The organism is Variovorax stachyos, from assembly GCF_051400855.1.
GTDB lineage: Bacteria > Pseudomonadota > Gammaproteobacteria > Burkholderiales > Burkholderiaceae_C > Variovorax.
This window is the reverse complement of the sequence record NZ_JBLFFN010000013.1, coordinates 1-57,671: the sequence shown is the minus strand read 5'-3', so window position 1 is coordinate 57,671 and position 57,671 is coordinate 1. Positions and strand designations below refer to the sequence as shown.

Annotated in this window: 40 protein-coding genes and 2 pseudogenes (1 of these 42 running past the window's edge); 29 read left to right on the top strand and 13 right to left on the bottom strand. The window is 66.9% G+C overall.

The window, feature by feature from the left end:
• The 11 genes from ACMGEZ_RS21370 to ACMGEZ_RS21320 all read left to right on the top strand — a co-directional run.
• A protein-coding gene (locus ACMGEZ_RS21370; RefSeq protein WP_436824285.1) for a VirB4 family type IV secretion/conjugal transfer ATPase crosses the window boundary here: on the top strand, positions 1-950 show its end. Its footprint begins 1,558 nt before the window's first position; the window shows 950 of its 2,508 coding nt (coding positions 1,559-2,508); its start codon lies beyond the left edge, outside the window; the stop codon is at positions 948-950.
• Positions 943-1,677 carry a TrbJ/VirB5 family protein gene (locus ACMGEZ_RS21365; RefSeq protein WP_436824284.1) on the top strand — a complete coding sequence of 245 codons (735 nt, stop codon included), beginning with the start codon at positions 943-945 and terminating at the stop codon, positions 1,675-1,677. The genes ACMGEZ_RS21370 and ACMGEZ_RS21365 overlap by 8 nt, the downstream gene beginning before the upstream one ends.
• Before the next feature lie 250 nt (positions 1,678-1,927).
• Complete coding sequence (locus tag ACMGEZ_RS21360; RefSeq protein ID WP_436824283.1) at positions 1,928-2,977, top strand: TrbL/VirB6 family protein; 1,050 nt, start codon at positions 1,928-1,930, stop codon at positions 2,975-2,977.
• A gap of 153 nt (positions 2,978-3,130) precedes the next feature.
• Positions 3,131-3,853 (top strand): VirB8 family type IV secretion system protein, encoded by a 723-nt coding sequence (locus ACMGEZ_RS21355; protein ID WP_436824282.1) that lies wholly within the window; start codon positions 3,131-3,133, stop codon positions 3,851-3,853.
• Positions 3,850-4,692 carry a P-type conjugative transfer protein VirB9 gene (gene virB9 / locus ACMGEZ_RS21350; protein ID WP_436824281.1) on the top strand — a complete coding sequence of 281 codons (843 nt, stop codon included), beginning with the start codon at positions 3,850-3,852 and terminating at the stop codon, positions 4,690-4,692. Before ACMGEZ_RS21355 ends, virB9 begins: the two co-directional genes overlap by 4 nt.
• Positions 4,693-4,874: 182 nt before the next feature.
• Positions 4,875-6,038, top strand: coding sequence for a type IV secretion system protein VirB10 (virB10, locus tag ACMGEZ_RS21345; protein ID WP_436824280.1), 1,164 nt, complete (start codon positions 4,875-4,877; stop codon positions 6,036-6,038).
• Positions 6,010-7,155 (top strand): P-type DNA transfer ATPase VirB11, encoded by a 1,146-nt coding sequence (virB11, locus tag ACMGEZ_RS21340; protein ID WP_436824279.1) that lies wholly within the window; start codon positions 6,010-6,012, stop codon positions 7,153-7,155. Before virB10 ends, virB11 begins: the two co-directional genes overlap by 29 nt.
• Positions 7,121-9,073: a type IV secretory system conjugative DNA transfer family protein gene (locus ACMGEZ_RS21335; RefSeq protein WP_436824278.1), complete on the top strand. Its 1,953-nt coding sequence runs from the start codon at positions 7,121-7,123 to the stop codon at positions 9,071-9,073. The genes virB11 and ACMGEZ_RS21335 overlap by 35 nt, the downstream gene beginning before the upstream one ends.
• A 67-nt stretch (positions 9,074-9,140) precedes the next feature.
• Positions 9,141-10,346, top strand: a complete 1,206-nt coding sequence (locus tag ACMGEZ_RS21330) for an LPD7 domain-containing protein (protein ID WP_436824277.1) — start codon at positions 9,141-9,143, stop codon at positions 10,344-10,346.
• A 385-nt stretch (positions 10,347-10,731) separates the two neighbouring features.
• A complete protein-coding gene (locus ACMGEZ_RS21325) occupies positions 10,732-11,439 on the top strand; it encodes a TraX family protein (protein ID WP_436824276.1) in 708 nt (235 codons plus the stop codon).
• A gap of 683 nt (positions 11,440-12,122) precedes the next feature.
• The gene (locus tag ACMGEZ_RS21320) at positions 12,123-12,929 is read left to right on the top strand and encodes a class I SAM-dependent methyltransferase (RefSeq protein WP_436824275.1); all 807 of its coding nucleotides are present in this window, start codon (positions 12,123-12,125) and stop codon (positions 12,927-12,929) included.
• Between the two features lie 794 nt (positions 12,930-13,723).
• Here ACMGEZ_RS21320 and ACMGEZ_RS21315 read toward each other — a convergent pair.
• The 4 genes from ACMGEZ_RS21315 to ACMGEZ_RS21300 form a co-directional block, all read right to left on the bottom strand.
• The gene (locus ACMGEZ_RS21315; RefSeq protein WP_436824274.1) at positions 13,724-14,830 is read right to left on the bottom strand and encodes a relaxase/mobilization nuclease domain-containing protein; all 1,107 of its coding nucleotides are present in this window, start codon (positions 14,828-14,830) and stop codon (positions 13,724-13,726) included.
• Positions 14,823-15,401 (bottom strand): hypothetical protein, encoded by a 579-nt coding sequence (locus ACMGEZ_RS21310; protein ID WP_436824273.1) that lies wholly within the window; start codon positions 15,399-15,401, stop codon positions 14,823-14,825. Before ACMGEZ_RS21310 ends, ACMGEZ_RS21315 begins: the two co-directional genes overlap by 8 nt.
• 266 nt (positions 15,402-15,667) lie before the next feature.
• On the bottom strand, positions 15,668-16,585 hold the full coding sequence (locus ACMGEZ_RS21305; protein WP_436824272.1) for an ATP-binding protein: 918 nt from the start codon (positions 16,583-16,585) through the stop codon (positions 15,668-15,670).
• A 791-nt stretch (positions 16,586-17,376) separates the two neighbouring features.
• Positions 17,377-18,318, bottom strand: a complete 942-nt coding sequence (locus ACMGEZ_RS21300) for an ArdC family protein (RefSeq protein WP_436824271.1) — start codon at positions 18,316-18,318, stop codon at positions 17,377-17,379.
• A 983-nt stretch (positions 18,319-19,301) separates the two neighbouring features.
• Here ACMGEZ_RS21300 and ACMGEZ_RS21295 point away from each other — a divergent pair.
• Together ACMGEZ_RS21295 and ACMGEZ_RS21290 are read left to right on the top strand one after the other, a co-directional pair.
• Positions 19,302-19,733, top strand: coding sequence for an acyl-CoA synthetase family protein (locus tag ACMGEZ_RS21295; protein ID WP_436824270.1), 432 nt, complete (start codon positions 19,302-19,304; stop codon positions 19,731-19,733).
• 273 nt (positions 19,734-20,006) lie between these two features.
• Positions 20,007-20,154, top strand: a pseudogene (locus ACMGEZ_RS21290) (CoA transferase); the annotation flags it as partial.
• Positions 20,155-20,293: 139 nt separating this feature from the next.
• Here the strand turns inward: ACMGEZ_RS21290 and ACMGEZ_RS21285 are convergent.
• Complete coding sequence (locus tag ACMGEZ_RS21285) at positions 20,294-21,172, bottom strand: aldo/keto reductase family oxidoreductase (protein ID WP_436824269.1); 879 nt, start codon at positions 21,170-21,172, stop codon at positions 20,294-20,296.
• Positions 21,173-21,286: 114 nt separating this feature from the next.
• Here ACMGEZ_RS21285 and ACMGEZ_RS21280 point away from each other — a divergent pair, with 114 nt between their 5' ends.
• The gene (locus tag ACMGEZ_RS21280; RefSeq protein ID WP_436824268.1) at positions 21,287-22,186 is read left to right on the top strand and encodes a LysR family transcriptional regulator; all 900 of its coding nucleotides are present in this window, start codon (positions 21,287-21,289) and stop codon (positions 22,184-22,186) included.
• Here the strand turns inward: ACMGEZ_RS21280 and ACMGEZ_RS21275 are convergent, their stop codons facing one another.
• From ACMGEZ_RS21275 to acnA, 3 genes are read right to left on the bottom strand one after another with little or no spacing between them, the layout of a single operon-like run.
• Positions 22,187-22,939, bottom strand: coding sequence for an ABC transporter substrate-binding protein (locus ACMGEZ_RS21275; protein WP_436824267.1), 753 nt, complete (start codon positions 22,937-22,939; stop codon positions 22,187-22,189). It lies immediately after the preceding gene.
• 5 nt (positions 22,940-22,944) lie between these two features.
• Positions 22,945-23,841 carry a GntR family transcriptional regulator gene (locus tag ACMGEZ_RS21270; protein ID WP_436824266.1) on the bottom strand — a complete coding sequence of 299 codons (897 nt, stop codon included), beginning with the start codon at positions 23,839-23,841 and terminating at the stop codon, positions 22,945-22,947.
• A 31-nt stretch (positions 23,842-23,872) separates the two neighbouring features.
• Entirely contained in the window at positions 23,873-26,512 is a 2,640-nt protein-coding gene (gene acnA, locus ACMGEZ_RS21265; protein ID WP_436824265.1) for an aconitate hydratase AcnA, read from the bottom strand.
• Between the two features lie 81 nt (positions 26,513-26,593).
• On the opposite strand from acnA, the gene ACMGEZ_RS21260 reads away from it, so the two are divergent.
• From ACMGEZ_RS21260 to ACMGEZ_RS21240, 5 genes are read left to right on the top strand one after another with little or no spacing between them, the layout of a single operon-like run.
• Entirely contained in the window at positions 26,594-27,646 is a 1,053-nt protein-coding gene (locus ACMGEZ_RS21260; protein ID WP_436824264.1) for a lactonase family protein, read from the top strand.
• A gap of 43 nt (positions 27,647-27,689) precedes the next feature.
• Positions 27,690-28,673 carry a Bug family tripartite tricarboxylate transporter substrate binding protein gene (locus ACMGEZ_RS21255; RefSeq protein ID WP_436824263.1) on the top strand — a complete coding sequence of 328 codons (984 nt, stop codon included), beginning with the start codon at positions 27,690-27,692 and terminating at the stop codon, positions 28,671-28,673.
• 30 nt (positions 28,674-28,703) lie between these two features.
• Positions 28,704-29,693 (top strand): Bug family tripartite tricarboxylate transporter substrate binding protein, encoded by a 990-nt coding sequence (locus ACMGEZ_RS21250; RefSeq protein WP_436824262.1) that lies wholly within the window; start codon positions 28,704-28,706, stop codon positions 29,691-29,693.
• Positions 29,690-30,202 (top strand): tripartite tricarboxylate transporter TctB family protein, encoded by a 513-nt coding sequence (locus ACMGEZ_RS21245; RefSeq protein ID WP_436824261.1) that lies wholly within the window; start codon positions 29,690-29,692, stop codon positions 30,200-30,202. Before ACMGEZ_RS21250 ends, ACMGEZ_RS21245 begins: the two co-directional genes overlap by 4 nt.
• A gap of 9 nt (positions 30,203-30,211) precedes the next feature.
• Positions 30,212-31,711: a tripartite tricarboxylate transporter permease gene (locus ACMGEZ_RS21240; protein ID WP_436824260.1), complete on the top strand. Its 1,500-nt coding sequence runs from the start codon at positions 30,212-30,214 to the stop codon at positions 31,709-31,711.
• Positions 31,712-31,826: 115 nt separating this feature from the next.
• Here ACMGEZ_RS21240 and ACMGEZ_RS21235 read toward each other — a convergent pair.
• Positions 31,827-32,278 (bottom strand): annotated as a pseudogene (locus ACMGEZ_RS21235) (IS30 family transposase); the annotation flags it as partial.
• Between the two features lie 1,257 nt (positions 32,279-33,535).
• On the opposite strand from ACMGEZ_RS21235, the gene ACMGEZ_RS21230 reads away from it, so the two are divergent.
• From ACMGEZ_RS21230 to ACMGEZ_RS21200, 7 genes are all read left to right on the top strand, one after another.
• Positions 33,536-34,111 (top strand): type IV toxin-antitoxin system AbiEi family antitoxin domain-containing protein, encoded by a 576-nt coding sequence (locus ACMGEZ_RS21230; protein WP_436824259.1) that lies wholly within the window; start codon positions 33,536-33,538, stop codon positions 34,109-34,111.
• Complete coding sequence (locus ACMGEZ_RS21225) at positions 34,108-34,536, top strand: nucleotidyl transferase AbiEii/AbiGii toxin family protein (RefSeq protein WP_436824258.1); 429 nt, start codon at positions 34,108-34,110, stop codon at positions 34,534-34,536. The genes ACMGEZ_RS21230 and ACMGEZ_RS21225 overlap by 4 nt, the downstream gene beginning before the upstream one ends.
• 767 nt (positions 34,537-35,303) lie before the next feature.
• On the top strand, positions 35,304-37,349 hold the full coding sequence (locus ACMGEZ_RS21220; RefSeq protein ID WP_436824257.1) for a S41 family peptidase: 2,046 nt from the start codon (positions 35,304-35,306) through the stop codon (positions 37,347-37,349).
• Between the two features lie 64 nt (positions 37,350-37,413).
• Positions 37,414-38,655 carry a hypothetical protein gene (locus ACMGEZ_RS21215; RefSeq protein WP_436824256.1) on the top strand — a complete coding sequence of 414 codons (1,242 nt, stop codon included), beginning with the start codon at positions 37,414-37,416 and terminating at the stop codon, positions 38,653-38,655.
• A gap of 3 nt (positions 38,656-38,658) precedes the next feature.
• Positions 38,659-40,314, top strand: coding sequence for an amidohydrolase family protein (locus ACMGEZ_RS21210; RefSeq protein WP_436824255.1), 1,656 nt, complete (start codon positions 38,659-38,661; stop codon positions 40,312-40,314).
• Between the two features lie 13 nt (positions 40,315-40,327).
• The gene (locus ACMGEZ_RS21205; RefSeq protein WP_436824254.1) at positions 40,328-41,191 is read left to right on the top strand and encodes a uracil-DNA glycosylase family protein; all 864 of its coding nucleotides are present in this window, start codon (positions 40,328-40,330) and stop codon (positions 41,189-41,191) included.
• Positions 41,192-41,478: 287 nt separating this feature from the next.
• Positions 41,479-41,859: a type 2 periplasmic-binding domain-containing protein gene (locus ACMGEZ_RS21200; RefSeq protein ID WP_436824253.1), complete on the top strand. Its 381-nt coding sequence runs from the start codon at positions 41,479-41,481 to the stop codon at positions 41,857-41,859.
• Here ACMGEZ_RS21200 and ACMGEZ_RS21195 read toward each other — a convergent pair.
• Positions 41,795-43,411, bottom strand: coding sequence for an N-acyl-D-amino-acid deacylase family protein (locus tag ACMGEZ_RS21195; protein WP_436824252.1), 1,617 nt, complete (start codon positions 43,409-43,411; stop codon positions 41,795-41,797). The genes ACMGEZ_RS21200 and ACMGEZ_RS21195 overlap by 65 nt on opposite strands.
• 211 nt (positions 43,412-43,622) lie before the next feature.
• Between ACMGEZ_RS21195 and ACMGEZ_RS21190 the strand changes: the two genes are divergently transcribed.
• The 3 genes from ACMGEZ_RS21190 to ACMGEZ_RS21180 all read left to right on the top strand — a co-directional run bounded on the left by ACMGEZ_RS21190 (position 43,623) and on the right by ACMGEZ_RS21180 (position 45,061).
• Positions 43,623-43,850: a hypothetical protein gene (locus ACMGEZ_RS21190; RefSeq protein WP_436824251.1), complete on the top strand. Its 228-nt coding sequence runs from the start codon at positions 43,623-43,625 to the stop codon at positions 43,848-43,850.
• Between the two features lie 219 nt (positions 43,851-44,069).
• Positions 44,070-44,306 (top strand): hypothetical protein, encoded by a 237-nt coding sequence (locus tag ACMGEZ_RS21185; RefSeq protein ID WP_436824250.1) that lies wholly within the window; start codon positions 44,070-44,072, stop codon positions 44,304-44,306.
• A 407-nt stretch (positions 44,307-44,713) separates the two neighbouring features.
• Complete coding sequence (locus tag ACMGEZ_RS21180; protein WP_436824249.1) at positions 44,714-45,061, top strand: hypothetical protein; 348 nt, start codon at positions 44,714-44,716, stop codon at positions 45,059-45,061.
• On the opposite strand, the gene ACMGEZ_RS21175 is transcribed toward ACMGEZ_RS21180, so the two are convergent.
• From ACMGEZ_RS21175 to ACMGEZ_RS21165, 3 genes are all read right to left on the bottom strand, one after another.
• On the bottom strand, positions 45,058-45,492 hold the full coding sequence (locus tag ACMGEZ_RS21175) for a hypothetical protein (protein WP_436824248.1): 435 nt from the start codon (positions 45,490-45,492) through the stop codon (positions 45,058-45,060). The genes ACMGEZ_RS21180 and ACMGEZ_RS21175 overlap by 4 nt on opposite strands.
• The gene (locus ACMGEZ_RS21170) at positions 45,492-56,693 is read right to left on the bottom strand and encodes an autotransporter-associated beta strand repeat-containing protein (protein ID WP_436824247.1); all 11,202 of its coding nucleotides are present in this window, start codon (positions 56,691-56,693) and stop codon (positions 45,492-45,494) included. The genes ACMGEZ_RS21175 and ACMGEZ_RS21170 overlap by 1 nt, the downstream gene beginning before the upstream one ends.
• Before the next feature lie 483 nt (positions 56,694-57,176).
• Positions 57,177-57,671, bottom strand: a 495-nt coding sequence (locus tag ACMGEZ_RS21165; RefSeq protein ID WP_436824246.1) for an autotransporter outer membrane beta-barrel domain-containing protein, incomplete at its 5' end; no start/stop codon positions are given.

Genomic DNA, 57,671 nt, shown 5'->3' with positions numbered 1-57,671 from the left:
CCAGCTGCAACCCCCTGCAGCTCGACGACTCGATTTCCGACAACGTCGAGTTCATGCGGCACTGGCTCAGGCGCCTGGTGATGCGCACGCCGAGCGACATCCTGAGCGTCCGGCAGGAAGACGACCTCGACCAGGCACTGCGCGGCACCCTGAAGCTCGATCCGGCCTTCAGGCGCTTGTCGCGGCTGGCCGCTTTCCTGGACATCACGGACCCGGAGGGAATGTACGCGCGCCTTCGCAAATGGTGCGCGTCTGAGCGCGGCGACTACGCCTGGGTCTTCGACAACGACCATGACGAGGTGGCACCACTGCTTGCCCACCATTCACTGGTCGGCTTCGACGTCACGGACTTCCTGGACAACGAGGTCGTGCGCACGCCCCTGACCATGTACCTCTTCCACCTGGTCAACAGGATGGTGGATGGCCGGCCCCTGGTGTGCTGGATGGACGAGTTCGCCAAGCTCTTGAGTGACTCCGCCTTCGCGAAGTTCGCCAGGAACGGACTGGAGACCTGGCGCAAGAAGAACGCCAACATCGCCACCTTCACCCAGAGCACCAGCCACGTGCTCGATTCCAGCATCGCGCGGGCGATCGTCGAGCAGACGCCTACGAAGATCCTGTTTCCCAATCCCGAGGCGGCCTACGACGAGTACACCCAGGGCTTCAACCTCACGGAGCGCGAGTTCGCGCTCATCAAGCAGGAACTCGAGCCCGGCTCGCGTCAGTTCCTGATCAAGCAGAACCATGTGAGCGTGGTTGCGCAGCTCGATCTCAGTGGCTTCGATGACGCCCTGCACGTCATCTCGGGGCGCACCGGCAACGTCCGCCTCATGCGCGAGCTCATCGAAACGCATGGGCCGCATCCCGACCAATGGCTGAGCCCTTTCCGAGCGGCCCTGGACGGTCGCTCGTCACGTTCAACTCCGACCCGGGAGGTCTCCGATGCGTAGGCACCTTCTCGCCCTGTTGCTCGCCGCGGCAAGCTGCCTTGCGCCTCTGCACGCAAAGGCCGGCATTCCGGTGATCGATGTCACGGCCGTCGCGAACTTGATGCAGCAGGTCATGTACTGGCAACAGCAGATCTCCGCGATGCAGCAGCAGTACGAGCAGCTCAGGCAGTCGAAGGACCAGCTGGCGCTGACATACGGCGCCATGACGGGCACCCGCGGCATGGAGCAGCTGCTCCCGACCTCGGACCTGGCGCGCAACTACCTGCCACCGAGCTACGGCGAACTGATGAACACGATCAATGGCTCATCGGCAAGCTATGCCGGACTGGCCAACCACGTGCAGTCGATCATGAGGGCCAACAGCGTCCTCTCAGGCGGCCAGTTGGAGGCCCTGAGCCCGGAGATGCGCCAGATCGTCGAGCAAGGCCGGCAGTCCTCGGCCGTGCTGAACGGATTGACCCAAAGTGCGTACCAGAACACCAGCCAGCGCTTCTCGGCGCTGCAACAGCTGATCAACCGCATCGCCACGGCCCAGGACCCCAAGGCCATCCAGGATCTGCAGGCAAGAATCCAGGCCGAGCAGAACATGCTCACCAATGAGCAGACCAAGCTGCAGAGTCTTTATCTGATGGCACAAGCCGAGGAAGGTGCCCAGCAGCAGCGCACTCGAGAGCAGGTCATCTCCGGCCATGGCGGGTTCAGCACCAGATTCCTTCCCAGCCCCTGAACCGCCATGTCCAAGTCAACCATCATTATGGTCGTCGCGGCGATTGCTGTAGTTGCTGCGGGTGGCGCGTACCGTTTCCTGAGACAGGATCCAGTTCCGGCTGCTTCTCCCGCTGTCGAGCGCGCCGAAGCGCCGGCACCAGCGCCGGCGACGCTAAGGCCAGATCACGGGACCTTCCAGAAGCGCTTTCAGCCCACCATGCCACCTGCTGGTGGCTCTGGAAAATGAAAGATTCAAAACGAGGTAGGCAATGTTCTTTCAGCAATTCTGGACATGGCTGACTTCTCAACTGACCGACTACGTGGCGGTAAAGACGGCAGCTGTGGCCGGCGCCATTGAACCCGCCGTGGTAACGCTCGCGACGATCTACGTAATGGTGTGGGGATTTTTCAGCCTCACAGGGAGAATTCAGGAGCCAATCTGGGAAGGCGTTAAGCGCATCTTCTTCATCGCGATCATCCTGGGCGTGGGGCTGAGGCTGTGGCTTTTCAACGGAGTCATCGTTGATACCTTCTTCAATGCTCCGAGCCAGCTTGCAGCCACGATCACAAGTTCCGCTAGCCCGGTATCGACTATTGACACCATCTGGGACCAAGGCGGGGCCGTTGCGTCGAACCTTTGGAACAAGGGCGGCGTGCTGAACGGCGACTTTGGCTTCTACCTAGCCGGTGCCGTCGTCTACTTCATCATGGGCGGCGTAGCCGTCTACGCGCTCTTCTTGCTTGTGCTATCCAAACTCGCACTGGCGCTAATCCTCGCAATGGGGCCGGTTTTCATCTGTCTGCTCTTCTTCGAGGCCACCCGCAGATTCTTCGAGGCGTGGACTGCCCAGTTGACCAACTATGCCTTGGTCGCAGTCCTGAGCACGTTAGTTGCGAGCCTCATGCTCCAGGTAGTTTCTTCCTATGCCACTCAGACGGCTGCCCGCGGCGCAGCCATCGTGACAGTAGACGCATTGAATATGGTTCTCTGTGCGTCGCTGGTGCTTCTGATCATGCGCCAAGTCATGCCTATTGCTGCCGGTCTGGCGAGCGGGATCGCACTCAGCTCGTTCGGCTTCGTCAGCGGGTTGGCGCGGTGGGCGATGGGTGGTGCCAGGCGCACCAGCTACGAATTCGGCCGGGGTGTGCTCGATGGGTTGCGGCGAGAGCCCGGCGGTCGCTGGGATTCCTTCCGCCGCCTGGCAGGCAATCGCATCGGCGCAGGGGTGGTCTCCATTGGCCAGGTCGGCACAAAACGCCGTGGCGGCACCGTGCTTCCCAGAGAGCAGGTCATGCCGAGCACCTCGCGCAATCGCTAGCAGTGGAGCGCGCAATGAAGCCAATGGCCACGCTCTCCCTGCTTGCCTTGCTCCTAGCTGCCTGCGGCACCCGCCCGCCCAAGCCGCCGGAGTGCGAAGGGCCACTCACACCGATCAACGTCTCGGCCGGTGCTTTCAGCTCAGGAGCGGTCCATGCGCCGGGACGCCGCTCTTAAGAACTACCTGCTCGAGGCCCAGAGCTGGGAACTTGATCGCGCGCGTCGAGCAGAGCGATCGGCCAAGATCGCGTGGATCGTTGCCGCAGTGGCAGCTGCGATCGCAGTGCTCGCAGTCGCCGCAGTCAGTGGCCTCACGCCGCTGAAGCAGCCCGTTCCGGTTCTCATCCGCGTCGACAGCAGCAGCGGGATCGTGGACATCGTGCCCACCTATGAGGGCACCACCGACATCGAGCAGGTGGTGACGCGCAACCTGCTGCAGAACTACGTGATCGCGCGCGAACGCTATTTCTACGGCACTGCCGAAGCCGACTACGAGCTGGTCGCTTCCCAGAACTCACCGCGCCTCAACCAGGAGTGGGCAGCCCTGTGGGCCACCAACAATCCTGCTTCACCCCTGAACGTCTACAAGGACGGCACTTCCATCCGGACTCAGGTGCGCTCGGTCACCTTCCTCAAGCTGGAAAGCGGCAAGGACAAGCTGGCCCAGGTGCGCTTCACCCGCTCGACGCGCGCCGGCGGCACGGGCGAGGAGCAGGCGAGCCACTGGGTCTCCACGATCGAGTTCGCCTATGTGCAGCCATCGAAGGATGACAAGACGCGCTCTCTCAATCCGCTGGGCTTTCGCGTTGTCGAGTACCGCCGCGAGCCTGAGGTCGCCCCCGCTGGCCTTGCGCCAAGCAGGCAGGATGCGCGATGAAGGCCAAAGCTGCACCCGGCACGTTTCCGTTCGCCATCGGATTGGCCGCGGGTCTGGCCCTTACCGCCCCGTTCGTCGCCGCTGCGACCGTGCCGCCGCCCGGCAAGGTCGACGCGCGCGTGCGCGTGGTCGCCTACGACCCGGACGACGTCATCACGTTGCACGGCTACGTGGGTTATCAGATCCATCTGCAGTTCGCCGAAGGCGAGGAGTTCGTCAACCTGGGTTCGGGCGACAACGGCGCTTTCGATGTCGGGGCCGAGCGCAACCACTTCTTCATCAAGCCCAAGGAGGTGCGCGCCTCCACCAACCTCACCGTCCTTACCAATCGACGGGCCTACCACTTCGACTATGTTGTCTCTTCAAATCCCCCAGCCGGGGCTGCAGCCAGGCGCATGGTCTACTCGGTGCGCTTCAGCTACCCGGAGGACGAGGCCAGAGCCGAAGCAGCAGACCGCGAGCGCCGACAAGCCGATGCGCGCATCAGCCGGGCGGCCGCCGACCGGCCACGCAACACCGAGTACTGGTTCTGCGGCAGCGAGTCGCTCAAGCCCGTGAGCGCGTACGACGACGGGGTGCAGACCCGGCTGCGTTTCAAGGCGCGCTCCGAGTTCCCCGCCCTGTTTGTGCAGAACGATGACGGGTCCGAATCACTGCTGAACTTCAACGTCGACGACGACGAGGTTGTCATCCACCGCGTGGCGCGCCGCCTCGTGCTGCGCCGAGGCAAGTTGGTCGGCTGCGTCGTCAACCAGTCCTTCGCCGGCGGCGGCGCACGCACCCCGGCCTACACCAACGCGCCAGGCGTGCAGCGCATCATCACGAGAGACGAGCCGTGACCTGGCAGGATCGAGGCCGCCGCCACATCCAGGCGAATCGGCCAGCGGATGACGATATACCAGATATCGACCCGGACACCGGAGAGGTACTGTCTGGGCAAGGCGCCGCAAACGCGGGAAATGAGGCGTCGCGAACGGCCGTAGAGAGCACGGCGATCCAGGGCGAGCGCGCCATCCCATCAGTGAATCGCGAGCGCTCGATCCAGTCACGCATCAGCGGCGGCCTGGCACTGGCCACGATCATCCTATTGGGCGCCGGCTTCTTGTTCTGGTACTACAACACGCAGTACGCCAAGACCCGCCAGGCCGAGGAAGCCGCAAGGAAGGCCGCCGCGGCACGCGCCGGTGGCGAGATGAAAGTGCCGCCGCTCGGCCGCATCGAGCCGCCGAGGACGCCGATGGACCCGCAGCCGGTCTCCAACAACCCCGCGCCACCCCCACCTCCGCCCCCAACTCCAGGCCCAGTGAACACTGCGAATGGCGGCCCGCCGCAGAAGACGCCCGGGCAGATCGCGCTGGAGCGCCAGCTCGGCGTTCCCGTGCTTCGCCGAGCGCAGACGGCCCAGTCGTCAGGCGCCACAACACCGCACGCGTTCCCGGAGTCGCCCATGTTGTCCACGGGCGCTCAGGGCATGGCGCAACTGATGGGCGCGCTGCAAGCACCGGCGACCAGCCCAGGAGCCGCGGCTGGCGGCAATCTCGCCGCCAGTCTCCGCCCCACCCCCACCCCGGCAGTCGCGGCCCAGACCCTGCCCACGCGGCGCATGCTGTTGCCCAAGGGGGCCTTCATCGACTGCACTTTGGAAACCGCCATCGATTCCACCTACGAGGGCATGACCACCTGCATCGGCGCGAGCGACGTCTATGGCGCCGACGGCAAAGTGGTGTTGCTGGAGCGCGGCACCAAGTACGTCGGCGAGCAGCGCGGGACGCCCCGCCAGGGGCAAGGTCGAGTCTTCGTCGTGTGGAACGAGGCCCGCACGCCCGCGGGCGTTGTGGTTCAGCTGGCGTCTCCCGGCACGGACGAACTGGGGCGCAATGGCCTGTCAGGCTACGTCGACACCCACTTCTGGGATCGCTTCGGTGCCGCGATCCTGATCTCGGTGATCGACGGCACGATGCAGGCCATCGCCGCCCACCAGCAAAGCGGCACCAATGTCGGCAGCGGCGGAGGCGTGGTGATCGGCCCGCAGGGCAGCCGCGAGGTGATCACGGAGGTGCTGCGCAGCACCGTCTCGATCCCACCCACCGTCATCAAGTACCAGGGCGAGCGCATCCAGATCCTGGTGGCGCGCGACGTGGATTTCCGGGGCGTCTATGCGCTTCGAACCGACACCACCCCTTGACCGCGAGCGCGGCACCGCCACAGGCGGCGGGCTACAGGCGAATCGGCCCGCGCCTGAGGCTGCGTCGGCGCTACCGCCCTCGTCGCTCGCCCTCTTTCTGGGTCCGCTCAGCAGGCTGCTGGACGATCCCGAGGTCACCGAGATCTGCATCAACGAGCCCGGCGCGGCCTTCGTGGAGCGGCAGTCCGGTTGGGTGCGCGAGGAACTGCCCTTCGCCACCTTCGACTGGTGCATGTCCCTCGCCAAGCTGGTCGCGAACTTCACGCGCCAGCGCATCTCGGCGAACGAGCCCCTCCTGTCCGCCACCCTGCCTGGCGGTGAACGGATCCAGGTCGTGCTGCCGCCTGCCACCCTGGAGCGGACGGTCTCGATCACGATCCGGCGTCCGTCCAGCGCCCTGTGGACCCTCGAGGATCTGGAGAGCCTGCGCATCTTCGAGGCCACCCGAAGCGTTCCATCGAACCGCGTGCGGCAAAGCGATATGGAACACCTGTCGCAGCAAGACCGGGAGCTCACAGGTCTTCTTGCGCGCAGACAGTTCGTCTCCTTCCTGCGCCGCGCGGTCCAGCTGCGCAAGAACATCCTGCTCTCGGGCGCAACGGGCTCGGGCAAGACCACCGTCAGCAAGGCGCTGATCCTCGAGGTTCCTAGCGAGGACCGTCTCATCACCATCGAGGACGTGAAGGAGCTGTCGCTGCGCAACCAGCCCAACCACGTCCGACTCTTCTACTCTCAGGGCGCCCAGGGACAGGCCGAGGTCACGCCCGGCCAGCTGCTGGCCAGCGCCAAGCGGCAGCGCCCGGACCGGGTGTTCGTGTCCGAGCTGCGCACGGGTGAAGAGGTCTACGACTACCTGGTGTCCGTGAACACCGGCCATCCGGGCTCCATCACCAGCGTCCACGCGGACAGCGCTGAGATGGCCTTTGTGGCGCTGGCCCAGCTGATGAAGCGCAGTCCGGCCGGCCAGGGGATGAGCACGCGCGAAGGCGTGGAACTGGCCCAGCTGAGCGTGGATATCGTCGTGCAGTGCGCGAGGGATCGGCAGGATGACCGGCAGCGGCGCATCGTGCGGGAGATCTGGTATGACCCGGGCACCAAGCTCCGAGGGCTGGCCTAGCCTGTTCAGGATCGCGGTCGCGCTGCTGGCGGCGGCGGTGGTCGGCCTGTACGTGGCCGGCTACGCCTTCCTCGTGGCCATGAAGCTGCCGCCGCAGGATGCAACGCTGCTGACCATCCATCAGTACTGGAAGGCCTACGGCGAGTTGCCCGACGTACGCCGCACCCTCATCGCGACGATGGTCGGCTCCCAAGGGATGATGGTGGGGCTGGTGGGCTTCGCGATGTTGCCCCGTCGCCGACCGCTGCATGGCAATGCCCGCCTCGCAACCCGGCGCGAGATCGAGCAAGCGGGCCTGCTCGATGAGAACGGCATCATCCTCGGCCGTCTGGGCAGCCGCTACCTGGTCCTGCCCGGCCAGCAGGGCGTCGAGCTCGAGGCCCCGCCGCGCAGCGGCAAGGGCGTCGGCGTCGTCATCCCGAACCTGCTGAGCTGGTCCGGCTCCGCGATCGTCAGCGACATCAAGGGCGAGAACTTCATGCGCACGGCGGGGTTCCGCCAAGCCCACGGGCAGGAAGTACATCTGTTCGATCCCCTGTCCGAGCACGAGCGGTCGGCCCGCTGGAATCCTCTCGGGTACGTGTCCGAGCTGCCCTACCGCTGCATCGACGACCTGCAGCGCATCGGCACGATGCTCTTCCCCGACCCGCTGGCCGGCGACCCCTTCTGGACCTCGTCGGCGCGCTCGCTTTTCCTGGGCATCGCGCTCTATCTCTTCGAGACAGAGGGCGCGACGCGCACCCTGGGCGAGGTGCTGCGCCAAGGCATGGCGAGCGACGCCGAAGGCTTCCAGAAGCACTGGAAGCGCGTGATCGACGCCTGCGAGCGGGCCGGCTATCCGCTGTCGCAGGAGGCGGTGCAGAGCCTCTACGACGTGATCGACCTGGCGCCCACGACGGCCTCGAGCATCCGCAAGACTTTCACCAGCCGCCTGGACCTCTGGCTCAACCCCATGATCGATGCCGCGACCTCGGCCAACGACTTCGACCTGCGCGAGCTGCGCAAGCGTCCGATCTCCATCTACGTCCAGATCAACCCGGACAACATCGCCCGGCTGCAGCCTTTGCTGAATCTGTTCTTCCAGCAGGCGATCGGCCTGCAGACGCGCGAGCTCCCGGAGAACAACCCGTTGCTTCGCCACCAGGTGCTCCTGATGCTCGACGAGTTCCCGGCGCTGGGGCGCATTCCGGTGATCGCCGAATCCACGGCCTTCCTGCCCGGCTACAACGTGCGCACCGTCGTCATCGTCCAGTCCCACTCGCAGCTCGTCGAGAAGTACGGCGTCGAGGGCGCCAAGTCGATCCGCAAGATGCTGGCCGCGCGCATCGTCTTTCCGCCCAAGGAGTACGACGATGCGGAAGCCATTTCCCGCGAGCTGGGCACCTATACCGTGCAACAGAAGAGCGTGAGTCGTCCGATGTGGGGCGGCGCCGGCAAGGGGCCGACGGTGAGCATCAGCGAGCAGCCGCGCCGCCTCCTGCTGCCGCAGGAAGTGAAGGAGCTCGGCCCGGATCGCATGCTCCTGTTCTACGAAGGCCTGCGCCCCGTGCTGGCGCACCGCATCTGCTACTTCCGCGACCGGTTCTTCGCCAAACGCGAACTGCCCCCGCCACCGGTGCCGAAGCTGGAGGTGGACAGGTCCAGTCGTGCCATACCGCCCGCCCGCGCGGTGACGTCCGAGGGCCACGAAGACACCAAGGGCACGAATTCCGGATCCATCACCGAGGCCACGCCCAAAGGCGGCGGCTGCGCGCTGAGGAAGGAGGGCAGCACCTTGACCAGCGATGTTCTGAACGAAGACCTGAAGCTGGACGATTTCTCGTTCGACTTCGACGACGTGGAGATTCCCACCGAGAAGCTCAGCGAGGAGGACGTGAAGCGCCGCGCCGACGAGTTCATGGCGCGACTCCTGGACTGAAGCCGCATCGAGTCGCTCGGACAACACGAATCGCCAAAGCTCACGAACGCAGCCCAAAGAACCCGCCATGTCCACAGACCAGCATCCCGAAGGCGCTGACAGCGCATTTGCAAGCGCCGCCGGCGTGGCCTTCGCCGGTTCCGTACAAGGCGCCGCTGCGACCGCGGCCCACAGCCGTCTCAAAGTGCCGGATGCCATCGAACGCCGCTACCTGCACGTGGATGACAGATTCTTTTTCCCGGACCGGACTCTCGCGTTCATTGACGAAGGCGACCGCATCCGCGTTCGGACAGAGAACCGCGAGGTTCTGCACAGCGTCGTGGCGATCTCGGAAGCGCGCGGCTGGCGGGTGATCGAGCTCAAGGGCACCGCGTCCTTTCGCCAGGGCATCTGGCGCGAAGCTTCGTTGCGCGGCATCGAGGCCCGGGGCTACGAGCCGACCGAGGCTGAGATCCTCCAGGTGCAACGCGCGCTGAAGAAGTGGCACCCATCGCACGAGTTCGGACAGGGTTCGGGTCCGCAATCGGCATCGGCGCACCGCGAGGCAAAGACCCAACCCGGCGAAGCCACACCCGCCGAGCCCGGCAGCAACGCCGGTGGGCATCCCCCGGATGGAGCGCCAAACGGTCGATCGCTGCGCGAGGGTCCAAGACCGCCCGTCAGAGGCATGCTCGTGGCGGCGGCCGCGGCGCCGTACCGGTTTGATCCGGCGCAACGCATGTCCTTCTACGTGACGGTTCGCACGGAAGTCGGCGAGCGCAGCATCTGGGGTGCGGACCTCGAGCGTGCGCTCGCCGAGTCGGTCTCGCGGCCGGGCATCGGCGACCAGGTGGTGCTCACGCAGCACGGCAGCCATTCCGTTCGTCTGCGCGTGACCGCCCGCAATTCGGAGGGCGAACTGGTCGGCGAGAAGAAGATCGTTGCGCAACGCGCCCGATGGAGCATCGAGACCCCGGACCACCTCCGCGCACGGGGACGCCGAGCCGAGCTCGTGCGCACCGGTGAGCTCCTGTCCGATGCGGCCCTTGCCCGGCAGCCGGAATTGGTTACGGCGGCGGCGTGCCTCCAGCTCGCCGAGCAGTACGCCCGGCGAGTAACCACAGACGAGTCCTCCCAGCAGCGCCTGGTGCAGCTGATTCGCGAGCGCATGGCCGATGCGCTTGCGCAAGGGCACTCGATCCACCTCCCGGATCGCCGCATGCACCCCACGCCCATGCAGGTGCGCCAGCGATCCGGTCGAGCCCGCGAGGAGTCGAGCCATGAGCGCTTCTAGCCACCGTTGGAGACCAGGGCTCCGCTCTACAGCCCTGGCAGCAAGTCTCACGCTGGCGCTGGCGACACCTCGTGCCGGTTCAGCACAACTGGTGCCGCCCGCACCGGGCGCCCCGCAGGCCATCTCGTACTCGGCCGCGCTCACGCCTGGCCAGGCCCTGCCGCTCGCACTGGACACCACGTGGCGGACGGGACGACCGTGCAGACCGGCAGCTTCAACTACACGTCTTCGGCTGCGCAGCGCAACGCCGAGAACGTGCTGGCCATGCGCAACGCACCGGCGCTTGCCTCACGGCACGGGGGCCGAGTGGCGTCGGCTGTGGGACGAGGGCACCGAGTTGCCGCCCGCGTACTGAATCATGAGAGTTCGCGGCGCTCGCATCGCGATGGCTCGAGGACTCCAGCCGCCCCCGAGGAATCGCCAGAAGCCGACGAACGCCTGGTCCATCTCGAACGGCTCGCTCGAAGCGCTCAAATGGATTGCCCTGGCGCTCATGGCGGGCGATCACGTCAACAAGTACCTGCTTCACGAGGCCGTCCCTGCGGTCTACGCGCTCGGACGCATGGTGATGCCGCTCTTTGGCTTCGTGCTCATGGCCAATCTGGCACGGCCAGGAGCGCTCGAGGCCGGTATCCACGTGCGGGTCATGCTGCGCCTGGCGATCTTTGCGCTGCTGGCGACCCCGGCCTTCGTCCACCTGGTGGGTGTGTGGCCCTTGAACATCCTGGCGACCCTCCTCCTGGCGACGCTGATCGCCTGGCTGCTTGAACGCGGCGGCACAGCCAACCACTGCGCAGCACTCATCGCTTTTCCCTTCGGTGGGGCGATGGTGGAGTTCTGGTGGCCTGCGCTCCTCTGCTGCCTGGGTGCCTGGGCGTTCCTGCGCAGGCCCAGCGGGCTTCGGCTGCTGGCGTGGGCGCTGGCGACGGCATCACTGTCCGTCATCAACGGCAACTTCGCGGCCTTGGCCGCCCTGCCTTTGATCTGGGGCGCGAGCCGGGTCGACCTGCCGCTGCCGCGCAAGCGCTGGGTCTTCTACTTCTTTTATCCGGCCCACCTCTCGCTGATCGCACTAGTGCAGCAGCTGATCTGAACGGTTTCATTGCCAACAGCGACAGAAAGCCAGGCAATAACGGGCAGACGTGTGAAGTTCATCGTGACGAGCGGCAGTTGCTTGCACTACGCCTACTTCGCAGCGCTTGGCCAGGTCTGGTACGTGGATACTGCCGCGGGGCTGATGTCCAAAGGCGGGGCAATTGATTTCGCCGGGGAGGCCTTCCGCGGCTACATGATGCCGCACGCGAAGCGCACGCAACGCATGGGCCCACGCCCAACGGCGCGACCATGATCTACATTCGCTGAGTGGCCATGCCCATCTGCACACCAGGGGCTCGCTAGCGTTGATGCTTGCGCAACAGAATAAGAACAACGATTGTGGAAACCCTTTCGCGCACTCTGGACCCCCGCCATCGTGGTCGCCTTGATGCCCATCGCCTGGGCTGCGTTGCCCAACGGCGATCCAGGGTGCTCATCGATGACTGTCTCGCGTCGAACCTCGATGAGGCCGTCTACCAGCCCGGTTCGATGCCCGAGGCACTCGCACAGGTTCGGAACCTTCTGCGGACTATGAGAGAACAATAGATTCCCTTGACCCGCTCCATCATCCCTTCGGCCATTGCGCGCAGACAGAAGGTCAGTACGGCTGGCGCATTTACATCTCCGCACCGGTTAGTAACATTCACGGTGATGTCTTGAACGGATGCGACGGAGGCCGCAATGACTCTACCCAGCTATGCGATGGACCAGGCAAGTTTCCCGCAGATGTACGAGCGCTTCCTCGCCGGCCCGCTGTTCCGGCCCTGGGCTGAACTCACACTAGACGAACTGCGCTTGTCTGCCGGCGATCGCGTACTTGACATCGCCTGCGGCACCGGCGTCGTGGCGCGCGTAGCGCAGCAGCGGCTCGGCCACGGGACAAGCATGGTCGGCATCGACATAAGCCCGGCCATGCTGGAGGTCGCGCGCGCCGTAGCACCCGAAGTGGACTGGCGTGAAGGCAGCGCCGGCGCCCTGCCGCTGCGGGACGGGGAGCAGTTCGACGCCGTGATCTGCCAGCAGGGTCTGCAGTTCTTTCCCGACAAGCCTGCCGCGGCGGCTCAGATGCGGCGGGCATTGAGACAAGGCGGCAAGCTGGCGGTATCGACCTGGCGCTGCGACGAAGAGATCCCGTTCTTTCGCGAGCTCCGCCGGGTTGCGGAGGTCCACCTGGGTCCGGTCGCCGATCAGCGGTACGCCTATGGCGACGCGGGCGCTCTCGAAACGCTGCTGCGCGAGGCCGGATTCCGGGACGTACGGTCGCGCAAACTGTCGCGCACCATGCGCTTCGACGACGGTGCGTCGTTTGTCCGGATGAACGCGATGGCGCTGGTCGGCATGAGTGCTGTGGCCAAGACCATGAACGATGCCGAGCGCCAACGTATTCTCGAGACAATCGTCGGCGATAGCACGCCTGTGCTGCGGGCGTACACCCGGGGGGCTCTCGTCTTCGAGCTCAGCACCAATCTGGCGACAGCCGCGGGCTAGTGTCCCGAGTTGGATATCCGCAGACGAAAGCGTGCGACGCCCGCGAGAGAATGTCTTCTGCGGTCTTGGACCAGACGAACGGGCCGGGGCGATCGGATGCCGGGGCAGTGACGCCTGTTCTTTTACACTTTGTACAGTGCTCTGTGCAGCGGCCTGCTGCCTCACTGACTCGCGCCTTCGGCACGCAGCCTTGGTCTCGCTCGGCCCGCGCCCGATCATCACCCAAGCGCTCAGCGCGTTCAGCAGAGCCTGACCCACGCAGACCAGTATCACCCGCCGAAAGCCGCCAAGAAGATTTGGCCACTGCCTGTTTGAACGCAGCAGCGTCGATGCCTCGCGGCAGCTCCGCCCCGCCGGCTTGCTGCGCTGCCCTTTGATGCAGGCACTGGCCTGCGCGGACGCTCCCGCCTCGGGCAAGCCCTCCGCCAGCACCGCATCGAAGACCTATGCCATCACCACGCCGAACACCGCGATGGCAAGCACCGAGAGAACCGCGAGGTGGTCATCTCTCCGGCAGTGCTGCTGTCGCGCCTTGGATCGCCTCCGAAGGGATCGGACAACGGTGAACGCCTTCGATGATGCGTACGACGTGGTGAATTCGGTCGGCGTGGAAGGTCTCGGTCAGGCTGTTGTTCTCGTCCTAGCGGAGGTGCGGGAGGTGCGACAGCCTTCGAATCCGACTCACAAGAGATGTTCGCGGACCCGTGCGAGACCCCAGACAAGAAAGATCGGGCTCTCGCCTCAGGACTCGCCTTCCCCGGCAGCCAAAGGAGTGGCTGACATTCCGCTGCGGCTCACCGCGTTTGCTGATTGTGTGACACCTTAGTGGTCCGCTCCAGCCCTCGGTGTCTGTCCTGCTCCTTCCAGCGCTCAGCCAACCGCTGCGTATCGGTCTGCACGGCCGGCATGCGCGCGACGAAGCGAACCACCCGTGCGGCGAGTTCTGCTTCGCCCTGCCTTCGAAGCGCATCAGCCGTTGCGCGCCAGTCCGCCGCCACTTCCCGCCGCGTGCCCTGCATGGCCGCCTTGCCGGCAACCAGGGCGCCGCGCCCCGACCGCAGGACCTGGAGCACGCCATCCAGCTTGGCGCGCATGAAGGTCGAGCTCCTGGGCGGCTGCCGCCTGGCCCGTTCGTCAGCCGGCAACTGCCCGAACGACCGAAGCGCGCGCAGCCGATGATGGATGGGGTCCCGGTACGGCTTGCGCATCTGGCCTCGTACCTGCCTCGGCGTCGCATTGGCCGCCACGCCCTGCTCGCGCATCAGCGCGGCGAACTGTTCGCGCCATTGCCGCAGGGTCTCCTTGCGGATGTACAGGCGCCTGCCGGGCTCGAACTCATGCTCGCACTTGACCACCAGGTGCACGTGCGGGTGTGCCTGGTCGGTGTGCAGCACCATGGCATAGCGGTGCTGCAGCGCGAAGTTCTCGCGCGCGAAGACGCGCGCCGCAGCCAGCACCTTCCCGGCAGGCGTGCCTGCCGGCATCGACAGGACGATGTTGTGGACGAGCTTCGCACGGGTGTCCTTCCGGCCCTCGGCCGGCTTGGCCTTGTACTGGCTTCTGCAAAGATCCAGTTGCCAGTCTGCCGCGATCTCCTTGGCAGTCCCCCGCCCCCGCAGCGTCAGCCCCTCGTCGGTTTCCACCGGTAGCTTGCCGTGGCGGCCGATGTAGCGCAGGTGCGCTTCGACGCCACCGACATCCCGCCCACCGCCGGAGACCTTCACCATGACCTCGGGCGTGCGCCCCACCGTGCGTTGGATCTGCGCGATCTGCTCGGAGCCGAGGTGCAGCGTGCCGGCCGGTCCCCGCCGGCCATAGCTCACGATGTCCAGCGCCAGATCACGCGATCTGCCCGCCGCCTCGAGACGGCTTCGCCCGACCCAGACCGTCTGCTTAGGCATGGCCGATCTCGCCGCTGGTCGCCCAACTCGTCAGATTCCGGCGCACGACTGCGGCCGTGGCTTCGCGTGCGGCCTCGACCTCGCGCCTGGCAGCCGCGATCGCATCGCGCAGTTCGGACGCCAGCGGCTCCGACACGATGTTCGGCATGCCGAACCTTTGAAGCTGTCGACCCAGCGCAGCCAGCCGCGCACAAGTCGCCCTGAGCTGGTCGAGCTCGTTCGGCGGCAGCACCGCCGAGCCTCGAACATGGTTGTGGACCAGCATGGCCAGGTAGCTGCCGGTCTTCATCCCACGGGCGCAGGCTCGCTCTGCCGCGAGCATTCGGTCGCCATGGCGAAGGCGCAGCGTGACGCGGTCCTCCTGGACACCATCGATGGTCCACTTTTGGCGGGGGCGTTGCTCGCCCGCTTGATGCACCGGCGTGCCGTTGGTCTGCAGCACCTCCTCGATCATCTTGGCGAGCAGGCCCGACGCGCTGAGCTGATGGTGCGCGGCCAGGGCGGCGATCCGCGCTCGCTTGTCGGACGCTACCCGGACTCCAATCACGCTCGATCGAGAGGTCTTGGTCATCGCAACGCAGTGGCTGTTAACAATGTCTGACGGCAGTCTATCCTGCCCTCAACACCGCACAAGGCCTTTGGTGTTCGGCATGCCGACAGCTTCGATTCCCATCGCACCCGAACGGCCAAGCTGGATGTACTTACTCACGTGCGCGAGCTCGGCGATAGGCAAGCGATGACGGCATCCGCTGGCCTGCGAGACAGAAGGGTCACCATCAACGTCGACAGGCCTCCAAACGACTTCAACGCTCGCTCTGGATGTCTATCGGCTCTTCATCATTGATTGCGGGCTGCCGCCCTACATTTCGAGGCCGCGGTTCTGACCCACTCCGAAAACGCGTCATCCTGGAAACGGTAGTCGCCGACGTCAAGTCGCGTGATGAGCTCTTGATCCAGGAGGCGCTTGAGCGACTGTGCTGGCGCATTCTTGGTGACCGCTTTTTCGAGACCCAGGGCCTTCCCGATGCGCTGCAAGGTCCCTGCCGAATGGAGGTTGGTGACGCCATCGGCGAGTGCTTTCAGGATCTCCTGATCTGCAGGCAGCAACCGGGCCCACGTCAGCGCGAACTCCCGGTCGTTGAAGACGTGCTCGAGGGTGTGCTCAAGGGCCGCCCTCGCGCCGAGGTCGGCATTGGTCATGAAGCGCTCGAGGAAGCGCCTGAAAAACTCGGGCGTGTCCTTGAGGGCGTGAAAGGCCTCCAGCGCCTCCGCCTGACCGAGGGTGAAGCGCGAGAGCTTGTTGACCTTGAAGACCAGGGCTTTGACGAAGTCCTCTCCCAGGAGCTCGAAGGGCTCCAGGGGCGCCCAGTTGCAGAAGGGCTCGGTGGATCGCCCGAACATGCGACGCAGCGTCGGCTCCGAGCTTCCGGCGAATACGACCTTGATGTTTTCCTTGCGACTGTCGAGGCCGGCGCGCAGCGAGCGCGCGAGCTCGGAGTGAACGGCATCCGCCAAGACCTGCGCCTCGTCCAGAACTAGCAGCATGCGCCTGCCACGCTTGTCGAAGGTCCTGAGCCACTCGCCGAGCGCCGGCCCTACGACCTGGCGCGCGTCGGTGAGCTCCGCCTCGACCGACCCCTCGCCCGGCCCGGGGACCTTGGCGCCGGCTTTCACTTTGCGAAGTGGCGTGTTCAGCCTTTGAACGGCTCTCGCGAAGCCCTTGAGCTCAAGGGTGCGCTGCAGGGCGTCGACCAATGCACCGGTGGGCTGGGTACGCGCGTCCCACAGATTCAGGTACGTTGTGAGATAGCCGGCCTGCCTGGCAGCAGGGATGAGGTCCAGTGCCAGGGGTCGCTTGGTACGTTCATTGTTTCAATCTTCCTCATCTCATTTGAGGAGTATCAAAACTGATGATGCCAAGTGAAACCCGGGTGCTCAAGCCCGGCGCTGCGCGCTGCGCCTCACCCATTTCAGCCACCGACTTTCCGGTGCCAAAAACGCACTCCGCCACCGCACCCCTCCCCGCAAGCGAACCAGGCGCCGACACAACCGGAGCCGACGAACGACGGCTGCACCGTTTGCACATGCGTTCCTCCAAGGTTGTCGCACCTTCCTACCCTGAAAAGTCAACGGCTTACGAGCACCGTTGCAAGATTCCACCGATGCGGCTTCCAAAGTTCCACCGGCGCAGGTGCAGCGAGCATCCAACGGCGGCTGCGGGGCTTCATTGCCGTGCGCAGTAAGTCCGGTTCGGGCTGGCCCTAAGACGACCTTTGCGCATGCTCGACAGAAGACGGTTCTCTAACCGAATTCTGCTTACACAGCAGTGGCGCCGAGGCGTTCAAGCCTACGCGCACGCGCTCCGTGAGCTGCCGGATGGTCTCTGATGAAGGCCTCGAAGCTGGGCGCCGCTACGTGCACTCTTCGACTCCAACGGGTCGATTCCGCCACCTCCCATCTCGGGGCACGGAACCCCGCATTGAAGCCTTGGAAGTCAGCGGCCCTACTACGTGAGATCACGACGCGCTACGGCTGACCAACTAGATTCAATCTTCCGATGGAAGCAGCGGCACGGTGTCCAGCGAGGGCATCCTTCTGGCCAGGATGTATTCGAACGCTTCGCCCGCGTGCCGTGCAGCCGTGAAGATGGCGGTGCGATCCGTTCTCAGCACCTGCAGCCAGCTGTCCAGATAGGCGGCGTGTCCCTCGATGGTGGCGTCGACCAGGCCGCAGTGTCCCATCACGAACGCCGAGCCGAGTTCGGCCACCAGTTCCTCGAATGCATAGGCGTGGTCGCCGAACCGTTTGCCGAACTGTCGATGCAGCCGGCTCGGGTGTCCGCTCCAGTGGACCAGTTCGTGCAGCAAGGTGGCGCAGTACGCCTGCCCGCTGGTGAAGCGCCGCGGCCACGGCAACCGGATCTCATCCGATTCAGGCAGGTACATCGCCTGTTCGAAGCCATGCCGGATGGTGGCATTGCAGCCGCCCAGCAGGCGCAACGCGCATTCCACTGGACCATTCGAGGACTTCACGGGTTCGATGCACAAGTCGACGACCTCGGGCGGCAATCCATCGATCTGCGCAACGTTGAAGACCCAGAACGGCATGCATAGCAAAACATTGCCTCGCGACACCTCTTTCGTCTTGCCCTCCTCCTCGCCGGCATGAGCGATTGCAGAGTCCTCTGCATCTTCACCCCTGCGCGCCTTGCGCTCGAAGTGCGCGCACATCACACCGCGCTCTCCCTTGCGCACCTGAGCGCCCAGGCTCGATGCCTGCTTGTAGGTCAGCCAGACATTCGATGCATAGCCCTGCTCGATCGCGGCATCCCACAGCAGCAGGACGTTGACGCCGTGGTACGGCGCACCGGTCTTGCCATTTCGCGGCATGCCGCGCAAGGCCGCCCGCGTCCAGCGCTCGCGGAACACGTTGCCGCCCTGCTCCAGCATCGCGATGATCCGGTCGGTGATCACCTGCCGCACATCCATGCGTGCGCCAGTCCGGGCAACCGATCCCCGGTCTTCGACAGTGCCTGCTTTTGGTGAGTCCTCGGGGGGTACGGGGGGAACGCCCGTGGCTGTTCGGTGATCTGCATTGCGCCGACGGGACAAAGAGGGTGTAGGCATGACCGGGCCTTTCTGCGGCGTGTGCCGCGGTGGTTGAACATCTGCTTTCGGAGCCGCCTCGACGCATGAAGAGCGAGCGCAAAGGGCCGATGTCCGGGGACCGCCCGGAGGCCGCAGCCGAGCACAGCGAGGACCGGGTGAGGACGGTGGCGCAGCCCTTGCCCTGGACAGCGTCCCGGGCGAGCTATGCGTCGGTCAAGAGGCGGCTTCGAGGGCAGCTTCGCCGTGACGCGCGACGCCGGTGCAGGCCATCCATGAGCCGTCCGCGCTCTCCAACGGCCAGCAGGACGTGCCGTCCCCTGGCGCGCAAGCGCCCAAGCTCCCGGAAGAACGTTTTCCTTGAGGTAGCCAGTGGCCGCGCTGCAGAGGCCACTCCAATCAAGCCTCGAAGCCGTTCATGCGGCGCAGAAAGCAGAAAAAAAGCGCAGTCCGTGCCGCTATATCTGGCCGGGTTTGCGAGCGACATCGCGCGGTTTCCGGCGAAGACCAGATCACCGAGCACGCGCTCAGAGTCTTCGAGGAGGTCTGGATCAGCTGGCTGGTCGGTGCAACGCTCTGGATTGCTCCAGGAGATGTCGCGAACAACCCCGAACTGCTGCCGCAGGCGCCTATTGAGCAGGGCATCACGGTGCTGCACGCAGTGCCAACCCTGCTGGCACTGTTCAGCCAGGATGTGCCACGTTGCGCATCGTCAACCTCGGTGGCGAGATTTGCCCCGGCTCCCTGGTGGCACGCTGGGCGCGCAGCGGTCGCCAGGTATTCAATTCCTATGGGCCGACCGAGGCGACCGTGTCGGCCAGCCTGGCCGAACTGCACGCTGGGAGGCGGTCACTATTGGCGTGCCGTTGCCCAACTACGCGCTCTTCGTGATCGCACCCGAGGTCGAGGAAAAAGGCCTGGTGCTCCTGCCCCGCGGCGAAACCGGCGAGTTGTGCATTTCGGGACCCGGGGTCGCCGCAGGCTACCTGGGCCGGCCCGAACTCACGGCCGATAGGTTCCTCACCGACCCCTGGTCCACCAACTCGCACGATGCGCGCCTGTATCGCACCGGCGATCCGGCGCGCATCGATGCCGACGGCCACGTGCAATGCCTCGGCCGTGCCGACGACCCGGTCAAGATCAGAGGCTTTCAGTCGAACTTCGCGAGATCGAAGCCGCGCTGCCCAGGCACCCTGGTATTGGCACTGTGGCCGTGCTGCTGCGGCCCCACGAAGACGCGTAAGTCAACCGCTGCATACAGGCGATGTTGTTGTCGAGAAAACTCGGTCTTTGGCTGAGCAGCTCCGGCCTTTGTGAACGCTTCGCGCCGCCATGTCCCAGGCAAGCGATTCATAAGAGCGGAAGAGGAGGGGTCACATCAATCGCAATCCTCGGGCGAATCGCATGGAGGTCCCCACGCGCTTGTGCACATCGCCCATCTTGACGATTTCAGAGAGACCCTCGTCGGTGATGCGCTGCACCGTCGCCACGTAGGCTGCAACATGCAAGCCGGTCGGCTGCACTGAACCCCATCGACTGGACCACTGGGGTAATCAGAACTAAGCCGTCCGGACATGGTCACGGGCCTCAACGCGGTGATCGGCGTGCTGCTGGCGCTTAAGGAGCGCCATCGCAGCGGATGCGGCCAGCTCGTCGAGGCGGCGCTGTACGATAGCGGCGTGTCGCTGCTGCATCCGCATGCGGCGAACTGGTTCGTCCGGCGCCCGTCCAGCTTGGCCGCACGCCGGCAACCTATCGCCATGCGCCACTCACGCCTGGCGAGTGCTTCGAAACCCGTTGAGACAGTCGCCAGTGCTTACCGTTCAAGGGGGCCAGGTGCGATTGCTCGAGAAAGCAGTCATTCGGCAACGGGAGCCGCCACGCGGTCCAGCGCCTCCACTGAATCCGCCGGCAACTCCAGCTTGCCCGCGGCCAGGTTTTCGCGCAGATGCCCGACCGATGAGGTGCCGGGAATCAGCAGGATGTTGGGCGAGCGTCGCAGCAGCCAGGCCAGCGCCACCTGCATCGGCGTGGCGCCCAGGCGTTGCGCAACGTCGGAAAGCCCGGAGGACTGCAGCGGGGTAAAGCCGCCGAGCGGAAAAAAAGGAACGTACGGAATGCCGTCGCGCGCCAGGTCGTCGATCAGCGCGTCGTCGTTGCGGTGTACGAGGTTGTATTGGTTCTGCACGCAAGCGATGCGGCAGATGCGGCGCCCCTGCGCGACCTGGGCGGGCGTCACGTTGCTCAGGCCGATGTGCCGCACGAGACCCTGGCGCTGCAGCTCGGCGAGCGCCGCGAGCGGCGCCTCGATCGATCCCTCGGCCGGGCCGTGCACATCGAACATGATGCGCAGGTTCACCACCTCCAGCACGTCCAGTCCGAGGTTGCGCAGGTTGTCGTGCACTGCCTGTGTCAGTTCCTCGGGCGAGAACGCAGGCAGCCAGCCGCCGGTGTCGGTGCGCCGCGCCCCGATCTTCGTGACGATGACAAGGTCCCTCGCGTAGGGCGCGAGAGCCTCGCGGATGATCTGGTTGGTGATGTGCGGTCCGTAAAAGTCGCTGGTGTCGATGTGATCGACACCGCTGGTGACCGCTTCGCGCAGCACGGCCAGCGCGGCCTCGCGATCTTTCGGCGGGCCGAACACGCCGGGGCCGGCGAGCTGCATGGCGCCGTAGCCGAGCCGATGAACCGCACGGTCGCCGAGGGTGAAGGTGCTGAGAGTCTGCGTGGTGGACATGATGTTTTTCCTGGGATCTGAAGAGATGAACGAGGTCGTGAAGCCCAGTCTAGGCAGCTAGCCCCTGTTTGATAACCCGCCATAATCGGCACGGGCTGTGCAGGATTCAGAACAATGAAGGTTGACCTCGGGGATCTCAACGCCTTCGTGGCGGTGGCAGGCGCCAAGGGCTTTCGCGACGGCGCGCGCCTGAGCGGCGGCAGCGCATCGGGCTTGAGCGAGGCGGTGCGTCGGCTTGAAGCTCAACTCGGCGTACGGTTGCTCCACCGCACGACGCGCAGCGTGCGGCCGACGGAAGCGGGAGAACGCCTGCTTGAGCGGCTGAGGCCGGCGCTCACCGAAGTCGAAGCCGCGCTCGACGTGGTGAACGGCTTTCGCGATCGGCCGGCCGGCACGCTCAAGCTGAACGTGCCGATCAGCGCCGCGCGGCTTGTGCTGCCATCGATCGTGCCGCGTTTTCTTGCGGCCTACCCCGACATCTCCCTCGAAGTGATTGCAGAGGACGGCTTCGTCGACGTGCTGGCGGCCGGTTGCGATGCCGGCATCCGCTATGACGAGCGGCTCGAGCAGGACATGGTGGCCGTGCCGATCGGCCCGCGCTTGCAGCGCTTTGCTGTAGCGGCAGCCCCCTCCTACCTCGATCGGCATGGCCGGCCCGAACATCCGCGCGATCTGCTTGGCCATAACTGCTTGCGTGGCCGTTTCGCCAGCGGGTCGATGCCTCCGTGGGAGTTCGAGCGCGACGGCGAAACCTTGCGCATCGAGGTGACCGGTCAACTGACCGTGCGGATCGGCGCAGCGGCAGATCTCTCGGTCGATGCGGCGCTGGCCGGTGCCGGCGTGGTCTACCTGTTCGAAGACTGGCTGCAGCCTTACCTCGACAGCGGTGCGCTCGAACCCATCCTCGAGCCCTGGTGGCCGCGTTTCTCCGGGCCCTTCCTCTACTACCCCGGCCGCCGGTTGCTGCCGGCGCCGTTACGGGCTTTTGTCGATTTCGTACAAGGGACGTCCTAGCTACGCTGCAGGCGCAGCCAGCGCAGCCGGCGCGACCGATGCGCCTTCGATGCGATGCCTCCGAAGGGCATCGGCCACGAAGCCCGAAGCCTTCATTTCCTCCACGAAGCCGCGCAGCACATCCGCCGCGTCAGCGCCTCGCGTCTTCGGCGTTCCCATGGCCTGCCGGATCACCATGAAGCGGCCCGGCAACAGGCGAAGCCCTGCGTGCGTGCGGCTGTCTGCTTCGAGTTGCTGCCTCACGCCGGCGGCCACGTCCAGGTTCTGTTCGAGGAAGGTCTGCACCACGGTGGGCGAAGTCGGCGCCCGCACGATCCGCGCATGCCTGAGTTCGCGCGTCAGATAGAGGTCGTAGGCGCTTCCCTTGCCGACCGCGACGGTGGTTCCTTCGCGGTCGACCTCGTCGTTGTGCTGCAAAGGCGAACTCTCGCGAACCAGATAGCTGCCCTCGATCAGCACGTACGCCTCGGTGAACGCAATCTGCTCGCCGCGCACCGGGTCGATCGCGAAGAACCCGATGTCGGCCTGCTCCTTGGCTACCGCATCGACCGATTTTCCCGCGGCATCGAACACCACCAGTTCCAGCGCGACGCCGAGGCGCTCGGCGAAGGCGCGTGCCAGGTGCACCGAGACGCCGCCAGGCGCGCCGTTCGCCTTGTCCGCATGGGCGAGGATCGGGTTCCCCAGGTTAATGGAGGCGCGCAATGCGCCGGTAGGCGCGAATGCCCGGACGACGGCGGGATCGATGGTCATGGGTGCTAGGTCTTGAGGATGCTGCTGATCTTCGCGAGATTGCGCAGCGTGCTGGAAAGGTGCTGGTGCATGGCCTTCGACGCTTCGTCGTTGCGGCCGCGCTCGAGCAGGTCGAGCAGGTGCAGGTGCTGCTGGCAGTGTTCCTTGTAGCGGCTGCGGTCCTGCATCGAGCGATACGACAGAAGCCGCCGCACGCGGTTGACGCGGCGGATGGTGTCGATGAAGAACGCGTTGCCCGAGCCCTCGACCAGCGATTCATGGAACCGCACGCCGCGGTCATGCAGCTGGTCGGCGGTATCGGTTGCGATGCCGCCTTCGAGCAGGTGCTTTTCCGCGGCGCGGCAGCGCGCGATCACCTGGGGCGGCAGGTGGTAGTTGGGCTCGAGCAATGCGGCGGGTTCCAGCGCGAGGCGCAGGCGATACGACTGCAGCAGGCTGTCGGCCGTGGTGAGCATCGGCGAGAACACCCAGCCGTAGCCCGGCTTCTTCTCGGCCCAGCCCTCGTTGGCGATGCGTCCGAGCACGCCGTTCAACTGCACCGGCGTCAGGCCGTAGCGTTGCTTGAGGAGCGCCTCGGAGAACTCGTCGGGCAGCAGGCCCCGCAGCCGGTCGTCGGCGACGCGGAAGTACACCTCGGTCACGATGTCGGATTCTTCGAGGCCGAGTTCCCCCGCCAGCGCCCTCGCCTCGCTCTCGATCGGCTTCACCAGGAAGTAGCCCCGGTTCGGCTGCCGCATGAGCACGCCCTTCTCGGCAAGGAGCGACAGCGCGTCATTGACGGGCGAGCGCGACACCCGCAGGCGGTCGGCCAGGAGTTGCGCGGGCAGGTGCGCGCCTGCCGGCATGGCGTCGGCCTGGATCAGCTCCAGGATCTGCGAGGGAATGGATTGATCGGTCCGCATGGGGGCGGATTTTCCCGCTATTCCGGCGGCCTCAGGTGGCCAGGCTGGCAGCTGCGCCATGTTTGTCCACCATCTTGCGCAGGGTCGACGGGATGACGCCGCCGGCGCGCAGCAGCTCGACCTCCAGCTGGGTCTCCACGGCGGCCACTGCGAGGAAGGGCTCGGCACGGCCGCCGGCGCGGTGCAGCGTGATGCGAACAGGCCTGCGTGGACAGATTTCGCCGGGCTGCGCATCGATCTCGATGCGATCGCCCGCCGCCAGCGCGAGCGTGTGCGGCGTCATGCCCGCTGGCATGCGCAGAGGCAGCACGCCCATGCCGATCAGATTCGAGCGGTGAATGCGCTCGAAGCTGCTGGCCAGCACGGCGCGAATGCCCAGCAGCCGCTGTCCCTTGGCGGCCCAGTCGCGCGACGAACCGGTGCCGTAGCGCTCGCCCGCGACAAGCACGACAGAGTCGCCCGACGCACGGTAGCGCTGTGCGGCCTCCCAGAGCGGCACGACTTCGCCGCTGGGCACATGGAGCGTGTGAGCCACGGGGGCTCCCGGTGCCATCAGGTTCCTCAGCGTCTTGCTGTGGAAGGCGGCACGCACCATCACTTCCCAGTTGCCGCGGCGCGAGGCGAACACGTTCAGGTCGTTGCGGTCGTCGCCGCGCGCCACGAGAAAGTCTGCGACCAGGCTGTCCTTCGGGATCGCACTGGCCGGCGAGATGTGATCGGTCGTGATGTCATCGCCCACCACGAGCAGCGGAAACGCGCTGTAGCGCCCGAGCAGGCTGCCCTCGGAGAGGGCCGCGAATGGCGGGCGGCGCAGCGCGGTCGAGGCCGGGTCCCACGGGTACAACTGCGAGTCGGAGGCTTCGAGTTCGTGCCACAACGGGTTGCGGGTGGCGATCGCGAAAGCGCGCGGGTAATCCGACGGATCCTGCGACTGCATGAGCGCCGCGTCTATTTCCTCGTTCGACGGCCACAAATCCCGCAGGTAGACGGGCCGGCCTTCGGCCGTCAGCTGCACCGGGTCCACGCGCAGGTCGCGCTCGGCGTCGCCCGCCAGCCCGAAGGCGATGACCAGCGGCGGCGACATCAGCAAGCCGAGATCGAGGTCGGGGTGGACTCGCCCCGGAAAATTGCGGTTGCCCGAGAGCGCGGCGACCGGATGGACGGAGCCCCTGGCCATCGCATCCTGGATGGCTTGCGGCAGCTGGCCGGAGTTGCCGATGCAGGTCGTGCAGCCGTAGCCCACGATGTCGAAACCCACGGCCGACAGATCGGCCGCCAGTCCGGCACGCTCCAGGTAGGCCGCCGCGGCGGGAGAGCCCGGCCCCAGCGAAGTCTTGACCCAGGGCGGCGCCTTCAGGCCGAGCGCACGGGCCTTGCGCGCCACCAGTCCTGCGGCGATCAGCAGGCGCGGGTCCGAAGTGTTGGTGCAGCTCGTGATCGCTGCGATGGCCACCGGGAACCGCGGCATCTGTCCGTCGGCGGCCTTGGGTTGGAAACCGAGCGCGGCCAGGGCCGACGCGGCCTCGCCGAATCCCAGCAGATCCTGCGGACGGCGCGGCCCCGCGATGTGCATGTCGATCGCATCCAGGTCAACGTGGATCGCGCGCGTGTAGGTCGGCTGCGCGGCGGGGTCGAACCACAGGCCGGCCGCGCGGCTGTAGGCCTCCACGCGTTCGACCTGGGCTGCGCTCCGCCCAGTCTGGCGAAGGTAGTCGAGTGTGCGGCCGTCGACCGGGAAGAAACCGGTGGTTGCGCCGTACTCCGGCGCCATGTTGGCCACCACACTGCGCTCGCCCGCCGTCAGCGTGGAGACGCCGGGACCGAAGAACTCCACGAACTCGCCAGACACCCCGATGGCCCGCAGGCGTTGCGTGACGGCCAGCGCCAAGTCGGTGGCCAGCACACCGGGGCGCAGCGCGCCCGTGAGCCGCACGCCGATCACGTTGGGAATGCGCAGCATGGTCGGCATGCCGAACATCACGGTCTGCGCCTCGAGCCCGCCCACGCCCCAGCCGAGCACGCCGATGCCGTTGACCATGGGTGTGTGGCTGTCGGTGCCGATCATCATCTCCGGCACCAGCCATGGTGCGCCGCCGCGCTCCTCGACCGCCACAACCGTTGCCAGCTGCTCCAGATTGATCGTGTGCATGATGCCCGTGCCCGGCGGATTGATGCGCACGCCCCGCAGCACCTTCGAGGCCCAGCGCAGGAACGAATAGCGCTCCGCATTGCGGCGGATCTCGAACGCCATGTTCAGTTCGGGCGCGTCCGTGCGCGCGAACGCTTCGACGGCCAGCGAGTGGTCCACCGACACATCCACCGGCAGGCTCGAGTTCAGCAACGACGGGTCCACGCCGGCTTCGGCCAGGGTGCTGCGCATCGCGGCCAGATCGATCAGTGCGGGCGTGCTGGTCGTGTCGTGCATGAGCACGCGGCCCGGCTGGAAAGCGATCTCCGCCTCGCTCGTGCCCGTATCGGTCCATGCCAGGAGTGCGGCCAGCGCGGCTTCTTTTTCGGCGCCTTCCATGTTGCGCGCGGCGTTTTCCATCAGCAGCCGCAAGACCACGGGAAGCCGGCCCAGCTTGTCGCTGCAAAGCGCCGGCAGATCGACGGCGAGGTACTCCTGCCCAGCCGCGACGAGCCTCATGAAGGGCGTCTCAGTGTTATCCATGAGCCAATTTTGCATTTGTTGTTATTAAAATGCAATCAAGCGAAAACCCTCAGCCGTTGCTTCCTCCAACCAGAAACCTCCATGTACGCCTACGTCGGCAGCCGCACCACCCGAGAGCGCAACGCGCGTGGCGACGGCATCAGCATCTTCAAAGTCGATTCGGCGAATGGAACGCTGGAGCCCGCCGACATCGTCAGGAACCTCGTCAATCCGTCCTTCCTGGTGCTCAGCGCCAACGGCGAATTCCTCTACACCGTGCATGGCGACGAGAGCGAAGTGAGCGCCTTCAAGGTGGACCGCCGTACGGGCCTCCTGAGCTTCATCAACCGCCAAAGCACGCAGGGCAAGAACCCGGTGCACCTTGCGTTGGATCCGACGGGCCGCTTCCTGGTGGTGTCCAACCACATCGGCGCCAGCCTGGCTGTGCTGCCGGTGAACGCCGATGGCTCGCTGGGCGCATTGACGCAGCTCGTGAAGCTGGAAGGCCCCATCGGCCCGCACCGCGTCGAACAGAAGCAGGCGAAACCGCACTTCAACCCCTTCGACCCCAGCGGCCGTTTCGTCGTAGTGCCGGACAAAGGCCTGGACCGGGTGTTCACTTTCCGCTTCGACCAGGGACGCCTGACGCCGGCGCCGGTGCCGTTCGCGGCCACGCGCGAAACCGCGGGGCCGCGCCACTTGTCGTTTCATCCCAAGGCGCCGTTCGCCTACGTCGTCAACGAGCTCGACTCGACTGTGACGGCCTACCGCCTCACGCCAGAGACCGGGGCACTCGCACCATTCCAGATCCTGTCCGCGCTGCCCGAGACCTTCACCGGCAACAGCCGCGCATCCGAGTTGCAGATCGACGCGCAGGGGCGCTTTCTCTATGCCTCCAACCGCGGCTACGACAGCATCGCCGTGTTCAGCATCGACCCTTCCACTGGCGCTCTGAAGTTCATCGAAGCCGAGCCCACGCAAGGCAAGACGCCGCGGTTCTTCACGCTCGCGCCGGACGGCCGCTTCATGTTCGCGCTCAACGAGGACAGCGACTCCATCGTGACGCTGGCCGTCGACCCCGCGGCCGGAACGCTCAAGCCCACGGGCGCATCGGTCAGGTCGGGCAGCCCGGTGTGCATGGTCTTCTCCGCATGAGCGACCGCCAGCGCATGGCACCTCTTCAATACCAAGGAATCCAATGCATTCGATCCAACGCCGGGCGCTGCTTTGCGCCACCGCAGCCTTCGTCACCTTGCCGCTGTCCGCGCTCGCGCAGGACTATCCCACGCGGCCCATCACCATCGTCGTTCCGTTCTCGGCCGGCGGCGGCGTCGACGCGATGGCGCGCCTGTTGGCGGAGAAGCTGCGCGTTTCGCTGAAGCAGTCGGTCATCGTGGACAACAAGCCCGGCGCGAGCGGCATGCTCGGAGCGGCCTATGTGGCCAAGGCCGGCCCCGACGGCTACACGCTGCTGCTGGGATCGGCCGGCGAGACTGCCATCAATCCGCTGGTCTACAAGGCGAAGATGCAGTACTCGCCGGAGAAGGACCTGGCGCCGATCACGGCCGTCACGCGGGTGCCGAACGTGCTGGTCGCGAACCCTTCGTTTCCGGCAAAAAACGTGGCAGAGCTCGTGGCCTATGCCAAGAAGAATCCCGGCAAGGTGAGCTACGCGACCAGCGGGGTCGGCAATCCGCAGCACCTGAACGGCGAACTGCTCCAGTCGCTGGCCGGCATCCAGATGCAGCATGTTCCGTACAAGGGCGCCTCGAACCAGCTGGTGGACGTGGCCTCGGGCACGGTCGACATCACCTTCGTGAGCCTCGCGGGCGCCACGCCTTTCATCAAGGGCAGCCGGGTGAAGGCACTGGCGGTGACTTCCGCCAAACGTGCGAGCTTTGCGCCGGATATTCCGGCGATAGCCGAGTTCGCGCCGACCGCCGCCTACGACCTCGACAACTGGTTCGGACTTTTCGCACCTTCGAAGACGCCGCCTGCGGTGCAGGCAAGGCTCAACGAAGCGGTAAACGCGGCCCTGCAAGACCCCGACCTCGTCAAGCGTTTGCGCGAGCAAGGCGGCGAGCCGATGGGGCTCACGCAAGTGCAGTTCCGCGACTTCATCAAGACCGAGTCCATCAAGTACGCGCGCATCGTCGACAGCGCAAAGATCGTTGCGGAGTAGCAGCTTCTTTCCCACCCCCCAGGAGACATCATGAAAACCACATTCGAGCCCCATCGCCGCCCCTTGCTTGCAGCGTCGGTTCTGAGCATGCTGCTCGGCTTTGCCGCAGTGCCGGCGGTCGCGCAGTCGCCCACCCTCGACCTCAAGATCATGGCGCCGGCCGGTCCGGGCGGCGGCTGGGACAGCGCCTCGCGCTCGCTGCAGCAGGTGCTCACCGCCACCGGCGCGGCCAAGAACGTGCAGGTCGTCAATGTGCCCGGCGCCGGCGGCACGGTCGGCCTGGCGCAGTTCGTGAACAACGCCAAGGGCGACGGCGGCCAGCTGATGGTGATGGGCATCACCATGGTCGGCGCGGTGCTCACCAACAAGGCACCGGTCGGCCTGGATGCCGTCACGCCCATCGCCCGGATGACGGGCGACCCGCTGGTCGTGGTCGTGCCCGCGAACTCGCCGCACAAGACACTGAAGGACCTGGCCGCCGCCGTGAAGGCCGACACCTCCAAGGTGGTGTGGGCCGGCGGCTCGGCCGGTGGCGCGGACCACATCCTCGCCGGCCTCATCGCCAAGCAGGCCGGCGGCGACGCAGCCAAGCTCAACTACGTGCCATTCTCGGGCGGCGGCGAAGCGCTGGCCGAAATGCTGGGCGGCCGCGTGACCGCCGGCGTGTCCGGCTACAACGAATTCGAAAGCCAGATCAAGGCCGGCAAGCTGCGCGCGCTGGGCGTCTCCACGGCCAAGCGCATCGAAGGCGTCGATGTGCCCACGCTCAAGGAGCAAGGCCTGGACGTGGAGGTCGTCAACTGGCGCGGCGTGGTGGCCGGCCCTGCCATCAGCGCACCGCAGAAGGCAGCACTCGTGGCAGCGGTGAACAAGGCGCTCAAGTCGCCTGAGTGGGCCAAGATCGCGAAGGCCCGCGGGTGGGACGACGCCTACCTCGACGCCGATGCGTTCGCCGCCTTCCTCAAGTCCGACCAGCAGCGCGTGAAGGAAGTGCTGACCTCCATCGGCCTGGTGAAATGAGCGAGCCCGACAGAGTCAACGGCCCGGGCTGGCATGCGCTGGCCACGGTGGCCGTGGTGCTGTTCGGGCTGGCCGCGGTCATCGGCCATGACATCACGGGCATGGCGCCCGCGCAGTCGGTGGGCGTCGGGCCGACGGCCGCGATGCGCATCGTCGCACTGCTGCTCGCGGTGCTTGGCGTGGCCCACGTCATGGCAGCGCTGCGCCTGCGCGCCGCGCTGCGAGGCCAAGAGACATCCGAGCTCGGCGAGGTGCTCACCAGCCGCGCCGCACTGGGCTGGGTTCTCGGCGGCCTGGTCGGGATGATTCTCGTGCTGCAGTTCGGCGGCGGCTTCGTCATCGGCTCGACCTGGCTCTTTGCCGCGACGGCGCGGGCATTCGGCCAGCCTCTTCGGATCAAGGCGCCCGCCATCGGCTTGCTGCTGGCAGTGCTCGTGTATGCCTTCTTCACCAAGGCTTTGTCGCTGTCGTTGCCGGCCGGGCCGCTCGAGCGGCTGTTCTTCGGCTAAGGATTCGACATGGAAGTTTTCACCCTCCTCGGGCAAGGTTTGCTGGTGGCTACCCAGCCCGGCAACCTGCTGTTCGCAGCCATCGGCGTTCTGCTTGGCACGCTGGTCGGGATCCTGCCGGGCATCAGCCCATCGCTGACGGTGGCGTTGCTGCTGCCCATCACCTTCAAGCTGGACCCCACGGGCTCCATCATCATGTTCGCCGGCATCTACTTCGGTGGCATGTACGGCAGTTCGACCACCGCGATCCTGCTCAATACGCCGGGCGAGGCGGCCTCGATCGCAACCGCGATCGAAGGACACAAGATGGCCAAGGCCGGACGCGGCGGGCCCGCACTTGCCACCGCGGCCATCGGCTCCTTCGTCGCCGGCCTGATTGCCACCATCGGCATCTCGGTGCTCGCGCCGTGGCTCGTGGAGTTTGCGGTGCAGTTCGGCCCGTGGGACTACTTCGCGCTGATGGTGCTGGCCTTCATCACCGTGTCGGCCACCTTCGGTGACTCGGTGCTGCGCGGCATCACGAGCCTCGCACTCGGCCTGGTGCTCGGCCTGGTCGGCATCGACAAGCTCACCGGGCAGTCCCGGCTGGCGTTCGGCGTTCCATCACTGCTCGATGGCGTGTCGATCACCACACTGGCTGTCGGCCTGTTCGCCATGGGCGAGACACTCTACATCGCCTCTCGCTACACCGGTGTGCAGGAAAAGATCGAGGCGGTGCGCGGCTCGCTCTGGATGACGAAGGAAGACTGGCAGCGATCATGGAAGCCATGGCTGCGCGGCATCGGACTGGGCTTTCCGATCGGCGCACTTCCCGCCGGCGGCGCCGAAGTGCCGACGCTCCTGTCGTACACGTTCGAACGCAAGCTGGCCGTGAAGCCCGAAGAGTTCGGCAAAGGCGCGATTGAGGGCGTGGCCGGCCCGGAGGCCGCGAACAACGCGGCCGCCACCGGCACACTGGTGCCGCTGCTCGCACTTGGCCTTCCGACCTCGGCCACCGCCGCCATGATGCTCGCAGGCTTCCAGCAGTACGGACTGGTGCCAGGCCCCCTGCTCTTCGTCACCAATGCCGAGCTGGTCTGGGGCCTGATTGCCAGCTTCTTCATCGGCAACCTGATGCTGCTGGTGCTCAACCTCCCGCTCGTAGGCCTTTGGGTGCGACTTCTGAAGGTGCCGCAACCGTGGCTGTACGCAGGCATCCTGGTGTTCGCGGTGATGGGCACCCTCGCTGCGAACCCTTCCACGGTCGAGTTGGTGATGCTGGTGACCTTCGGCATCTGCGGCTATCTGATGCGCTGCTGGGACTACCCAGTGGCGCCGATGATCGTCGGCCTCATCCTCGGGCCGATGGCGGAGAGTCAATTCCGGCGTGCATTGCAGATCAGCCTGGGCGACGGGCTCGTGTTCTTCAAGCACGCGGGGTCGGCAACGCTGCTGGCACTGGCGCTGTTCGCGCTGGTCGCTCCGCTGATCTTCAAGGGTCTGAAGCGATTCAAGGGCGACGACGCCTAAGACGAAGTTCCCCATTTCCCCTTGAGCTTCCGAGTCGTGCCTCGGCTATGCTGCTTCGATGCGCCTTGAAGATTTGGATGGGCGGTTTCAAGTCTGAGGCGCAACAGGACTTGAGTCAATGAATCGAGGCTGAGGGTTGATGGACCGAGGCGAGCGTTCTTGCGAACACCTCCAGGGGCGTGTGCCACGCGTGTGTGGCGCGCAGCCGGTTGTTCATGCTGTGGGCGATCGCGTGGAGCTCGTCCTGGCTGAACACGCTCAGGTCGGTGCCCTTGGGCAGGTACTGGCGCAGCAGCCCGTTGGTGTTCTCGCAAGTGCCACGCTGCCACGGACTGTGCGGGTCGCAGAAGTACACCTTCACCCCCGTCTGCGCTGCCAGGTCGGCGTGACGCGACATCTCCTTGCCCTGGTCGTAGGTCAGGCTCTGGGGCAGCGGCGCGGCGATCGAATTCAGCTTGGCAGAAAAGCCCGCCAGCGCCGAGGCGGCCGTGGCGTCGTCCATCTTGGCCAGCAGCACCAGACGCTCGTGCGCTCGACCAGCACGCCCACCGAGGACTGGTTGCCCATGGCCCGCATGCTCGAACCCTGTTGACGCATGCTCGCCATCGTCATCCGATCCTCGGGTTGAAGCTGCTGGTACCTTGTACGTTCATTCATGTGCACACCTTAGGCGAAGAGGTGTTGCACTTCAGAGTTGAGGCCGCCCTCCTACCAGACATTCAATCGCACCGCCCAGTTGCTATGTCCTCGCCTTGCTCGCTCATCGATCGAGGCCGACCCCGACGCGGCTACTGCGGGTGGGCAATGTCATTGCGATGACGCCGACCAAGATGCATGCCAGCCCGAGCCACGCGGTGGGGGCCAGCCGTTGGCCGAAGAGGGTGTAGGCATGACCGGGCCTTTCTGCGGCGTGTGCCGCGGTGGTTGAACATCTGCTTTCGGAGCCGCCTCGACGCATGAAGAGCGAGCGCAAAGGGCCGATGTCCGGGGACCGCCCGGAGGCCGCAGCCGAGCACAGCGAGGACCGGGTGAGGACGGTGGCGCAGCCCTTGCCCTGGACAGCGTCCCGGGCGAGCTATGCGTCGGTCAAGAGGCGGCTTCGAGGGCAGCTTCGCCGTGACGCGCGACGCCGGTGCAGGCCATCCATGAGCCGTCCGCGCTCTCCAACGGCCAGCAGGACGTGCCGTCCCCTGGCGCGCAAGCGCCCAAGCTCCCGGAAGAACGTTTTCCTTGAGGTAGCCAGTGGCCGCGCTGCAGAGGCCACTCCAATCAAGCCTCGAAGCCGTTCATGCGGCGCAGAAAGCAGAAAAAAAGCGCAGTCCGTGCCGCTATATCTGGCCGCGTCTGCGAGCGATGTCGCGCGGCTTCAGGCGATGACCAGCTCATCGAGCAGGCGAACGTCCAGGCGTCCGGGGTACCGCTGGTGAATCCCTTTGAACTTCCCCATAAGAAATGAAGCAGCTACGTTGCAAGTGACGAACATGAGCAACTTCCCCATTGGGTACCCGATCAACCTCCCCGGCTTTACGGATGCCATCGCCCGAAGCGCGTCCGGGCCCACATACGAGCCGCACTTGCAGTGCATGCGGACCTTAGCGCCAATGGCCAGCGGCGCAGCTCGGCGCGGTACGCGGCGATACCGGTGAAACGCAAGGTCCTGGACGCCGAGGACCCATCGTGAGCGACGACCATGAAGGTTGGCTGCGAGCAGCTGGAGTCAACGACGGGCCCGCCAGCGCTAGTTAAGAGCGTTTGGAGGGCGCGGGTGCGTCCTGAGCAGGTGCGGCATCACGACTTGGTACGACCGCCGATCTGGATGAGCTCATGCGCGACCAGGAACCGGCGTACTACCTGGCCCTTCTGAGCGCCGCACGCTTCTGGGGTTCGTCCCACTACGCTTATCAAGCCACCCAGGTCATGGTGAGCCGGCCGCGGCGCCCACTTGCAGTGGGCAAGCTGCGCGTGGAATTCGTCGTCAAGAAGGGCTTGAGCGACACCCCTGTGGTTCACGAGCGGACCAGGACGGCGCGTATGCGCATCAGCACTCGTGAAGCAACGGTGCTCGACCTCATTCGTCACCAAAACACCGTGGGAGGCCTGGAGGCCGTCGCCCGGATCGCCCACGACCTCTTGCCGAAGATGACGTCGGCAGGCGTGCTTGAAGCCGCGAGGGCCTTGAACCAAGTGCCGGCCGTCCAGCGCTTTGGATTCGTACTCGACCAGCTCGGGGGGGGCCGCCTGGCTGACACGCTCGCCAGGTGGCTGCATCAGCAACGCCGCAGTGCGCAACCCCTGGTCACGCCCAGGAATGACCAAGCCACAATGCACATGGTCGACGGCAAATGGGCCATCGAGTACACGTTGAACCAGCATGAACTGCTGACGGAGATGCGTGGATGATCAGCGCGCAGGAACTAGCGCAGTGGCGACCATTCGCTCCGTGGAGCAGTGACCTCATGGTCGAACAGGATTTCCTCATCAGCCAGGCCGTCGCGGCCATCTTCGAGGACAAGTTCTTGAAGGGCCAAGTCGCGATGCGCGGAGGCACGGTGCTTCACAAGACGCACCTCGCACCGGCGAGCAGGTATTCGGAAGATATCGACTTGGTGCTGGTGGGCGACCGTCCGTCCGGCCACATCAAGAAGGCACTCACGCGTGTTCTTCAGCCGCTTCTTGGTAGTCCGGTCGAGTCGGTAATGACGGACATCCAGTTGACTGTTCGCAACCTGGTGGCCAAGTCCAAGATCATCCGCAGCACGTACATCTACGACCCCACGAGCGATGACGCGGCGGTTGCCAGCGCTTCCCGTTGCGGCGCTCATTAGTTCGCGGCGCTACAACAAGCAAATATCCGGCGAGCCGCAAGAGCCCCGCCGGCTGCGCGTCCCCGCGGCAACCCAAGCAAGTGAGTTTCCGCTAGCTTCTTTGTGGAAAAGATCGAAGGAAGGCGCCCCCATCTGGCGTGCTGCGGTGCATCGCGCCCACGCACATCAATCGTGCGGCCCCAATGGGGAAGCGATTTGTGCATCGCACCAAAATGCAAAAGTCAAGGTCTTTGTTGTCCCCGTGAGCGGTGCATTACTCTGTGGATAACCGGCTGGGCATCTCGCCGAAGCCGCATTGCGCTTGGGTTTCATTGCGGTGCTCAGCGAACGAGCAGGCCCGAGCACGATTGCAATTTTCTGCAGGATCCCGGCGGACGAGATGACCTGCCAACACCACGCAGGCCCATCGGGGATCGACGAGTGCGGCGTGGTCGCCGGTCCCTCGGCCTGCAACATGGCGAGGAGGCCAAAGCCTCGTTGGCGACTCATCCGCGGCGGTCACTGCCCTTCAAGGTCCGCGAAGACGTCGCTCGACCCGTTTGTGTCCGCGCACTTTTGCCCACCGAACCGCATCACAAGAATTCCTGCAACTCGAGCTCGAAGCGAAGGCCCGCAAGTCGCCGCGGCAGCGATTGGGCTTCGGGCATATCCCCTTTGTCTGATGCGCCAAGTGCGACGGCGCGTCAGGATGCGCGTCGGGGAGTTTGGACTCGGTATGGGCGTCACTCGGGGGGCACAACACCCTCCGACGAACGTGAGGAGCAACCATGGTTCAGGACCGGCTGGCTGCTGCGCAGCGGGGTGTTGCGCTTGCCGAGGTCATCGAGACTGCACCCGTCGCGCGGGCAAGCGAGAAACGGGTTGCCAGCGTCGCGAAACCTGTGGGGCGCGCCGGTGCGGCGGCCGCAGCGGGCGCGAGGCGAGCGCCGACCAAGGGTGCGGCAAGCGCCTTCACCGGCCCATTCCTCTCACCATCCTCCCTGACCAAGGCCGAGCGGCTCAAGCTCGTCGACGGTATCGAACGCGTCATCGAAGGCGTGTTCGCGCACCTGCCGCTCAAGCGCGCGCGCTACGGCATCGACCCCGTGCAGCGGTTGCGCATCCTGCGCACGCAGGTCGAGCAGCTGTCGAGCTACGAGTTCCACATCGAGCTGGCCGACGTGGTGACGCGGCTGCGCGATGCGCACACGCGCTACGCCGGCCCGGCGAGCCTGTCGACCAAGGTGGCGGCCCTGCCCTTCCTGGTCGAGGTGTTCGGCCCTACCGAGGCGCCGACCTACGTCGTGACGCGCGTGGGCGCCGGCCTGGACGCGGCCTTCAAGCCGGGCGTTGTCCTGGAGTTCTGGAACGGCGTGCCGATCGACAAGGCGGTCCGCCGGCACGCCGACGAGGAAGTCGGTGGCCGGCCCGACAGCCAGCGCGCATGGTCGGTCCTGACCCTGACCTTGCGTTCGCTGCAGTACGGGCCTCCGCCCGACGAATACTGGGTCGTGATCGGCTACCGCAGCACCGCGGCCGACGGCACGCCCTCCGGCCCGTCCCGGGAAATCAAGATACCGTGGCGGGTCGTCGACCCCGGCGAGATCGACGAGATGCAGACCGGCGGCCAGACCGGGAGCGCCGCCGAGCGCCTGCGGCGCACGCGGGCGGTCGATCCGGCCGCCGAAATCACGCGCCGCGCCAAGATGCTGCTCTTCGCGCCCGGCGCGCTGATCGGCGAGCAGGCCGATGCGCGGACTACACCAAAAACACCCTCCGGTCGCAAGGTCCCCAAAGCCAAGGTCATCGAGACCGAACTCACGGGCACGCTCAAGGCGCAATCGCTCGCCGCGCCCGGCGGCGCGATCGGCTACCTGCGCATCTACGGCTTCGACGTCCCGCCAGAGGACTTCATTCCCGAGCTGCAGCGTCTCATCCCCCTGTTGCCCGATAACGGACTCGTCATCGACGTGCGCGGCAACCCGGGCGGCTACATCCTTGCGGCGGAAACGGCCTTGCAGCTGTTCACGCCCAAGCCGATCCAGCCGACGCGCTTCTCGCTCTTGAGCACCACCCTGACGCGCACGCTTGCCGCATTGCCTGAGATGGCGGTAGAGCTCGGGCCGTGGAAGGACTCGCTCGAGGCGGCGGTGCGCAACGGCGAGCTCTATTCCCAGCCGCTGCCCATCACGAGCTTCGCCGAGTGCAACGCGATCGGCCAGCAGTACGGCGGCCCGGTCGTCCTGGTCGCGGACTCGACCACCTATTCCTCGGGCGATCTCTTCAGCGCCGGGTTCGTGGACAACGGCATCGGCCCCTTCGTCTGTGTCGGCGCGGCCACCGGCGCCGGCGGCGCGAACGTCTGGGACTACGAGGACCTGCGGCCGCTGATGGCAGGCACCCCCTTCGAGCTGCCGCCGCTGCCCGATGGCATCGGCATGTCCTTCGCGTTCCGTCGCGCGACCCGCGCCGGCGGCTCGGAGGGGCTGCCGATCGAGGACGTCGGCATTGGCGGAATGCCCTACGTGATGACCCGAGACGACCTGCTGGCCGGCAACCCCGACCTGCTGGCCCATTGCTTCGAGCTCCTGCGGCAGCAGCGCCGCAGCAGTCTGGCTGCCGATGCGAGCGACACCGCACGCGAGATCACCGTGCGCCACGCCGGCCTGACCCGGCTCGACGTGCTCTTCGACGGACACCCGGGCAGCAGCGTGCGCCTGCGCGCGCGCACGCCGGTGGTCGTGCCGTACCCGGCGGACACCCAAGTGATCGAACTGTTCGGCTTCGATGGCGAGCAATTGCTGCAAAAGCGCCGCGTGGATGCACGCCGCTGACATGACTGAGACCAACGACCCTGGGCCGCGACGAACAGCCACCAACAACGATTCAGGAGCCCCCATGACTTCTCGCCTCTCCTGGGCCGCCCTCCTCGCGGCCCCGTCCTTTCTCTTTCTCTTCTTCTGTGCTTCTGCATCAGCCCAGTTCCCTGACGCCCGCGACACGCCACCGGCCGGCTGGACCGGCCCGGTCTTCAAGCTCAGGCAGGACTATCCGCAGACACTGCCTTCCGTCGGCGCGCGCCCTTGGATGAGCTTCGACTTCCGCACCCAGCCCAATGAGTACATCAAGGCGGTGCTGGACTATGCGCTGGCGGGCAACAAGGAGGTCGACTTCGTGGTGCAGAACAACACGACGCGCGGCTGGTACCACGCGCCGTGGATGCACGTCGGCGCGGCCGGCCGCGAGTTCGTGCGCGGCCTCACCCGCGAGCGCGCATCGCGTCCGGGCGAGCTGGCGCCCACGCAAACGGGCACCTTCGAGAACTGGGCCGTGAGCGTCTACAACCCGCGCGGCGGCTACACGCTCGGGCGCGTGTGGAAGGACCCGGACGCGCCGAACCCGAGTCTCGCGAGGTTCCCGGTTGGCGCCGTCAGCATCAAGCTGATCTTCACCGAGGCCCCGGTGAGCCAGGTGCCCTACCTCGCAGGCTCGCTCGAATGGCAGGCCGACATCAACCGCAGCCGCAACACCAGCCCGCGTCCGACGCTGCGCCTGCTGCAGGTCGACGTGGCGGTGCGCGACAGCCGCGCGGCATCGACCACCGGCTGGGTCTTCGGCACCTTCGTCTACGACGGCAACGCCCCGGGCGCCACCCCATGGGACCGGCTGGTGCCGGTCGGCCTCATGTGGGGCAACGACCCCACACGGGTGGGCACGACGCAGCCGCTGCAGCAGACCAAGATCAACGCAGGACTGCAGATCCCCCAGCACCTGGGCTTCGAGAAGCGGCTCAACGGGCCGGTCGACAACCCGCGCTCATCGTGCCTGTCCTGCCATTCGACCGCACAGATCCAGACCGACCTCTCGCGCCCGGCACGGGGCGCGATTCCGCCGGCCAACGCGTCTGCGGCGACGCTGCGCCTGTACTTTCGCAACATCAAGGCGGGCACGCCCTTCGATTCGAACGCGCTCGCGCTGGACTACTCGCTGCAGCTGCAAAACGGCATCGCCAACTGGGCGCAGACCGACGGCCCATCCTCAGGTCCGCAGGGCCGCACCAGCGCCACCATCGGCGCAGGGCCCCGGCGGCTCGACCGATCCCGGGGCATCAACATCCGCCCCGTGGGCAGGGACGGGTGACCCGTGGCCACCCGCAAGCCCATCGATCCGGCAGACAGCCCGAAGCTCGTGCTCCAGGGCCGCGTCGTCACGATGAACGGCGCCTTCAAGGTGATCGCCGACGGCCGCGTCTACACGCACAACGGCGACATCGTCGCCGTGCAGGAAGCAGCGGCGCCCGCGCCCCCCGGCTTCGGCAGCACCGCCGTGACGGACACCGGCGGCACCCTTTTTCCCGGTCTGATGGATCTGCACAACCACCTGCCCTACAACGTGCTGCCGCTGTGGCAGGTGCCCAGGAAGTTCAGCAACCGGGGCCAGTGGGGTCGCCACGCCGAGTACCACAGCAAGATCTCCGCGCCGATGCAGACGCTCGCGGCCACGCCCGAGCTGCTGGCCTCCATCTGCCGCTACGTCGAGGCCAAGGCGTTGATCGGCGGCACCACCACCGGCCAGGGCATCACGCTGGCGAACCAGTCGGGCATCCGCCGCTACTTCCGCGGCGTGGTGCGCAACGTCGAGGCCACCGACGACGAAGCCTCGCTGCCCGCGGCCTCGACGCGGGTGCCCGACGTCGCAGCCAAGGACGCGCAGGCCTTCCTCACCCGGCTGAAGAAGGAGAAGACCTGCTACCTGCTGCACCTGAGCGAAGGCACCGACGCGACCGCGCGCCGCGCCTTCCAGGCACTGCAGATCGGCGGCGCCAGCTGGGCGATCACGCCATCGCTCTGCGGCATCCACGCCGCCGCGCTGCAGGCGCCGGACTTCCAGGTGCTGGCTGCCAATGGCGGCAGCATGGTGTGGTCGCCCTTCAGCAACCTGCTGCTGTACGGCGGCACCGCCGACGTCGGCGCGGCGAAGGCGGCCGGCGTGCCGATCTCGCTCGGCTGCGACTGGGCGCCCTCGGGCAGCCGCAACCTGCTCAACGAGCTCAAGGTCGCACAGCTGTTCAGCGAGGGCCAGGGCGGCATCTTCACGGCGCGCGAGCTGGTCGCGATGGTCACCCGGGAGCCGGCCGGGCTGCTCGGATGGGAGCGCCTGGCAGGCACCCTCGAGGCCGGCAAGCGCGCCGACCTGATCGTGGTCGAGGGCAGCTCGGGCGACCCGTATCAGCAACTCATCCGCGCCAAGGAATCGGACCTCGCGCTGGTGATGATCAATGGCGTGGGCCGCTTCGGCGACGCGGCACTGATGCGCACGCTGGGCTTTGCCGGCGAGGCGCTCAGGGTGGGCGGGGCCAGCCGCATGCTCTTCCTCGCGCACCCGACCGAGGATCCGCTCACGCAGAAGCTCTCGCTCTCGGCTGCAGCCGATCGTCTGACGCGTGCGCTGCGCGGCCTGCCCTCGCTCGCGCGAAAGGCCGAGCGGCCGCGGCCGATCTCGCCCCTGGCCCTGGCGCGCGGCAGCGCCAACACCTGGCGGCTCGCGCTCGACGAGATCCTCGACACCGGCGTGGACATGCGCGCCAACCTGCCGGTGAGGCTGCCGGGCGGTCGCACCTTGCGGGCAGCGGCGATGCGCCCGGTGTTCGCGCAGACGCAGAAGCTCTCGGCCGCCGTCATGCCGCTGGTCATCGACGCGCTGAGCGTGGTCGACGATGCGGGCTACCTGGACGCCCTGGACCTGCAGAAGAACGTCCCCGACTCGATCAAGGAGGGCCTGCGCGATCTCTGGTCGTGAGCGCCGCCCAACCATGGCCCTCCTGCGCGACGCATTGAACGACTTCGCTATCGACTGGCGCCGCGACCTCACGCCCGCCTGGCGCACGGCGCTCGCAGGCGCCAGCCCCGACCCGCTCGCCGTCGGCGACACCCTCACCTACGACGACTCGCAGCCCATCTACCCCGCGCGGCGCGGCAAGCCCCTGCCCGAAGCGCGAGCCGATGCCCACGTGTTCCGCGCCTTCGACGGCCTCGCGCCCTCGAAGGTGTGTTGCGTGCTGATCGGCCAGGACCCCTACCCGGCGCTGCGCCGCGCGACCGGCCGCTCCTTCGAGCAGGGCGACACGGACACCTGGAACCTGCCGGCGGCGTCGGTCGCCAACAGCTTGCGCGTGCTGCTGCGCATGCTGGTGGCGGCGCGCACCCAGGACCCGACGGTGCTGAACATGAGCTGGGCCGCGTTCGCGCGCCACATCGGGACACCCGGTGTGGCGCTCGAGGCGCCGCGCGCCCTTTTCGACAGGCTGCAGCAGACCGAGGGCGTGCTCTTCCTCAATGCCGGGCTCACCCTCACGCGCTACAAGTCCGGCGGCGCTCCGGAACAGTTGCGCGGCCACATCCCCTTCTGGCGCCCGGTGGTCGGCCAGGTGCTGAGGTCGATGGCGGTGCGACGGCGCGGACAGGTGGTCTTCCTCTGCCTCGGCGCACTTGCGCAGAAGCTGCTCGTCAACGAAGGCGTGAGGCTGGCCGCCACCGAGGCGGGAACCTGGGGCACGCGCGCTGGCGAGGTCGCGCTGCCGCATCCCGTGGCACCCGGCTTCATCAATGGGCCGAACCCCTTCGAAGCGGTCAACGCCAAGCTCCTGTCCTTCAAGGCGGCGCCGATCACCTGGTAACCGCGAGGCCGAGCGCGAGCTCTCGAGGTTCACGGGCGCCCGGCATATCGACAGGTCGCGAACGGCAAATGGAGCGTTCGGTCGCATGAACGGCGAACGGACCAAAGCCCTGCCGTGGTTCAATCCCTTTCAGCGGCGACACCAGGTGAGTTGCCGCGGCAAAAATGTTTGCGTAAACATACGAAAAACGAGCATATTCGCAAACGTTTTTGAACGACCAGGCCGCGTATCCGGCGACCGTGCCCCCGACACAACCTTTTCCCGCTGAGAAGGAACGAAGCGCGCAGGTGCTGTGCACTCTGCAGTCTCATGCTCGCTACCTGTTCCGTGAAGACGGGTTCGCACGCCACTCGATCGATCAGCGAGCGCGCGGCTTCAGCCCCTTCTTCGCGAGCCTCTGGTACTGGTCGCGCCGCTGGCCAGCGGCTGCGCATGGACAAGCCGGTCAGCGCCCCCGCGTGGTCGCGCGCCACACGCTGGTCATGACGAACCGGCCCAACATCGTCCGACTCACGCTCGACGAGGCGCTACACCGCGTGGGCCAGAGCGCGCAGGTGGGCTTCGAGAGCAGCTCGCAGGCCATCCGCACGTTGGCCGCCTGTTTCAGGCCGGGCAGCTTCCCTCGCGCGGCGTGCGCAGCAGTGGCCGGCCGGCGGCGCGGCCAGTGACTTCGCCGCCGTCCACCGCCAGCTCGCCGTTCACCAGCACCGTCGTAACGCCCTGCGACAGCAGCGTAGGCTGCGCGTAGGTGGCGCGCGCCGCGTAGCGCGCCGGATCGAACACCGCCACATCGGCGTGGTAGCCGCTGCGCAGGTAGCCGCGCTTGGTCAGTCCCAGGGTGTCGGCCACTTGGCCGGTGCTGGCGCGCACGAAGCGGCCGAGCGAGATCACGTTTTCCTTCACCACATACTGGTCGTACTTGCGCGCGAAAGTGCCGTAGGCGCGCGGATGGCCTTCCGACGAATCGGAGGAGGTCATCACCCACGGCCGCTTCATGAAGTTGCGCACGTCGTCGTCGGTCTGGTTGAAGGAGGCGATCGCCAAGTCGGCCTCGCGCAGCACCGCGATGGCCGCGTCCACCGGATCGCCGCCCTGCGCCACCTCGGCCAGCGTGCGCCCGATGTATTTGGTGTTCGCGCCGGCCGAGAACAGGACCGCCTCCGGCCCGCCGCGCAGGCGTAGGTTCTCGCGCATGTCTTTGCGCAGACGCTCCTGCAGCGAGGCGTCGTCGAATCGCTTGAGCATCGCGGCGCGGCCGCCGTCCAACGCCCAGCCAGGCACCAGCGCAGCGGAGAAGCGGGTGCTCGATGCAGTCCACGGGTACTGGTCGGCGGTGATCGCAAGGCCGCGCTTCTGCTCGGCCTCGATGCGCCGGATAATGTCGCCGCTTTGGCCATGCACTGCCACGCCTAGCGCCTTGATGTGGGCGACGTGCACCGGCAGCTTAGCTTCGTGCCCGATGCGGATCACCTCGTCGATCGAGCCCTTGAGGCCGATGTTGTACATGGACTCGTCGCGGATGTGGCTGTCGTACAGGCCGCCGTGGCGCGCCGCGACCTTGGCCAGCTCTATCACCTCCTCGGTGCGCGCGAAACTCTGCGGTGCATAGAAGAGCCCGGTTGACAGGCCGAGCGCGCCTTCGCACATCGCGCGCGAAACCTGGGCGCGCATGGCGTCCAGCTGCTCGGACGTCGGCGCGCGGTTGGCCTCGCCAAGCTGGCCGGCGCGCACCGGGCCGAAGCCGACGTAGATCGCGGTGTTGGTGCCGGCGCCGTTATCCCTCAGTCGCTGCGCCTGCGCCGCGATGTCGGCGCCGCCGAAGCCGTCGCTGCCGATCACTGCGGTGGTCACGCCCTGGGTGAGGAAGGGCACGTTGAGCCGGCGGCGCGCGTCGGCATGGAACAGGTCGCGGTCGGCATGGGTGTGCGGATCGATAAAGCCCGGCGCCACCACCTGGCCGCGCGCATCGATGCGCCGCTTGGCCACGAAGCGATGCGGCGCAGCCCGGCCGACGAAGACAATGCGGTCGCCAGCAATGCCGACGTCGCCCACCTGCGGCGGCGCGTCCTCGCCCGTGAAGATGGTGCCGCCTTCAATGATTAGATCGAGCGCGACAGGTTCGTCGACGGCGCGCGCCGACACGCCGAAGGCCAGGGGCAGCAGCGCCGCCAGCACGGCGACGCTGCGACGGAGCGGGAAGCGGAAGATGGCGACGGGCATGGCGGTGGGGTGCGCGTTGCAAGTGGGAAAGCGTCCAAGTCTAGAGGCGCCTCCGCGCGCACGGCCATTACAATTGGACCACCGGCCATGCCCTGAGGGCATGGTCAGCACAGGCCCTCAAGCCACCATGCCGTCGCCGCTGCGATGCCCCTCGCGCTGCGGGTCGGTGCCGCCGGTGAGCCAGGACCGGCCGCCGATCTGTACGCGCACGATGGTGCTGATGGCGTGCGCCAGCTCTCCTTGCAGACGACACCATCCTCGACGAAATGATCTGCTGGTCTCCGTCGTCGGGCTGGTCGTGGGCTTTCCGCTCATCTCGATCTGGACGCTGTTCGGCGTGGCGATCGGGCGGTTCCTGAGTTCGCCGCGCCACCTCAAGGCCTTCAACGGCGCGATGGCGCTGTCGCTCGTCGTGCTGGCCGTCAGCCTGGCCGTCTGAGTTTCGCATTCCCGCGAGGGAATCCGCGCGTGCCGGTTTGTCGTTTGCGCGCACGCCGCGCTTTGGCATTCAATGTCGTTGTGACACGCGCAACCGTCAACTACCTCAAGCCGATGGACGGCACACCGTCCAACTACATGTACGAGCCGCCTGCCGGCGAGCCCTGGGAGAACTGCGAGTACGAGGCGCGGCTCGTGTATTCTCGTTGCCTTCAGAGCAGTGTCTGCACTCATCATGGGCGCCGCGCAAGCCGAGCTCGCTGGACCGCTTATGCTACGTGCCGGCGAGTCCATCAGAGAGACGATTGCTCGATTTCAAGCGCTCCCTCCGGACCGTTTTGCGCATCTGATTGAAATCGCCACGGCTGCTTCGACCAGTGATGCTGAGACCGAGTTTCGCGCGGACCTGGCCATCCTCGTTGATGGGTTGCGCAATGAAATTGAGTCAGGCCGCTGAGCGGGTCTCTGACCCCGCTCTCTTTATAGTGGGCGAAGGTGATTGCGAGGCCCCCAGATAGGCGCATACGGAAAACCCGAAGCAACTTCAGCCGAATCTGCTTGCAGCCCCCAACTGAACTTTTGGTCAGGGTCCTTGCGGTAGTAGCGCCAGCTCAACAGGCAGGGCTGCTACCCGCCGCTTCGTGGCCCTATAGAAGCCTTGCCCCATCCGTCCTTACTCGCTGCGATGCAGCACTTGGATTGGAGCCGCTGGCGCGGCGTGGAGGTCCGTCATGTGTCGGCAGACGAGGTTCAGGCCTCGAAGTTGAACTCGCGTTTTTCGAAACAAGCCAATAGGACACCACCCGTAGCGCAGCCTTGAGGCGGCGCGACGCATGGAGGAGCAGCGTCGCGAACGAGCGCTCCTTGCGCGTTACCCGCATCCGGCCGCACACGAGCGCGAGCGCGCCGAGGCTCTCGCATCGTCTCGCATCGCTCGATGCCGTTCTGAGGGTCGCCCGCCAGCATTTTCAGGATCTGGTGCGTGATCGCGGCAAGATCGAGGACGAGCTGGGGTTCTACAAGGGCAACCTATCCCGTGCGCCGGAGGCCCTGCGCCTCCGGATGGAGGACAACCGGCGCCGCCTTGAAGCACAAGGCCGCTTCATCGCAGCACAGGAGAGCGAGAAGGACCGCCTGCGCGCGCGCTTCGAGGACGAGCGCTCCCGGTTGATGCCGCTATGGAGCGCTGCTGCAGCGCGCTCGCAGACCTAGTCTTCCCGGGCCTGAGTCGATGGCGTGATGCCATCAGGCGGGCTGCTCTCGAGTGCCGAAAAGTACTTGAGCATTCGTGCTCTGCACGCACTCTTACGCCCATTCTCGAGCGCCGAGATCACGATCCATTTCGCCGGATCCTGCTGAAGAGCTTCGGCCAGCGCACCAGCGAGCATTGGCGCGAGCCGGCCTCTGTTGCGGGACGTACGCAGTGCCTCTGTCGACAATTCGAGCCTGTGCGCCCAACCGACCAAAGTATCGGTTTCGAGCGCCAGGTTCAAGAGGTCCATCGTCGAGGGTGCCTGACGCGAGTTCTTTCGCGTCCTTGCCGAAGCTCCTTTGCCAGCGCGGCCACGGACGCTGCCTTTTGCCACGCGGCCGGCCTTCACGGCCTTCTGACCGCTGCGGTTTTGCTGCTTGCCGGTCATCATCAGAACGTCCAGTTCAAGTTGACCTTGAACCCATGATCCTTCAGCCCGTCGCCGAACTGGCCCGAGTACGAAGCACCCAGGCTCAGGTTCGGCCGCAGCTGCGTCTCCACGCCCGCTTCGAGCACCGCCACGTTCTTCGCCAGCGGCACGCCCGCGAGCGTGAAGGGCAGGCTGCCGCCGAAGGCATGCGTGCTGGTGGGCGTGGTGTCGCCGAAGGCATGGCGCCAGCCCAGCAGGCCGCGCACGCGCGTGCGCTCGCCCAGCTGCGTGCTCGCACGCACGCCCAGCGTGGAGAAGGTCGCATCGACGCTGCCGCCATCGCCGTACAGCGCCGCCAGGCCTCCGCGCTCGAAGAAGGCATCGCTCTTCACCCGCACATGGGCCAGCCCCGCGAAGGGCTCCAGCGCCACGGTGCCGGCGTCGATGCGGTGGCCCACCTCGCCGAAGAGCTGGCTGGTGGTGCTGTCGTACTGGGCCGAGACGCTGTCGGCGAAGCCGGCGAAGGCCACCGAGCGGCTGGTGTCCAGCTTGTTCCAGCTCTGGCTGGCACCCAGGCGCAGTGCCGTGGCGCCCCACTGCGTGGCGCCGTAGACGCCCAGGTGGTAGCTGTCGGTCTTGGCGCTGCTGTTGCGCGCCTCGGTGTCGGCGCTGGCGCGGCTGTAGCCGGCCAGGCCGCCCACGCGCCAGCCGGCGCCCACGCCGGTGTCGGCACCGACGACGAAGCCGCCGATGTCGCGCTCGAGCTTGGCCGCGTTGCCGTTGCCGTCGATGTGACCCCAGGAGCCGAAGACCTGGCCCCAGGTGGTGCGGGCCTGGTTGTCGGCAGGGGTGCAGCCGTCACGTTCGCTTCGCTGCTGGGGCGGCTGAGCCGGCTGCTGGGGCGCGCTGCCCGGCGCGTTGCCCGGCGCGCAGGTGGCCGTGCGCAGCCGGTCGATGGCGGCCTCGCGCACGAAGCGGCTGTCTTCCAATGCAGCGGTCTTGCTGGAGGCGTGAATGTCCACCGACAGCTGGTTCAATGCATCGCGCGCAGCGAAGTCGCTGGGCAGGAATGCCACCGCATTGGACAGCGCGTTGTCCCGCGGCAGGCTGTCCAGCGCCGTGGCCACCGCCACCTGGTTGGGCGTGGCCGCCACGTCCGTGAAGCTGCGCACCTTGTCGGCACTCAGGTAGACGTTGTTGGCGTCGTAGCTGTCGCGCAGCTGGACGAAGGCCGTGCGGGTGTCGCCCTCGAGGCTGTAGGCGCCGCTCACGCCGCCGTCGGCGGTGAGCACGGTGTAGCGGTTGCCCACCACGAAGCTGCTGCCGTCGATGCGCACGACGTTGAGCCTCGCCCCGCTCGCGATGCCGGCGGTGCCGCTCGCATGGATGAGGTCGGAGGCACTGGACGCGGGGTCGACTTCGACCTCGTAGGTGGAGCCGGCCGCTTGCGTGAAGTTGCCGTTGACCGTCAGCGTGCCGATCGAGTTGCCCGGGGCGACGGTGCCCGCCACCGTCAGGCTGCCGACACTGCCCGAGCCCTGCAGGCGGCCCGCCGCGAGCACGCTGGCGCTGCCGCCGAGCACGCCGTTCACGGCGAGCGTGCCGGCTTCGACGGTCGTGGTGCCGCTGAAGGCCGCGCTGTTGCCGCTGAGCCTGGTCAGGCCCGTGCCGGCCTGGCGGATGGCGCCGGTGCCCGAGATCGCGCCATCGAAGTCCAGGCGGTCGCCGCGGTCGAAGGCGAGCGTGCCGTTGTTCGTCACATCGCCCGTGATCGAACCCAAGGTGCCGCCATTGCCGAGTCGCAGCGTGCCCGCGGAGATCGTCGTGCCGCCGGTGTAGGTGTTGCTGCCGGTCAGCACCAGCGTGCCCAGGTCGGTCTTGGTCAATGGACCCGTGCCGGCAAGCACCGCGTCGATGGTGGCGGTCATGGCGGCGCCGGCGGCGCTGCCATCGCCCACGCGAAGGGTGGGCGCGCTGCCCGTCAGCGCGAGCGTGCCGCCGTTGACCCGATAGCCGTCGACCGCGAACTGCAGGCCCGATGCCTCGACCTGGCCGTTGCCGTTGTCGATGGTCACGGTGCCCGGCGTGCCGGCCATGACAGCGAATGCACCGTTGGTGTACGGCGCATTCACCGCGCCGCTGGCCTCGGTCCACCGGTCGTTGTCGGCCAGGCGCCAGGTGCCGTTGCCGCCGTCGACCGTGCCGTTGCCCTGGGTGCCCGGGCCATCCCAGAAGTTCAGCGTGAGCCCGGTGGTGTTCACCAGGTTCACCTGGCGCGCGATCGAGGTCTGCACGAACAGGTCGCCCGCGGGCACGGTGCCGAGCGCGAGACCGTTGTCGGTCAGTGCGCCGTCGTAGCTGAAGACGCGATACACGCCCGGCCCGAAGCTGCCGCCCGGCGCGGTGCTGACGTTGAGCGTCCCGCCCAGGGTGAGGTCGCCGTGCACCACCGTGAGATCGTTGAGGGCCCCTCCGGCGGTGCCTGCCTGGCCGAAGCGGTAGTTGAGCGTCGCGCCGCTGTCCAGAGACAGATTGCCATTGACGGTCAGCGTGCCGGCGGAACCCGTATCACCGGGGCGTAGCGTGGCGCCGCCCGCGATGATCACGTCGCCACCAACGGTGCCTGTGCCACCCAGCGCGGCGCCACCCTGGACGGTGGTGAGCCCGGTCGCGCCGGATTGATCGCCGTTGACGAGCAAGGTGCCTGCCTGCACGTTCGTGGTGCCGACGTACGTGTTGGTGCCGGTGAGCACCGTGGTGCCGGCACCCGCCTGGGTGACGCTGCCGCTGCCGGAGATGGCGCCGCTGAAGTCCACGCGGTCCGAGCGGTTGAAGGCGAGCGTGCCGTGGTTGGTCACGTCGCCGACGATGGAGCCGCCGGCGCCGCCGTCGCCCAGCTGCAGGGTGCCTGCCGTGATGGTGGTGCCGCCGCCGTAGGTGTTGGCGCCGGTCAGCACCAGCGTGCCGAGGTCCGCCTTCTGCACGCCGCCCGTGCCGCTCAATGCCGAGGCGATCGTCGCGGTCATGGCCGCGCCGTCGGCGGTGCCGTCACCCACGCGCAGGATGTTGGGCGCGCCGGCCAGCGTGATGGGGCCGCCCTCGATCCTGTAGCCGTCCGCGGCGAACTGCATGCCGCCGTTCCTGACCGCGCCGAGGCTGTTGTCGACCGTGACCGTTCCCGGCGCGGCGGCGAAGATGGCGAAGCTGGCGTCCTGGAAGGGCGCGTTGACGCCGCCGTCGCCGAGCGTCCAGTTGCCATTGCCGCTGGCGTTCTGCCACAGGCCGCTGCCGCCCTGGATGACGCCGTCGTTCTGGTTGCCCGGACCATCCCAGAAGTTCACCGGCAAGCCGGCTGCGTTCACCAGGTTCACCTGGTTGTTCACCGAGGTCTGCACATAGAAGGTGGGCGAGGGCATGGTGCCGGCGACAAGGCCGTTGTTGGTCAGGGTGCCGCCGTAGCTGATGACGCGATAGATGCCGGGGTCGAAGGTGGCGCCCGGCGTGGTCGTGACGTTCAGGGTGCCGCCCAGCGTGAGGTCGCCCGCCACCTTGGTCAGGTCGTTGTAGGCGCCGCCGATCACGTTGGCCTGGCCGAAGTTGTAGCTCAGCGTGGAGGCATTGCCCAGCGCCAGGTCGCCGTTGACGGTCAGCGTGCCCGGCACGCTGCCGAGATTGCCGGGGCTGAGCGTGGAGCCGTCGGCGACCGACACGTCGCCGCCGAGGGTGCCGACGCCGCCCAGCGTGGCGCCGGCCGCCACCGAGGTGCCGCCGGTGGCGCCGGCCTGGTTGCCGTTGACGATGAGGGTGCCGGCATCGACGGCGGTGTTGCCGGCATAGCTGTTGTCGCCGCTCAGCACGGTGATGCCGGTGCCTTGCTGCGTGACGGCACCGCTGCCGGAGATGGTGCCGCCGAAGCTGTACGCGTTGGAGCGGTCGAAGGCGAGCGTGCCGTTGTTGGCGACGTTGCCCGCGATGGCACCCGTGGTGCCACCGTTGCCCAGTTGCAGCGTGCCCCCCGAGATCGTGGTGCCGCCGGCGTGGCTGCTGTCCGCGGCGAGCACCAGGGTGCCGGCATCGGTCTTGGTCAGCGCGCCGGCGCCGCCGATCGCACCCGTGAGCGTGAGGTCGCCGGTGGTCTGGAAGGTGCCGCCGCCTGCAGCGAGCGTGACCGCCCGTGCAGACGTGAAGGCGGCGGTGCTCTGCAGGGTGCCGCCATCGAGCGAGAGGGCGCCGCTCGCGTTGCCGAGGCTGGCATCGCCGGAGACCGCCACGGTGCCGCCGTTGATGAAGGTGCCGCCCAGGTACGTGTTGCTGCCGGCGAGCGTGAGGGTGTTGCCGCCGGTCTTGGTCAACGACCCCGTGCCGCCGACGGTGCCGGACAGCGTGAGGTTCGCCTGCGTCTCGACGGTGCCGCCGCTCGCGCCGAGGGTGACGGCGCGCGCGGAGGTGAAGGCCGCCGTGTTGCGCAGCGCGCCGCCATCCAGCGTGAGCCCGCCGCCGGCATCGCCCAGGTTGGCATCGCTGGCCACCTGCAGGGTGCCGCCATCGACGGTGGTGCCGCCGGTGTAGGTGTTGGTGCCGTTGAGCACCAGCGTGCCGAGGTCGGATTTCTGCAAGCCGCCGGTGCCGACGAGGGTGGCGTCGATGGTGGCGGTCATGCCGGCGCCGGCGCCGGTGCCGTCGCCCACGCGGATGACGGAGGGCGCGCCGGTGAGCGTGAGGGGGCCGCCAGCGAGGGTGTAGCCGCTCACGGTGAACTGCATGCCCGAGGCGCGCACGGCGCCCAGGCTGTTGTCGACGCTGACGGTGCCGGCGGTGCCGCTGAAGATGGCGAAGGCGCCATCGGCATAGGTGGCGTTGATGCTGGCGGTCTGGTCGGTCCAATTGTCGGCGCCGGTGGCGTTTTGCCACAGGCCGTTGCCGCCCTGGATGGTGCCGTCGTTCTGGTTGCCGGGACCGTCCCAGAAGTTCAGCGTGACGCCGGTGCTGTTGAGCAGGTTGACCTGGTTGGCGACCGAGGTCTGCACGGCGTACGTGCCGGCCGGTGCACTGCCGATGGTCAAGCCGTTGTTGGTGAGGGCGCCGCCGTAGTTGATGACGCGGTACACGCCCGGCGTGAAGCTGCCGCCGGAGCTCGGGTTGACGTTGAGGGTGCCGCCCAGCGTCAGGTTGCCCGCCACCGTGGTGAGGTCGTTGAGTGGCCCGCCCGGCACGTTGGCCTGCCCGAACTGGTAGTTGAGCGCCGAGCCGGCGTTCAGGGTGAGATTGCCGTTGATGGTCAATGCGCCCACCACGCCGCTGTTGCCCGGGCTCAGGGCAGCGCCGCTGGTCACGGTCACGTCGCCGGCCACCGTGCCGGTGCCGCCGAGGGTGGCCGCGCTCTGTACCGTGGTGGGCCCACCGGTGCCGGCCTGGTTGCCGTTGACCAGCAGCGTGCCGGCCTGGACGGTGGTACCCGCAGCATAGGCTTGCGCGCCGGTGAGGGTGAGGGTGCCGCTGCCCTGCTTGAGCAGGGTCTCGAAGCCGGCGGTGCTGGTGCCGTCGAGCGTGCGGGCGACGGTGTTGGTCACCTGCAGCGTGTCGCCGGCGGCGGTTTCAATGCCGGCGCCGCCGTTGACGGTGCCGGTGATGGTGCCGCCGTCGTTGAGCGCCAGCGTGTCGTTGCCGGCGCCCAGGCCGAGGGTGCCGGCGCCGGTGTCGAGGGTGCCGTTCAGGTTGAGCGTGTCGGTGCCGGCGCCCAGGTCGCCGTTGGCGCGCAGGGTGCCGCCGGCGTTGACGTTGAGGGTGCTGGCTCCGGCATCCCCGGTGAGCGTCGAGGGCGTTGCGCCGGCCGCCTGCACGGTGCCGTTCACGGTGAGGGCGGACGTGCCGGTCATCGAAATGCCGGCCGTGGCCAGCGCGCCGTTCACCTGCAGCGTGCCGGCGCTGATCGCGGTGGTGCCGCCGACCGCATTGCCGGCGGCCGTCAGCACGGTGGTGCCGGTGCCGATCTGCGCCAGGTTGCCGGCACCGCTGATGGTGCCGGTGAAGTTGAAGGTGTCGCTGCGGTTGAGCGACAGGGTCGATGTCGAATTGACGACGAACACGTTCCCGGCACCGGCATTGCCGGTGGTCCCGCCATTGCCGATCGTCAGGTTGCCGTCGTTGATGACGGTGTTGCCGGTGAAGGTGTTGTTGCCGGTGAGGATCCAGTTGCCCGGTCCGTTCTTGGCCAGCGTTGTCGTGCCACCCGGGCCGTCGACGATGGTGCCGCCCATCGTGTTGGCGTCGCTGTTGGTGCCGCCGAGCGCCAGCGTTCGGGCGCCGCTGCCGGTATAGGCGGCCGATCCGGTATTGCTGAACACGACCGCGCCGGTGCCCGACGCCTCGATGATGCTGTTGCCGGTGGACAGCGTGAACAGGCGGTTGGTGGTGTCGCCGCTGCCGGTATAGCGCAGGGTCGAACCGCTGCCGATCACCAGGCTGGTCGCTGCACCGGAAGACTGGCCGATGCTGCTGGCCGTGCCGCCATCGCTGAGCTTGTCGACCCCGAGCACGCCGCCACTGATGGTGGTGACGCCGGTGTAGGTGCTGTTCGAATTGTTGAGGATCCAGGTGCCGGTGCCGGTCTTGTTCAGCGAGGTGGTGCCGGTGCCGTTGTCGGTGATCAGCGCGGCCAGGCTGTTGTTGTCGGTGTTCACGCCGGCCAGTGTCAACAGGCTGGCGGTATTGGGATTTACGAAGGCGATGGCGCCGGGGTTCGTGAAGCTCACCGGACCGCTGCCCGAGGCGGAGAGCGTGCCCGTGGCACCGAGCGTGAAAAGCCGATCGGTGCTCGTTGCCGCACCGGTGTACTGCAAGGTGCCGCCATTCAAAACCAGATTGCTCGCGGCCGCGCCCGAGGCGCCGATGGAACTGTTGGCGCCGCCGTCGCGGAGGCAGTCGGCGTAGATATAGCCCGCGTTGATGACCGTGCTGCCCGTATAGCTGCTGTTGCAGCCCGACAGCACCTGAGCGGCGCCACTGCCCCCCGACTTGACCAGGCCGCCCGTGCCGCTGATCGCGCCGGAGTAAGTCCCGTTGCTGCCGTTGGTGATCGTCAGCGTCGCCGAACCCAGGGTGATGTTGCCGCCGAGCGCGCCGCCCCCTTGGAGATCGAGGACCGAGTTGTTGTTGTTGGCCAGATCGAGCGTGGCGCCGGCCACGTTCTGCATGAAAACGCCGCCCGTTCCGAAGGCGCTGGTGGAGCCCGCACGCAGGATGCCGCTGTCGACAACGGTGCCTCCGGAGTTATTGTTCGTGCCTGACAGCACCAGGACGCCGGCCCCCGCCTTCCTGAGCCGGCCCCCGCCGGTGACCTGCCCGCTCATGCCCAGCGTCGTCGTCGGTGAGGCGACGAGGATATACCCGTCCCCCCCCCACATGGTTGCGCCGCGGTCGATGCTGACGCTGCCGCCCGTGTAGTTCAGCTCAGCACCCGCACCGATGGTCAGATTGGAAGCAGCCGCGGTCGAAGCGCCGATGGAGCTTGCCTCGCCACCGTTCGCCAGGCAGTCGACCAACAACCGCCCGCCCAGCAGCTGGGTAGCGCCCGTGTAGGTGTTGTTGCAGCCACTGAGGGCCTGCGTGAGCCCGCCGGTGCGGGTGATCCCGCCCGTCCCCGTAATCGTGCCGGTGAAGAATGGGACAGTCGTACCGCTGTTGAGCGTCAGGGTTGCAGAGCCCAGGTCCACCGTGCCTGCGCCCGTCAGATACCCGACGCTGTTGTTGAGATTCGCGAGCTGCACGGTCGCGCCGGCGTTCACCGCCATGGGACCCGTCCCGAACGCACTGGTGGAGCCTGCGCGCAACACGCCTGCATTGACCGAGGTGCCACCGGCGTAAGTGTTGTTCCCCGAGAGCACCAAGGTGCCTGGGCCGTTCTTGCTCAGCGTGCCGGCGCCTGCGACAGTGCCACTGACCGTGAGCGTGCTCGCGCCCTGGGTCACGTCGACCGCGCCGCCGCCGGTGCCGAGCGTGAAACCGCGATCGGTGCTCGCCGTGGCGCCGGTGTATTCCAGTTCCCCACCGCTTTGGAGCACCAGGTTGGCGGAGGCGCTGCTGGACGCGCCAATGGTGCTTGCCGCGCCGCCGTTGCCGAGCGTGCCGACGGCCAGCGTGCCGGCGCTGACCGTGGTGGCACCGATATAGTTGTTGCTGGCATTGCCCAGCGTCAGCGTGCCCGCGCCGGTCTTGATGAAGCCTGCGTCGTCCGGGCTGGTGACCACTCCATTGAAGGCCAGGTTGGCGGCGCCGTTGGTCACCTCGATGGTCCGCGACGGGCCACCGTTGACCAGCGTGAAGCCGCGGTCGGTGCTGGCGCTGCCACCGGTGTAGCTCAGCGTGCCACTCTCGACCATCAGGTTGGACGAGGCGGCCGACGACGCGCCGATGCTGCTTGCCGTGCCGGCATTGGCGACGGAGTTGATGGACAGCGTGCCGCCGCTCAGCGTCGTGGCGCCGGTATAGGTGTTGGCGCCGGTCAGCGTAACCTGCGCGGTGCCGCCCTTGCTGAAGCCGATGGCGCCGGTGTTGTCGACGATGGTCGAGGCGATGGTGAAGTTGCTGCCCGCGCCGCCGTTCTGCAGCACACCCAGGGTGCCGCCGCCGGAGAGACCGGTAAGGTTGCCGCCCTGGAGGGTCTTGGCGGTGTTGCCCACCGAGCTCGTCACGATGATGGTGCCGTCGATGCCCAGGGTCTCGCCGGGGCTCACGTTCACGGTGGAACTGGCCGCCGCGGTGTATTGCAGGCCGCCCAGCTGCCTGGTGCCCGTGACCGTGCCGAAGAAGGGCGTGTTGACCGCACCGCCTGCGTCGCTGATGAACTCGTTGTTCAGCCAGGTGGAGGCATCGTCCTTGTTCGTGTAGTCGGCGGCGGTGAAGGCGACAATGCTGCCGCCTTGTACTTTTGCGTAGTCGCTGCCGTTGACCGTGGCCCAGCCGCCGAGCGTGCCATCGGCGTTTGCGGTGGTGATGATGCCGCTGGTGGAGGTGCCGAAATCGATCAGGCCGCCGCTGCGGGTGATGCCCCCCAGGTTGACCGTGACGGTGCCGCCCGCGCCAGGCGCCGTGCTGATCCGGTTGCTGCCGGCGGTCACGTTCAAGCCGTTGAAGGTCTGCGTGTTGCCCTCGCCCGCGGCGCCCGTCACCGTCAGCGTGCCGCCGCCCATGTTCAGTGTCGAGGCACCGGAAATGATGTTGCTGGTCGGCCCCCCCGCGCCGGCGAAGTCGAGCGCCAGCGTGCCTGTGCCAATGTTGGTCGCGCCGGTATAGGTGTTGGCGCCGGTCAGGGTCTGCGTGCCGAGGCCGAGCTTGGTCAGGCTGCCGCTGCCCGTGATGCTGCCTGCGTAGCTGGCGCTGCCCGATGCCGCGTTCAGCGTCAGGTTGGCGCTGCCGAGGTCCACGGTGCCGCCGGTGCCCGACAACGATGTCGCGGTCATGGCGAAGTCGTTGAGGTCTAGCGTGCCGCCGTTGACGACCACCGAGTTGGGTACGCCGAAGGCCTGGCTGCTGCCGGCTTGCAAGGTGCCCGATGTGACGGTTGTGGTCCCGTCATACGTGTTGGCCCCACTGAGCAGCCAGGCACTGCCTGCCCCGCCGTTCATGACGAGATTGCCGGGGCCGGAAATCACGCCGGAGGCCGTGTTGGTGCCCGCGAAGCTGCCGCCAAGCGTAAGTGCATCGGCCGGCGCGGCGGCATTGAACGCGACCGCTCCGCTGAGGTTGAGCGCGCCCGTGCCGTCGTTGAGGACGCTGCTGCCGCCGTTGATCAAAAGCCCGCGATTGCTGCTGCTTCCGGCGCCGACATAGGACAGCACGCCGCTGTCGAGCGAGATGGTCCCGGAGCCGGCACCCGTGCCCAGCGAACTGATGGAGCCCTGGTCAGCGAGGGAGTTGGCTCTCACGGTGACGCTCTGGATCGTGACGCCACCGCCAAAAGTGTTGGCCCCGGTCAATGCAATGCTGCGGTTTGTCCCGCCGCCGGTGAATGCAAACGGTCGACTTGCAAGGTTGCTGCTGATGACGCCCGACAGCGCCAAATCGGCGGTCTGCGCGTCCAAGAAGACGGATCCTGAAGACCCTCCCGCCCCGGTGATGTCTCCGGTGACCGTCAGCGTGCCGGTTCCCTGATTGCTCAGAATCGAGGAGAAGTTGAAGGGAGCCATGTTCCAGCTGCGGTTCGAGGTATCTCCGCTGCCCAGATAGATGGCGAAGGCGTCGCGGACGAACACAGCGCCGTCGGCCACCGTGGTCGGTGCTCCCAGGGCGCTCGCCTGGCCCAGATTGCGGATCGACGTGAAGGACAGGCTGGAACCATAGGTGGCTACCGGCCCGGTGAAATTGTTGGTGTTGTCGCTCAGCGTCGTGTTCCCGGCCAGGGAAAAGCCGCCGGCCCCGGTGATGTGCGCCGAGCCAACGCCCCCGCCAATGCCGGAGGAGCCGGAGAGCAGCGTGACAACGCGGCCAGCGCTCAGCGCGCCGGTGCTGACCAGCGTCGTGCCTGCCGACAAGGCGATGCCATTGCTCGCGGCGCCGAGCGACGAATCGCCGGCGACGTTCAGAGTGCCCGCGGTGACGTTGAGGCCGCCGCTGAAGGTGTTGACGCCGTTGAGGGCCAGAGTGCCAGTGCCGGCTTTGGTCAGCCCTGCATTGCCAGCAAGAATCGAGTTGATGGTGGTGATGCCATCGGTGGCGATGGTCGGTGCCGCGCCGGCGAGAGTCAAGGTGCTTCCGGTGAGCGTGTAGGTGGTGCCGGCACCAAAGATGAGGTTGTGCGCGGTCATCGGCGCGCCCAGCGTTACCGTGCCTGAGAGGCCGCCGAAGATGGCGTTGTCGCCTCCGGGCGCGGCATTGTTCCAGGGATTGATGAAGGGCCCGCTGACGCCGTCGCTGCTGTCGCTCCAGAAACCGGGCGCCGTATTCCAGGTACCTGTGCCGCCCAAGCCGGCGCCCGAGCCGTTGACGTCCCAGTACCGGTCCGCCGCCTCCACCGGTGCGTACAAGGCAAGCAACGTCGCCAGCGCGACCAGCCGCAAGGCCCAGGGACCGCGCGCGCCCGCGGCAGGGAACAACCGCTCCGTCGCATCCGCCGGACGGGGCCGCTTGTCGGCTCCGCCGCTCTTGCCATGCTGCGTGGCCAATTCCGAGGCCACCACCCACGTGCCAAGCGTCTTGGACCAGATAGTGCAGAACACGTGGTTCATTCGATTTTTTCCTTCAGACCAACTAAAAAAATGATGTGCGCGCCTGTGGAAGAGACGACTTCCGGGATTGCCCCGGAAAGTCCGTCGGGTTCGCCGAAGCCTGCTGCCGCCCCTTCAAGATCCCTGCCCGGCTATCGCGGGGTGGTCGAGGTGCAGCCACCGATAGTGGTGAGGCGGAGTTCCCCAACTTGAGCGCTCTGGTTGGGTGGCTTCGTCGGTGGGAATTGCAATGCGGCACCGCTCAAACTTGTCGTCTCGTCACAGGTGGTTACCTAGCAATGATGAACCCCGCCTCGCAATCCACACGACTCGTTCGTAAGCAGTAAATATTCAAGCCGTCCAAAAAAGCCGGGCCTGTGTTGCACCGCCACGACATCCCGGTGGGACCTGTGAACTATCGACCTGTGTTGAGCCCAGGAGCGCAGCCTCTAGGGTCCGAGGAAAGCCACGTAGCACGCGAGGTGCCGAGCAGCCCGGTGTTTATCAGAACGTCCAGTTCAAGTTGACCTTGAACCCATGGTCCTGCAGCCCGTCGCCGAACTGGCGGGAGTACGAAGCACCCAGGCTCAGGTTGCGCCGCAGCTGCGTCTCCACGCCCGCTTCGAGCACCGCCACGTTCTTCGCCAGCGGCACGCCCGCGAGTGTGAAGGGCAGGCTGCCGCCGAAGGCATGCGTGCTGGTGGGCGCGGTGTCGCCGAAGGCATGGCGCCAGCCCAGCAGGCCGCGCACGCGGGTGCGCTCGCCCAGCTGCGTGCTCGCACGCACCCCCAGCGTGGAGAAGGTCGCATCGACGCTGCCGCCATCGCCGTACAGCGCCGCCAGGCCGCCGCGCTCGAAGAAGGCATCGCTCTTCACCCGCACATGGGCCAGCCCTGCGAAGGGCTCCAGCGCCACGGCGCCGGCGTCGATGCGGTGGCCCACCTCGCCGAAGAGCTGGCTGGTGGTGCTGTCGTACCGGGCCGAGACGCTGTCGGCGAA

What these genes read in the sequence shown, in the direction of transcription:
- ACMGEZ_RS21215 (WP_436824256.1), top strand. Translation starts at nt 37,414, where the DNA reads ATGACTTCTCGCCTCTCCTGGGCCGCCCTCCTCGCGGCCCCGTCCTTT.
- ACMGEZ_RS21280 (WP_436824268.1), top strand. Translation starts at nt 21,287, where the DNA reads ATGAAGGTTGACCTCGGGGATCTCAACGCCTTCGTGGCGGTGGCAGGC.
- ACMGEZ_RS21310 (WP_436824273.1), bottom strand. Translation starts at nt 15,401, where the DNA reads ATGACCAAGACCTCTCGATCGAGCGTGATTGGAGTCCGGGTAGCGTCC.
- ACMGEZ_RS21335 (WP_436824278.1), top strand. Translation starts at nt 7,121, where the DNA reads ATGACCCGGGCACCAAGCTCCGAGGGCTGGCCTAGCCTGTTCAGGATC.
- ACMGEZ_RS21360 (WP_436824283.1), top strand. Translation starts at nt 1,928, where the DNA reads ATGTTCTTTCAGCAATTCTGGACATGGCTGACTTCTCAACTGACCGAC.
- ACMGEZ_RS21230 (WP_436824259.1), top strand. Translation starts at nt 33,536, where the DNA reads ATGCGCGACCAGGAACCGGCGTACTACCTGGCCCTTCTGAGCGCCGCA.
- ACMGEZ_RS21175 (WP_436824248.1), bottom strand. Translation starts at nt 45,492, where the DNA reads ATGATGACCGGCAAGCAGCAAAACCGCAGCGGTCAGAAGGCCGTGAAG.
- ACMGEZ_RS21270 (WP_436824266.1), bottom strand. Translation starts at nt 23,841, where the DNA reads ATGCGGACCGATCAATCCATTCCCTCGCAGATCCTGGAGCTGATCCAG.
- virB9 (WP_436824281.1), top strand. Translation starts at nt 3,850, where the DNA reads ATGAAGGCCAAAGCTGCACCCGGCACGTTTCCGTTCGCCATCGGATTG.
- ACMGEZ_RS21255 (WP_436824263.1), top strand. Translation starts at nt 27,690, where the DNA reads ATGCATTCGATCCAACGCCGGGCGCTGCTTTGCGCCACCGCAGCCTTC.
- ACMGEZ_RS21285 (WP_436824269.1), bottom strand. Translation starts at nt 21,172, where the DNA reads ATGTCCACCACGCAGACTCTCAGCACCTTCACCCTCGGCGACCGTGCG.
- ACMGEZ_RS21325 (WP_436824276.1), top strand. Translation starts at nt 10,732, where the DNA reads ATGGCTCGAGGACTCCAGCCGCCCCCGAGGAATCGCCAGAAGCCGACG.
- ACMGEZ_RS21250 (WP_436824262.1), top strand. Translation starts at nt 28,704, where the DNA reads ATGAAAACCACATTCGAGCCCCATCGCCGCCCCTTGCTTGCAGCGTCG.
- ACMGEZ_RS21315 (WP_436824274.1), bottom strand. Translation starts at nt 14,830, where the DNA reads ATGCCTAAGCAGACGGTCTGGGTCGGGCGAAGCCGTCTCGAGGCGGCG.
- virB11 (WP_436824279.1), top strand. Translation starts at nt 6,010, where the DNA reads ATGCGCTTCGAACCGACACCACCCCTTGACCGCGAGCGCGGCACCGCC.
- ACMGEZ_RS21190 (WP_436824251.1), top strand. Translation starts at nt 43,623, where the DNA reads ATGGTGCTGATGGCGTGCGCCAGCTCTCCTTGCAGACGACACCATCCT.
- ACMGEZ_RS21220 (WP_436824257.1), top strand. Translation starts at nt 35,304, where the DNA reads ATGGTTCAGGACCGGCTGGCTGCTGCGCAGCGGGGTGTTGCGCTTGCC.
- ACMGEZ_RS21170 (WP_436824247.1), bottom strand. Translation starts at nt 56,693, where the DNA reads ATGAACCACGTGTTCTGCACTATCTGGTCCAAGACGCTTGGCACGTGG.
- ACMGEZ_RS21245 (WP_436824261.1), top strand. Translation starts at nt 29,690, where the DNA reads ATGAGCGAGCCCGACAGAGTCAACGGCCCGGGCTGGCATGCGCTGGCC.
- ACMGEZ_RS21365 (WP_436824284.1), top strand. Translation starts at nt 943, where the DNA reads ATGCGTAGGCACCTTCTCGCCCTGTTGCTCGCCGCGGCAAGCTGCCTT.
- ACMGEZ_RS21275 (WP_436824267.1), bottom strand. Translation starts at nt 22,939, where the DNA reads ATGACCATCGATCCCGCCGTCGTCCGGGCATTCGCGCCTACCGGCGCA.
- ACMGEZ_RS21195 (WP_436824252.1), bottom strand. Translation starts at nt 43,411, where the DNA reads ATGCCCGTCGCCATCTTCCGCTTCCCGCTCCGTCGCAGCGTCGCCGTG.
- acnA (WP_436824265.1), bottom strand. Translation starts at nt 26,512, where the DNA reads ATGGATAACACTGAGACGCCCTTCATGAGGCTCGTCGCGGCTGGGCAG.
- ACMGEZ_RS21225 (WP_436824258.1), top strand. Translation starts at nt 34,108, where the DNA reads ATGATCAGCGCGCAGGAACTAGCGCAGTGGCGACCATTCGCTCCGTGG.
- ACMGEZ_RS21260 (WP_436824264.1), top strand. Translation starts at nt 26,594, where the DNA reads ATGTACGCCTACGTCGGCAGCCGCACCACCCGAGAGCGCAACGCGCGT.
- ACMGEZ_RS21300 (WP_436824271.1), bottom strand. Translation starts at nt 18,318, where the DNA reads ATGGATGTGCGGCAGGTGATCACCGACCGGATCATCGCGATGCTGGAG.
- ACMGEZ_RS21320 (WP_436824275.1), top strand. Translation starts at nt 12,123, where the DNA reads ATGACTCTACCCAGCTATGCGATGGACCAGGCAAGTTTCCCGCAGATG.
- ACMGEZ_RS21330 (WP_436824277.1), top strand. Translation starts at nt 9,141, where the DNA reads ATGTCCACAGACCAGCATCCCGAAGGCGCTGACAGCGCATTTGCAAGC.
- ACMGEZ_RS21240 (WP_436824260.1), top strand. Translation starts at nt 30,212, where the DNA reads ATGGAAGTTTTCACCCTCCTCGGGCAAGGTTTGCTGGTGGCTACCCAG.
- ACMGEZ_RS21205 (WP_436824254.1), top strand. Translation starts at nt 40,328, where the DNA reads ATGGCCCTCCTGCGCGACGCATTGAACGACTTCGCTATCGACTGGCGC.
- ACMGEZ_RS21355 (WP_436824282.1), top strand. Translation starts at nt 3,131, where the DNA reads ATGCGCCGGGACGCCGCTCTTAAGAACTACCTGCTCGAGGCCCAGAGC.